Raw genomic sequence first — 57671 nt, forward strand, 5'->3', positions numbered from 1 at the left:
TTACCCTGCTCTTTTTCTCTTTCCTTTTCTTTTTCCTTGTTTTCCTCTTCCTGTTTCTTTTTTATATCGGCCTCGGATTCTTCCTCTTTCTCCTTTGCGGTCTTTTTAAATAATTCCCTGTACTTGTTGAACTCGCGTGTAAATATCAGGGCTATTCCGTTTACGATCAATTGGCCGTCTATTATATTCTGGTATTCGTTTTTACGGAAACCTTTCAGCCGGTACCTGCCGTCTTCCGTAAGCAAATATTCAATACTTACATTACCGATAAGCGGGTTTTCCTGTCCGGGTTCCTGGTTACTCCCCTGGATGTCCACTTCACTTCCCACACTGATAATCACCCGGTCGTCAAAGAGTTTTTTCCGTGCTGTAATGTCGAGTTGTGTCCTGTCCTGTGGGCTGCTGCCCTGGTAGTCTGTATAGCTGTCCAGGCCAAAATCCAGTTCCACACCGGATTCCCCCAGTAGTTTATCGGACAGTGCGTTTAATTGCCCGGAAAGTGCCTGGTTCAGATTATCCCGTGCAATGGCCGTAGCTCCGCCGCTTGTTCCGAAATTACCCGATTCCAGAAAGAAACGGTTGAATACCAATAAAGAAAATACCTGTTTATTGAGTTCGTCTTCCTGTTGATTGAGTTGCTGAACCCGGCTGTATACCTGGCCTCCTATGGCTCCCTGGTTATCTTCGGGCATATCGAGGTTAAAACTCAACTGCGGGGTCATAAGCTCGCCGGCTATGTTAAGATATACTATAAAGGGCAATTGCTGACGGAATTTATCCTTTTCCGGAGAAGGTGCAGTAGTATTTTGCATAGCCAGCAAGGCAGAAGCAGAAGCCTTTACCTCGTACATGGCCTTGACATCCAGGTCCGCATCCAGCGGATCCCCGGCCCATGTAACGCTACTGCCCTCGATAATATTGAATTTTCTTTTTACCAGGTTGTACAGGTTCAGTTCGTAATGTCCTTCTTTGAGCGTATATTTTCCGGAGAGTGTTGTTCTGCCATTGGGATAGAGGTTAAAAGTGAGTTCGGCTCCCCCGGCAACCCTCAGGTTATCGTTGGTCTGTTCATTTATGATCACATTAAATACAGCATTGTCGTCTACAGTGATCAGGGAATTTAGCTCAAACCCGGATACGGTAACGGATTCTTCCTTGGTTTTGGTAAGTATATCGTCCGGGTCTTCGCGGTTTACGAAAATTACCACCCCGTCGCGTTCCACGATATCCAGTTCGGATTCCGGGACAATATAGGTTACGTCCGTATCCGAATTAATACGCAGTTTCATATCTACCTTTGGTATGCGGAGGTTCCCTTTTATTGCCGCATCCACATCGAAAAAGGCTTTGCCGAAAAAGAGGTCGTTGTCTTCTCTTTTGGAATGTAACGCCCTGAAATTTTTTGCTTTCAGCTGCAGGTCAAATGCAGGATTGAGTATATTTTCGGTAAGCACATTACCATCTATAAAAAACTTATTGTCATTTTCATCTGCAATGGTAAAATTGTCCAGGAAAAGCCCTTTGTTGTCTATGTCGAGGGTTTCCCCCGGTAACCGGAATAACGTATTCAGCATGGTTACCCTGAACCGGACATCGTTAAATTTAAAACTTCCTTTATAAACCGGGTCTGCAACGGTGCCGCTTACTTCCATTTTCCCGGAGACGTAACCGCCGGACTCCGTAATCTGGTCTTTTACAAAAGCTTCGGCAAGGGTTGTTTTCAGGGAATTCAGGTCCATGTTAAGCTGAAGTTTTCCTGTTTCTGCCGTTTCATAACTTCCTGCCATGTCCATATCTATATCGCCCCCTTTCAATGCCAGGTTGAAGTCGTATTTTTCCCCGCCGGGGGATTCGGCATTCAGGGATAGCGTACCGAGAGGAGCGTTCATAACTTCCAGGTCTTCCATTTTCAGATCGGCCAGAAAGCCTGGTTTACCAAAGGGGTCTTCGGCAATGATATTGCCGTTAAGCACACCGTTAGCAAGGGTTTCCTCCGGATTCAGGTAGCTGAGGAAAGATGCGAGCCTGAAATTGCGAAATGCTACGGCTATGTTGTCCTTTTGGCCTTCACCTTCTGCCACTGCACTTTGTATTTCCAGCTGTTGCCCGTTACGTTCTATACGGAAATCACGGAACTGCACCACTTTCGGATAGACTGTGATTTCGTTAGATGCCGGAATGTTCCAGGGCTTTTTATTCAGTATAAGCTCAACGGGATTTATATGTACCCTGAGGGAATCCTTGTCCCGGGATACTTCCGTTTGTACGGCAACCAGCTTTTCTTCTTCGTGGAAAGCGTTGAAATCGAGGAACAGTTTTCGGTTGGAAATACGACCGTCCAGGGCGGTATTCTGAATCGCAACCGGACCGGCCTTCAGCTCTTTAAAGCCAAAATGTCCCGTGAGTTCTCCTCCTCCGGAATCCACACGCAGCAGGAGACTGTCTATTTCGTTGCCGTTGTAATTTATATGGGGCATTTGAATATCCGCTACAAAATAACGTTCCCGTTCCCTGAAATCCGCATCTATTTTTACCGTGTCCAGTTTCTTCAGCCCGGTAAGGAATATATCGCTGAGTATAGGGGCGCTGGTCATTCTTGCCTTTATTCTTAATTCTGCCGGAACCAACGGCAAGGTATTTTTCAGAGAATCGGAAGGTTTGAAAACCGTGTCGGCCCTGTTGGAAAGCAGGGAGCGGAAATGCCTTTGCAATGCTTTTCCGAGTCCCTCCGGACCAATATTGGAATACAATTCCATGTCCAGCATCTTATTTTTCACTTCCAGGGAAGTGGTATCCTTATCGGCAAGGGCTTTCAGGGAGAGATCGCCTAACGGGTAGGTATTCTGATCATAAACGGCAATACCGTCGGTAATATTAGAACTCAGTGTAAAACGGTCTGCATTTCCTTTAAAATCCGCATGAAGTTTCATAGCGCTTCTTACGGACCGGTCCATAAGCCCGAGGGCCTGCAGGTCCGCTCCTTTAAGGTCAAGGTCGACTATAAATCGCGGGGATACGGAATCCAGTTCTATTTCCGATTCCAGGGTTACATCTATATTCTGATCTTTATACACAGAGGTTACACTCCCTTTTCCGGCTTTGATATCTCCTTTGAGGGGAAGATTTTCTATGTGGTAGTCTTTCAGGGCCAGCCTGGACACATTGGCATCCAGCAGAACATCCATGGAATATACGTCCCGTAATTTCCCCGATGCTTTAAGCGTGAGATCCAGGGGGCCCAGCTTCGGGTTTTGCAATAACTTTTCCAGGTGGAGCCCTTTTACTTCCATATCCGCGTCAAAAGGTTTTTCTTGGACATTTGCAAAATTCCCCGCGAAGCTTATGGCCCCGTCTGTTGTCCGCAGATCGAGGACAGCATCAATAATTTGCGTGCTTCCTTTGGCATTTCCGGCAAGGACAAGGGTATCGGGGAAATGTATGCCCAAGTCTTCTTCGTTAACAAAGGAGAGCATGTCTTCGCGAATCGTGTGGAATTCTACTTCGGGAAGGTCAAAGCGGAGACTGTCCGGTTCTGTAACATTATGAAGTGTTCCCCGAAGGCGGATTCCTGTATTTTTCCCCCAGCCTACATCGCTAACGGGTATATGGAGTGTGGCCATGGAGCCGTTCATTTCCAGCGTACCGGTAACTGTATTTTTACCAAGTGCCTGCATGTATTCGTTTTCCTTCAGATCGGGCTGAAAATAAAAGGCGTCTTTGGTGTCCAGTATAAAATCCGGTAGGTTGAGGGTTACTCCAGTCTTTTCCGGATGTTTTATAAACTCGTTTAAGGTGGCGTATTTTAACGCAGTATTCCCACGTATGCGGTTGTTGTTCAGAAACAATTGCAGATCCGAAATTTCGATACCCCGGTCATCGGCCTGGACAGCCAGGGCAAATTCTTTCAGGTTGAGACCGGAAGCTTCCCGAAAACGAAAAGTTTCCAGTTTGAGTCCGGCGGACCTGTCTTTGAGAAAAATGTCTTCTCCCAGGAAATAAAACTCTTCCAGGGTAATGGCATCCGCATTGAACAGGCCTTGTTTTGGCAATGCACCGTTTACCGCATAACGAATATTGTTGTTGTCGAGCCTGACCTCCCCTATGCGGATCTTCCAATCCGGCCATTCGAAAGAAGTATCTTCTTTATTCGTAATATCTTGATTTAAAGAATTCTTATCCGTATCACTTTTAGTAACCATTTTAATGGATAAATCCGAATCTCCCAGGAATACGCGGTAAACATCTATGGAATTTCCGGCGATATCCGCTTCCGGTAACTTCAGGTTAAAACGCCCTATATCCGCTTTGGCTTCCAGCCCGTCCGGGACAGATCTGTAATCGGCAAGCAGGGATTCTATGTCAAAGTTATCGATGGCAATATATAGAGACGGACTTTCTTCTTCCTCTTCCGGGATGTCATTTTCAGGAAAGGGCAATGTTTGTAAATAACGTACTTCCGTTTCCCGGATGGTAGCATTCGCAACGTGAAAATGCATTTTCTCCACATCCGTCTCTTTCATTCTCAAAAAGAGTTCCCCGAGTTTTAAACGCGTGTCCATGCCGTTTACGTCATCTTTGTAGGCCAGGTCGAAATCGGTAAAACGGATATTGTCCAGATGTATTTCCGGTATTGTAGCTGTGGTGTCGGATGATTCCACCGCCGTGGTGTCTTCGGAAGCAAAAGCATCTATGAGGAATTGGAAATTAAATCCCTGAACGGAATCTTTTCGTGAAATGCCGGCCTTTAATCCATCCCATTCCAACCGGTTAACGACAATTTTGTTGCGAAAAAGAACAGGCCCCAGGGGTACTTCGGCTTTCAGGCTTCGGGAATAGATAAGTGTATCCCCGGCCTTGTCTTCCATGTAGAGCCCGTCCAAGGTTACACCACCGGAAAAAGTAATGTAAAGCTTTTCGATCTCTACCCTGGTGTTGGTTTTTCCGGAAACATAGGAAGTAACTTTTCCTATGATGATACCCTGTCCCCACGGACTTCGGATAAAAAGGACCAACAAAACCAGAAAAATAAAAAAACCGAGCAATATTCTTGCTGCGATTCTTAAAAACCTCGATTTTTTCCTCTTCTTCTTTTCCAAATTATTCGCAAACTGAATGTCAAATTTATTGCAAACAATTTGTTTGATAAAGTTTTACCTGCTATTTATTTGTACTTTAACTGTAGGTGCTTTATTACCGTTGTTTTTAAAGGGGGATTTCTGTACTTCACCCTCCTGTTGTTTTAGGCTTCAAGTATTCCTTTATCCACACTTTCCTGTATACGTGCTTCGGAGTATTTCCAGATCACGGAGGAACCGCATTCCATAACCTTTACTTTCTCTATGACTTTTTCGTGCCGGATACTGTATTCGGCCCAGGTACCGCCATTGTTGGATATGTTCTGCAATACGGGCTCAAACCGGTCCATTGTCCTGGCAAACCTGGCTTCGGCAGTAACGCCTTCTTCAAATTCTTTCCATATTTCCAGGAGTTCCAGGGCCTGGTCTTCCGGTAGCATCCCGAATATTCTTCGGGCGGCTTCCAGTTCTTCGTCCGTATTGACATGATTTTTGACGGTATCGAACAAAAAGGTATCTCCTGCATCAATCTCAACGATATCGTGTATCAATACCATTTTCAGTACTTTGAGAATGTTTACGGAAGTATTGGCATGCTCTGCGAGTATTATGGCCATCATGGCCAGGTGCCAGCTGTGCTCCGCATCATTTTCGTTACGGTCGCTGTTAAACAGCTTGGTCTTGCGGCGGATGTATTTCAGTTTATCGATCTCCCTTATAAACGCTACCTGTTTCAGTAATCTGTCGGATTGCATAATGTTCTTCGTTTTGTGTATTTTTTGTTGATTTGTGTGTTTAAACCCTTTATTTTGAAAAAATGATCCGGTCTGCCCTTTAGAAATTGTTTTAATTTTATCCTTTGGTTCTTTAATTCTGTAAATTTGATTTCCTTTCTCTGATTCCGTGGGCAAAGGAAAGACTACTTTTTATCACAAAAAAGGACATTTGTCCCGATACGACAAAATGATACGTACCAACAGGGAGTTACTCCGTTACATCACTAAAATCGACAACACCGAACCGGGCTGTATAGTTATGGAATCCTACCATCGTAAAGAGCAGATCATAGGGCAGGGAAAGAAGGTGTTTTCCGTTTATATCGTGAAAAAGGGAATGGTAAAATGCTATCTTACGGAAGACAACGGAAAAGATTTTATACAGGAATTCTTCGGCGAAGGGGAAATTTTCGGGGAAATAGAAGTACTGAACGATACGCTTAGTTTCTGTGCTGTGGAAGCTGTAACCGGGATGGAAGTTTATAAAATACCTAAGGAATATTTTATTAAACTGTTGAATGAAGATGCGGATTTCAATTCTTTTATTATGAAGTCTTTGGCTACCAAAGTACACTATAAAGCACTCCGCCATTCCCACAACCAGTTGCACGCTATTGAGGATAATCTGTTCCGTTTAAAAAAGCAGTTTCCTCAACTCCTGGACATTATCCCGAAGAGAGATATTGCCAATTACCTGGGTATAACCCTCAGAAGCCTGAACCGGGTAATTTCGGAGTTGGGGACAGAAGATCATTAAAACTGCTTCTTGTTTTGTTTTCTACATCTCGAGTTTTTCTTTAAAATCATTGATAATCCCTCCTTTAAGTAAAACCCTTATCTGCCTGTCACTCATGGAGTTCTTGGTAAGAATAGTCATTGTATTTCCGTTTTTCTTTTCGATTTCCACAAGTATATCTTTCCTGTCTTTCACATTAGCGGTAAGGTCCTTAAACCGGATAATATCTCCCTGGTCTATTTTTTCATAGTCGTCATTATCCACGAACTCCAGGGGAAGAATACCAAAATTCACCAGGTTCTGCCAGGCTATCCTGGCATAGCTTTTTGCTATTACGGCTACCTGTCCGAGATATTTGGGAGCGATGGCGGCATGTTCGCGACTGGAACCCTGTGCGTAATTGTCTGCTGCAACTACAATATGTCCGCCAAACTTGTCTTTGCTCTCCATGGCCCTGTCGTAAAAGGTTTCATCGATCACGATATAGGAAAACTTACTGATTTCCGGCAGATTACTCCGGAACGGAAGCACTTCTGCCCCGGCTTTCAGGATTTCATCGGTGGAAACATTATCTCCCATCTTCAGTAATACCGGAACTTTGTAATGGTCCAGCAGGGGGGGGATGTGCGGCAGGGATTTGATATTAGGTCCTTTTTTAAGTTCTACATTCCCGGGGTTATCCGGCGGGGCGACCAGCATATCGGTATTTATGATCTCTTTTTCGGGTGCTGTGAATTCCGGATAGGTCATATTGTATATTTTTTCCATATCCCGCGGGTCGGTAATTTTTCCGGTCAATGCCGATGCGGCTGCGGTTTCCGGACTACAAAGGTGCACCTGGTCGTCTTTGGTGCCGGAGCGATCGGGGAAATTCCTCGGCATGGTCCTTAAACTTATGGTGCCGGAAGCGGGTGCCTGTCCCATACCTATACATCCCATACAGCCGGACTGGTGAAAACGGGCACCGGCTTTGATGAGATTGGCAAAGGCGCGGTTATCAATCATGTTTTCTATAGTCTGCCTGGAAGTCGGGTTGATGTCGAAAGATACATCATCACTCACAAATTTATCTTTTACGATCTCCGCGGCAATCCAGAAATCCCGTAATCCGGGATTGGCGGATGACCCGATAACTACCTGGCTGATGGGCTTTCCTTCCACTTCTCGAACCGGAACAACGTTTCCCGGGCTTGTAGGCAACGCGATAAGCGGTACCAGTTCATCCAGGATAATCTCGTCATGCAGATCGTATTCCGCTCCTTTATCTGCTATCCATTCCGTCCAGTCTTCTTCCCTGCCCTGTGACTTCAGGAAATGTTTTGTTTCTTCATCGCTGGGAAAAACGGTGGTGGTAGCCCCCAGTTCCGCTCCCATATTGGCAATAACGTGCCTGTCCATAGCACTGAGGTGTTTAAGTCCCTCACCGTAATATTCTATGATCTTACCCACACCTCCTTTTACACTGTGGCGGCGAAGCATTTCGAGGATCACATCTTTGGCGCTTACCCACGGCGGTAATTTTCCGGTGAGCTTAACTCCCATAACGCTGGGCATTTTCACAAAATACGGTTGCCCTGCAATAGCCGCGGCAACATCAAGCCCGCCTGTACCTATGGCCAGCATTCCCAGCGATCCTCCGGCACAGGTATGACTGTCCGACCCCACCAGGGTTTTCCCTGGTTTTCCGAAGCGTTCCATATGTACGGGATGGCTGACCCCGTTACCGGGACGGCTGAACCACAATCCGAATCTCTGTGCGGCAGAGTGTAAAAAAAGATGGTCGTCCGCGTTCTTGAAGTCCGTCTGCAACAGGTTGTGATCCACATACTGTACGGCAACTTCTGTCTGTGCCCGTTTCAGTTTCATGGCTTCGAGTTCGAGTTGCACCAGGGTACCCGTTGCATCCTGCATAAGGGCCTGGTCTATTTTCAGCCCGATTTCCGTGCCGGGAACAAGTTCTCCCTGGACCAGATGTGAGCGAATAAGTTTTTGGGTTACATTCAGTGCTGACATAAATACGTGATTTGATTTTTATATATCCTTTTGGCGGAAGGGACGGGAAAGAAAGGCGGAAGAACTTCTGTTCTCCCCGCAAAAAAATGCCCCCTGCTCTTTCAAATTTAAGAAAAACAGGGGGCTTTTTAAAATATTAACGAGGTATTCTTAGCTGGAAACCTGGATTTTAACAAGATATTATGTTATCACACCCTGCACCGGAATCGGTTCGTAGTTATAATAGGTATAGTCTATGTCTTCAGATTTGCCGTGCGCGCCATACTTACCGGGGTTTTTCAGAACGGAGGGAACGGCTTTCAGCAGGTTTTCGGTCAACAGCACATAAGTTTTACTGTTGATAGAGTTTTTGAGCAGTTGGTGTGCCTGTACAACAGCTTTACCGTACAACTTCCGGAATTTTCCTATGCTGTATTCGGACACGGGCCCGTAATGTGCTATCAGTTTCAGGGAGAGGTTTATTTTACTTCCTATAAATACTTCCAGTTGCACCAGTTTACGATTAAAATTACGGAGCATGATCTCGTATTGTGCTATGACCGACTTCAGATCGTACGGGGTGCCGTACCCGTAAAACAAAACGGCATCTCCTTCTATTTCGGATACCCTGAGGTTGAGTATATTGCTGTCTATAATGGAAGATAGTAATGCCTGGGTTACATATTTTCCGGTAAAAGAATCGGTTTCGTTCACAAACCTGGTAAACCCGCTTATGTCCGGGATAATAATAGTTCCTTCTTTCACCACCGAAACGTTAGGTGGTGTGTATGGCCGTTGCCTTATTTTTTGTAAAACCGGGGTATTTTTCATCGCTTTTTATTTTTTGATTGTAGTTTTTGCCGCATATGTTCTGTTCGTAACAGTGTTTATTATAGCAGTCGGTACAACACACAAAATATTTTAAGAGCGATTGTTATTTTTATGTTAAAGGAGAATAGGACAACGAGTTCATGGTATAAAACTATTCCTGTCCGGGCAAACGCATTAAAAAAACTATAATTGGCGCGTTTGAAATTCCAGGTTACAGGTTGCAAGTTACAGGTTTGGGCAAAGAACAAAGTGAGGTGGCTAAGTGTCCCGGCTCCGCCGGGATGTATCGAAGCCACCGGCTTGCCCCGCTATTCCTATACAAGATTGTCTGCCACCCACGATTCTATCAGGAACCTCGCTATGGAATCACTCCTGGAGAGTTCCAGCTTCCCTGAAGCTACAAGTTCTTTTATTTCTTTTGCGGAATACCATGCGGCATCTTTTATCTCCACATTGTCTACCCGGAATTCCGGCGACGACACCGTTGCCTTGAACCCGATCATTACGGAGGAAGGAAATGGCCATGGTTGTGAAGAAACATAACTTATGTTTTCCACATCTACATCGATCTCTTCTTTCATTTCCCGGATCACCGCATTTTCAAGGCTCTCTCCTACTTCTACAAAACCGGCAAAGGTGGAGCATCTGTAACCGTTGTCGTTTTTCACCCTGTTCAGGAGGCATCTGGGGTCTCCCTGTTCCGGGCGGTGTTCTATCAATACAATTACTGCCGGGTCTATACGGGGATAAATGATCTTTGCACAAGTGTCGTTAGTGCATATGCGGTTATGTCCGCGTTCCCGGCTTTCCGTTCTGCTGCCGCAAACTCCGCAAAACACGTGGTTGGTGTTCCATTCTGCCAGGGCTTTGGCATAAGCCAGTATTGCTGCTTCTTTACGATCTATTTCATGTACCACACGACGAAGGTCCAGGAAATCTCCTTCGCCGAGTAACGCAAGTATTTCTTCCTGTTTCCTGCGGGAGAGGTCCAGGCATACAATTTCGCCGGCATCTTCCATCCCCAGGAAAAAAGGCTCTGATATGGCGGTTAACCGGACTGATATCCCGGTAATATACGGATTCCCTGATGTGCTGAAGAAAAATTTTCCCTGCCACAGGCATATGATGCGATACAGTACGGTATCATTCCTGCCTTCGCGCATGTGGGGAGCGCGATTAAAACCGGTATCACTGTAATACTGCAAACTATCCATTTCAGTTTTCCTCCAGATTTCCGGCCCAGTTTTTAGCCCATAACCCCAGTGGGGAAAGAAGCTCAAAAACTTCCTTTCCCATAGGAGTGAGCGCATACCCATCTGCGGTTTTTTCTATAAGCCGTGCCTGTATCAGTTCTTTGAGCCTTTTATTCAGGGTGGTAGGTGAAATAGTCTCACAATAGTCCTGAATTTTACGGAAAGTACCGGGCCCGCCGGATAAGTGCCATATAATACCCATAGCCCAGCTTCGTCCCAGAAGGTCGAAAAGGGCCATAATAGGTTGTCCGGATCTGGAGCCGCGTACGGGAGATCCGGGTGTGGGAAATGCCATAATCGTATCTTTACTACATTAAACGTAGCAAAGCTACACAATATGTAGCATCGACCAAAATGTTTTTTGAAATAAGTCTTTGATAAGTTAGTGATTTTCGTCCGGTCCTGCTGTTTTGTATCCTTTATAAAAAGGGCTGCGGGATATTACCTGTTAACGTCCTGTATGGCAGACCGAACAATGGCTGAACAACAGCACCGGAGAGTGCATCACATACGGGATCATTTAACCCTTTTCACACGTACGGCATTCATACCTTTAAGCCCTCTTTCGAGTTCGAAGGTAACTTTATCATTTTCCTCCACTTCATCTATGAGACCATTGACGTGTACGAAGTATTTTTCACCGGAACTCTGCTCGCGTATAAAACCATAACCTTTGGAATGATTGAAAAAAGCGACTTTACCTTCACGCTCTGCAGGGAGTTCATCTTCTTCTGCTTTTTTAGGAACCCCGATTTCAATACTTTCGGCATCTATTTCCACCTTATTTGCAGGGTCCGGAGGTGTATCGGTAAGACGTCCGTATTCATCAACATACACAAGCATATCCTCCAGGTTACTGTTTTTTGGCCCGGATTTTCGTTCGTCCTTCTTCTGTTGTTTCTCCTTTTTCTTCTTTAAACGTTTTTTTTCCCGTTCCTTTTTGCCGAAGCTTTCTTGTGATCTTGCCATTCAACGATTGATTTTTGTTTATAATTATTAGTTTTTGTTTTCTTTTTTTTGAATAAATTATCCGGGCAGGCAGTATGAAAATAGCCGAAGAACAACATGAAGAATAAAACCAGTTTATACTGAATGAATGTCCGAAGAAATATTTTTAAATGGCTTTTGCACGCTTACCGTGGAGTAAAGGTACAATTTTTGTCAGGAATCTAATAAAAACCTCTTTATTTATCTGTTTTCTTACTGCGGAAACGAATCTTTCCCCAAGGCTAAAACGCCGTAATCCGGCTGTATTGGCTTGTATTTCTATTTATTTTTGCTCTTGTTTATTTTCTCACAACGATATTCGCATATTTACGATATGTTTTTCAAAACCGGCTTTTTCATAAGCTTTTATTGCTGCTTCGTTGGTGCTGTAGACATTTAACCGCATTTCGGTAATCCCCTGTTGAAGGCTCCATGCTTTCAGGGCATCAACAATTTGTTTATTCACTCCTTTTCCGCGGTATTCGGGGTGCACATACATAAAACCGAGATATGCGTATTGTTCGTGTTTCAGATAAGGCAAGGCTTCTGTGATTCGGGCATACCCGGAACCTATGAGCCGGCCGTCACATTCGGCTACTACTACTATTGTTTTAGGATCGTTTATATAGGCTTCTATATCGTAGTAGCTTATCTTTTCTTCTTTAAGGGTGCTGTCAAAAGGGCGTTCGGCAAGGATGATCCCCTGTTCAAATTCCAGCAATATATCGAGGTCATCCGGAGTGGCTTGTCTTACCTGTATTTCATTCATAAGTACTCTGGTATTTTTCGTCATTCGCTCCGCAATTTACAATTAAATGACTCTGCACGGAAAGGTGCGGAGGTTTTGAAAGACAATCCTGCCCGTCCGCCGGCGGGGAAATTGCTCTTTGGTTATTCCGTTAGTCGGGTGGCACACATAAACCTGATAAGCCATTAACCGGATTATAAAGGGAACAGGCGGTTTTATTTCAGGGTATCTTTGTGTAGTATCAGCAATGGTGTTGTGCTGTGATAGCTCATGTTTTTTACGGGGGATTTCCCCAGGAGACTATCCATAAAATTCCGTTTTTCTGCCGCCATGCACAAGAGATCTATTTCCCTGCTTTCTACAAAAAGCCTTGTAGCCATACTCAAAGGAGCATCCGTAAGCAGAAAAAACGAGGTATCGAACCCTTCACATGCCTTTTTTATACCATCTTTCACTTTTTCTTTTTCTTCATTCCATTCGTCTCTCCCCTCTTCTACGTGGTAGAACCGTATGCCCGAAGAAAATTTCGTAGCGATACGGAACAAAGGCTCCAGTCCTTTTTTACCATATGTAAAGGCATAATCTGTGGCAAAACCTATTTCTTTTATTTCCTTGAATTCCAAATCCCTGGGAATTGCCAGGATGGGACATGGAATATTACCGATGAGATTGGAGGTGCTGCTCCCTATGAAGAATTCGCGTATACCTCCTGCCCCGCGCGATCCCATAACTACCATATCAATCCCTTCGTCTTCTACGATATCTTCTATCACATCTGAAAAGAGGTCAAATTTAACCAGTACTTTTGCTTTGTGTTTTTCTCTGTCTGTCCCGATTAAGGTTTTCTTCACCAGTTCTTCCAGTTTTTCTTTTGCCAGTTCTTTTGCGCCCGAAAGCATTTCGTTGGTTACATTGCTGGGAACCATACGGCGTTCTCCCAGGGTGGGAGGTAAAACATGAAGAAAGTAGAATACACATTCGCTGTCTTTAAAAAGTTTTAAAGCATATTCGATGGCATTTTGGGCATTTTCCGAGAAATCGGTGGGTACGAGAATTTTTTCCATTATACTAGTTTTTATGCCGGTCGTTAAGTCCGGAACAGGAGTTTACATTGATATTTGTATGTCAAATTTATGGATTTTCAGAACACATTACCCGGCATCGTTCTGTAAAATAAGAAGAGGGATGTCTATATGGTAACACATGTCCCGGGTATTGCTAAGACCGAAGAGATGGTGCAGAAAACTGTGTTTTTTAGCTACCATGCATAGCATTTGGATATTTCTGCTCTGAATAAAAACACGTGTTGCGGTACTCAGAGAGGTTTCGGTTAGCAGGTAAAATTCGGATTGGTGCCCGGCAAAGCGTTTTTCCATTTCCATTTTTGCTTTTTCGTTTGCATCGGAGAGCTTGTCCTTCTTCTGTAACACGTGATAAACGTGAATATTTGCGGAAAACTTATCGGCTATATGAAAAAACACATTCAGATTTTTTTCCCTGTATTCCGTATTGTAGTCGGTGGCAAAAGCGATTTCTTTAAGAGGATCAAACTTCACTTCGCCCGGGATAGCCAGAAGCGGAATCCTGATTTTTCCGATAAGACTTGCCGTATTACTTCCTATTAAGGCTTCCTTGAGCCCGCTGGCCCCCATGGTGCCCATAATAACCATATCTATTTTTTCTTCCTCACACACGTCAACCACGGCATTGGTAAAATAATCAAACCTGGAAACCGTACGAAAAGTGTGCTTTTTATCCGGCCCTGCAGCGAGAATATCCTGAAGGGATCTTTCCAATCCTTCCAGGGAGGATGCTTTAACGGCATCGAAAAGTGTTTTGGTAGCCGCAGAAGAAGTCATTACTTCTCCCGGACTAATAGTGTTGGGAGAATAGGAATTGAGCAGGTAGAAAACGGATTCTTCACCTTTATAAAGTGCTGTAGCATAGTTTATGGCATTCCATGCATTGTCAGAGAAATCTGTTGGTATCAGTATACGATACATATGGTATGAGGTTTTACGGTTACACTATAAAAAGGTACGAAAAAATATGTAAACGGGATAGTACGGATAGTTAAAACAAGCATAAATTATCTGGATTATCGGGATCGGGTGCTGGGTTTTAACTTTCGACTTGAAAATAAAACCTGGTCAGTCCCTAAGTCAAATAGGAATCAAAAAAAAACAGGACTGATGATAATTTTCAGTCCCGTTTTGTTTATGTATTTTTTATACGGTTAAAAGAATCCTCCCGGATTTTTATTGTGCATTTTTCCTGGCTTCTTCTTTCATTTTCTCATCTGCAACGATAGCTATTTCCACTCTTCGGTTTTTAGCCCTGCCATCTACCGTGCTATTGTCGTATTTAGGCTGGTTTTCTCCGTACCACTTGGTGGTAAACCTTCCGGAAGATATTCCCTGGCTTGTCAGGTAATTGGTTACGGATTCGGCCCTTCGTTGCGAAAGCCCCATGTTGTACTCGGCGCTACCGGTACTGTCGGTATGTCCTTCTACGAGTACCAGAGTGTTCGGGTATTCTTTGAATATGCCCGCAAGTTTGTTCAGCGTGGCGGAAGATTCCGAGTTAATATTGAACTTGTTGGTAGCGAAATAAACTCCGCTGCTTTCGTCAAAAGTAACATTTATACCTTCTCCTACCCTGGTTACTTCCGCACCGGGTATTTCTTCTTCGATGCGCTCTGCCTGCCGGTCCATCCGGTCACCGATATATGTACCGGCCGCACCACCCACAACACCACCGATAATGGCTCCGAGGGCAGAATTCTTTTTATTACCTATATTATTACCGAGGATACCACCGATTACCGCTCCGCCAGTAGCACCTATTACGGCACCTTTTTCCTTGTTACCGGCATTTCTTACGGTATCACATCCTGTAGTAAGAACAAGGGCCACGACAATCAATCCGGCCCCTAGTTTATTTAATGAATTTCTAAGCATAACAGATTATTATATATATTAATAAGATCTTGAAAAGTTATATACAACGGTGATGGGTTCTCCTTCTACCGTAGTATTGGTCTGCAGGGTCATTTGCTGCTGGTTGAGGGTTACGATATCCAGCCGGTAACCGTACCCGCCGCTTACATCGTTTCTCTTCTCATCGATAAACTTGAACTGAAGCTGGCTTGCACCCTCTCCTTTTTCCAATACGGACCACCGGATATTCCTGGCCCCTTCCATACATTCGGCGCCGGGATTAATGGTATAGGAACCTGTACTGTTGCTGTTCCTGAAAAACCACTGGCTTCCTTTGAAGCAGTCATCGGAAACATCGTTAAAGAGCACAGATTTAAAATTTCCGCTGCTACCCGTGTAGGTCACGTCATTTAAAATCCAGTTGCCGACAATGGCTCCGCGATACTCCTTATTCACTTTGGAAAGGGAGCATGAAGATGCCACAAGGACAATCAATAAGATAAGGGTTACACGATTCTTTGTCATAATTTATGTATTTTTTATGTTTAAAAATACGCAAAAAAAATATATTTATTGCAATAAGTGCGCCATTAAATCCATAAAAGCTAATTATTCGATATCAATATGCTAATAATCGATGTACTGCCGCTTTGAACCTTTGTTTCGGCAAAAAACCGTCTTCCAGGGCTTTGGCAAACGGCACGGGTGTTTCCAGGCTGCCCACTCTTTGCACGGGGGCGTCCAGGTATTCGAAACAATTTTCCATGATCATTGCCGAGATATCACTGGCTATACCGCCGAAAAGGGTATCTTCCTGGAGTATTATTACTTTGCCCGTGTTCTTTACGGACTCCAATATGGTTTCCGTATCCAGGGGTTGCAGGGTGCGCAGGTCTATCACATCTGCGGAAATGCTTTCCCCGGCATCCAGCACTTCCAGGGCCCAGTGCACTCCCATACCATATGATATGACTGTAATATCCTTTCCATATCTTAACAGGGCTGCTTTTCCGAACGGCAGGGTGTAATAATCTTCCGGTACTTCCTGGTATATGCTCCTGTATAATCCTTTGTGTTCAAAGAACAGAACGGGATTCGGATCTTCTATGGCAGTGGCCAGCAATCCTTTGGCATCATAAGGATAGGCGGGATACACTACTTTCAGTCCGGGAGTTTTGGTAAACCAGGCTTCATTGGTCTGGGAATGGAACGGCCCGGCCCCTACTCCTGCCCCGCAGGGCATGCGGATCACAACATCGGCATGCTGCCCCCATCGGTAATGTGCCTTGGCCAGGTAATTGACCACAGGATTAAAGCCGCTGGAAATAAAATCGGCAAACTGCATTTCCACTACCGCTTTCATCCCGCTAATGGAGAGTCCCATGGAGGCAGAAAGGATACCCGACTCACAAATAGGGGTATTGCGAACCCTCTCCTTGCCGAATTTCGAAACAAAACCATCCGTTATTTTAAAAACACCGCCATATCCGGCAATATCCTGTCCCATGATTACCAGGTCGCCGAAACGCTCCATAGACTGTTCGAGTCCGCGGGAAACGGCATCTACGAAACGGATGTTTTGTTTGGAATTACCCGGCAAGATCTCCCGGTACGGGAAATCCCTGTAAACATCCGCGAGTTCTGTCGCTTCTTTAAAAGGAACGGGAGGCTCTTCAAAGGCTCTTTGCAGGTTTTCGAGTATACTTTCCGAAATTCGCCGGCGTATACCTTCATCCTTTTCTTCCGAAAGCACCCCTTCCGCAATTAAAAAATCGCGGTAATTTGTTATAGGGTCGCGTAAAGCCCAGGATGCCATCAATTCATCCGGAACGTACTTGGTGCCGCTCGCTTCTTCATGCCCGCGCATCCGGAAGGTGACGAATTCCAGTAATACCGGCCTGGGATTTTCCCGCATGCTTTCGGCAAGTTCGGATATCCTGGTGTATACTTCCAGTATATTATTGCCGTCTATCCGGTGTGCTTCCATGCCGTAACCGGCTCCCCGGTCTGCAAGATGTTTACACCTGTACTGTTCTTCCGTGGGTGTAGACAGCCCGTAGCCGTTATTTTCAATACAAAACAGTACCGGGAGGTCCCATACGGAAGCTACATTCAAAGCTTCGTGAAAATCTCCTTCACTGGTACCTCCTTCTCCTGTAAAAACAGCAGTCACTTTATTTTCCATCCGGATCTTATGCGCAAGGGCTATACCGTCTGCCACCCCCATTTGCGGACCGAGATGGGATATCATTCCTATGATGTGGAATTCCTGTGTGCCGAAGTGAAAACTGCGATCGCGTCCCTTTGTAAAACCCGCGGCTTTTCCCTGCCATTGCGAGAACAAGCGGTGCAACGGTATGTTCCTGGAAGTAAAAACCCCGAGATTGCGGTGCATGGGAAGTATGTACTCATCCGCTTCCAGCGCCAGGGTAACTCCTGCTGAAATGGCTTCCTGTCCGATACCGCTGAACCACTTGGAAATTTTCCCCTGGCGCAGTAAGACCAGCATTTTTTCCTCGATCATCCGTGGAAGAAGCATTTTTTCATAAAGAAACAGAAGTTGTTCGTTATTTAAACCGCTTCGGTTGTATGTCATGGATGTATTTCCGGACGTAGTTAAATTCATATATAGGATACTTTATTCGTACTATCAAAAGTAGTTAAAAATAACATTAAGGCGATCATATGTTATATTTTTTCATATTGTTAATAACTATCTTTTTCATTTAGTCTGCTAATTACCTAACTTTGTATGAGAAAGCGAAATATACTCTGCCAGAAAGGTAGGGTTTAACGATGAAACAGATGAACAAGATACCAAGTGTGGATCTTCGTGAATTTCTCTCGGAAGATCCGGATCAAAAAAATAAATTTATAAAAGAAATCGGGAATGCTTATGAGCAGATCGGTTTTGTTGCCCTGAAAGGACATTTTTTGTCGGATCAACTGGTTGAGAACCTGTATACGGAGATCAAAAAGTTTTTTGCACTTCCGGAAGACATTAAGAAAAAATATGAGATCGAAGGTATAGGCGGTCAGCGTGGTTACACTTCTTTTGGTAAAGAGCACGCTAAAGGACGTAAGGAAGGAGACCTGAAAGAATTCTGGCATTTCGGGCAATATGTAGAGGATGACCCGAAACTGGAAGCCGAATACCCGCCTAATGTTATTGTGGACGAACTACCGCAATTTAACGAGGTGGGCAGGGAAACATATAAAATGCTGGAAAAAACCGCCAGGTATGTGTTAAGGGCACTGGCCCTGCACCTGGACCTCGAAGAACAATACTTCGATAAATGGATAAAAAACGGGAATTCCATATTACGTCCCATCCACTACCCTCCTATTACCCGCGAACCCGAGAATGCCATAAGGGCCGCCGCACATGGCGATATAAACCTGATTACCCTTCTTATGGGAGCACATGGCAAAGGGTTACAGGTACAAAACCATAACGGGGAATGGATAGATGCTATAGCAGAACCGGATGAACTTATGATCAATGTGGGCGACATGCTATCCCGGCATACCAATAACCGTCTCAAATCAACTATTCACCAGGTGGTCAATCCGCCGAAGGAACTTTGGGGTACTTCCAGGTATTCTATTCCTTTCTTTATGCACCCCATTAGTGAAATGCCCCTTAACTGTCTCGAAGATTGTGTGGATGATGAGCACCCTCGGTTATATGAAGATATTACTGCCGGAGAATTTCTCCGTGAACGTCTCGTAGAATTAGGGCTTATCAAAACGTAAAACACATAAGCTGCTTTAAGTGGCGCAGATAGCAGGAGACTGGTAATCAACCTCGTTGAACGGTTGATTATTTAAGTCTTTTTTCACATGTTAACTAATTAATGTTAAAGAATATACGTTAACCGTATTTCTTGCGTTTACTTTAAAATGCAGTTGTCAAAAAAGGGAGAAAAAAATGGGCAACAACAAATTAAATAGCCTGGAAGATCTGGGGAATTTCGTTTTTTCCACCGGGGAGAAGCCGGTTTTCGAAGAAGAAAATACGGAAAGTCTCCCTCCTGCCCAACAATACCTGGAAGCTCATTTCAGTAACAAAGGGAGGGGTGGAAAAACCGTAACTGTTATCAAAGGATTCGAAGGCACAGAAGAAGATCTCAAAGAACTGGGAAAATTCCTGAAAACCAAATGTGGCGTAGGTGGTTCTATTAAGGACGGGGAAATAATCATCCAGGGAAACTATCGCGATAAGGTAATGAAATTGTTACAGGACGAGGGTTATCATGTAAAACGTGTAGGCGGGTAACAAACTCCGTCGCTGTTTTTCATGTCGTTATATATAAAACTAAAGGTTAAAAAAATAACAGGTTATTCATGTTATTTTACAATATTACAAAAGTGGTTTTAGGCTCATAATTAAAACATAATTTTGGCTAATCTAAATAAACCTTGAAATGACTACAACCTTACACATTACCAATGGGGATAGCTTTACTTCCCACCTTAAGGAATTAAAGCTGGAAGGGGAAATTATTACCTGGCGGGAAATGCTTTGCGAAGGAAGGACCATGACCGAAGTGGGAAGTGAATCCTTCTGGAAAACCCGTTTTGAATTTTTGAACAAAAACTATAAGGTCACCAAAACGAACTTTATAGAAGCCACATTAAAAGAGTACAGGCGCCTCTGTAATCAGAAAACACAGGAAGAAATAGTCCTCTGGTTTGATGAAGACCTCTTTTGCCAGATAAATATGATCGCCGTGGTCAGCTGGCTGAAAAAACACCGCAGTGGCGCACAGGTATCCCTGGTCTCTAAAAAGCAGAGGAAAGACAAGCCCTTTATCCTGACCAACCATACCGACGAGCAGTTGCTAAAGTTATTTAATTCCAGAATACAACTCACACAAGACGATATTGAATACGCCGATTATATCTGGCAACTTTACTGCAGCGACACTCCTCTCCGACTCGAGACCTTCTCCAAATTCAACTCTTCCCAATTTCCCTACCTCACCGATGCTATTGCCCTTCACCTCCATAGGTTTCCTACGGTTAAAAACGGCTTGAATCACCTGGAAAACAGCATCCTGACCATAGCAAATGAGAAAAAGATAGCTTCCAAGGAGAAATTTGTAGAAACACTTATCAAAAACGAAAGTGATTACGGCTTCGGAGATTTACAGTATTATAGGTTGATAGACAGTATCAAACCTCTTTTTCAATCCTTTAATCCCGTAAAACTCAGCCCCATGGGCAAAGATGTACTAAATAAAATACAAAATTATTATCCCTTTATAAAACGAGACGATATATATCTCGGGGGAACAAAAAAATACAGTTTTCTGTATCACGAAGACTCAGCAAGACTGTTAAAGTTGTAATACCCCCCGAAATAAAACAACAGAACCGGAAAGAAGGGCCTTGGAGTCCTTCTTTTTGTTTTTTAACTTTACACTATCATGAACAGAATAGCCGAATCCGAACTCATACTCAACCAGGACGGTAGCGTATACCACCTGAATCTCAGACCCGAGCACATTTCCGATACCATCATTTTTGTGGGAGACCAGGATAGAGTGGAAAAAATTACCAAGCATTTTGACACGGTGGAATTTACAACCCAAAAACGGGAATTTAAAACGCAGACGGGTACGTATAAAGGAAAAAGACTAACGGTCATTTCTACGGGAATAGGTCCGGATAATATAGATATAGTACTTAACGAACTGGATGCACTGGTCAATATTGACCTCGAAAAACGTATCGTAAAGGAACAACTACGTTCCTTAAAAATTATTCGTATAGGCACATCCGGGTCTTTACAAAGTGAAATTCCCGTAGGTTCTTTTCTGGCAAGTTCCTTTGCGCTGGACCTCAATGGTATGCTCCACTCCTATCACACGGAAACCATTACACACCCGGAAATAGAAGAAGCTTTTATAGCCCATACCGGATGGAGCATTTACAAATCCCGCCCGTTAGTAATATCTGCCGGCAAACGGTTGCTGGAATATTTCAGTGACCGGGAAATATATCACGGATTTACCGCAACAGCCGGCGGTTTCTATGGTCCGCAGGGAAGGGTTTTACGATTGCCTTTGCAGGACCCGGAACTAAATGATAAAATGGATAGTTTCAGTCATCTTGGATTTAAAATAGCCAACCTGGAAATGGAAACTTCTGCTATCTATGGTCTGGCCGCATTGCTTGGCCACGAAGCCATATCTCTCAATGCTATTATTGCTAACCGCTCGAACGGTACGTTTGCACCGAACCCGAAGAAATTAGTAGAAAATCTTATAGAATTCACGCTGGAAAAGATCAGGGATATATAAATAATACCTATAAAAAGCTGCATCCATCCCCCTTCTTATTCTTTGCGGAAGGATGATTTTTTCTGTTTGTTATTCCGGGCAGTGCTTTATATGTTGTTAAGGGTGCTTGTTTACAGTATTTCTTCGAGATTTCCCTTTCCCTGCCGGATCACTTCCGGTTCTCCGTTGGTTAGGTCCACAACGGTAGAGGCCATATTATCGCCATATCCGCCGTCTATAACCACATCTACCAGGTTATCCCATTTTTCATGGATGAGCTCCGGGTCTGTGGTGTATTCCAGCAGTTCATCCTCGTCATATATGGAAGTGGATACAATAGGATTGCCCAGTTCGCGTACGAGTGCCTGTGCTATATTATTACCCGGTACACGGATACCCACCGTCTTTTTCTTCTTAAAATCTTTAGGCAGGTTATTATTCCCGGACAGGATAAAAGTAAACGGTCCCGGCAATGCCCTCTTTAGCAATTTAAAAGTGGAATTATCAATCTGTTTTACATAGTCCGATAAATTACTGAGATCCGCACATATAAAAGAAAAGTTGGCTTTTTCCAGCCTTACTCCCTTAATCCTGGCTATGCGTTCCAGGGCTTTGGAATTGGTAATGTCACAGCCAAGTCCGTAAACGGTATCTGTAGGGTAAATAACCAATCCTCCCTGTCTTAGTATATTAACAACTTTACGTACTTCCCGGGCATTCGGGTTTTCTTCGTAAATTCGAATGAGTTCGGCCATAATCGTCGGTTTAATTTGAGACACTCTCTAGTCAGATACAAACTTACGGAAAAATTAGACGAAAGACGAAAAGACGGAATTTCGGGAATTGTGATTTTAAACCGGTTTCCTTACTACATGAAGCATCTTCACATAAGCGATATGAAACTAAGAGACTATCTAACTAAACCTCTCTGCACGGAAAGATGCAGAGGTTTTTTTTACTGGGGACTAAAAGTCTCCCTTTTTAGAAAGTAATAAAATAACCAAGTTATTAGGTGGATTGAGTTATTGAGTTATTCAGTCAACACCCAATAACTCAATAACTTCATAACTCAATAACCTGGATTATAATTTTTTCGCACTACTAAAGTACTGCAATAAAATTACAGGGTTTGACACCCCTAACTGAGACCAAGCAAAGGGAGGGTAAAGGTATCTCACGGGGCGGGTGGCTTACTTTCACCCGACTATATATTTAAAACCATTAGACACTATTATTTTGATATTACGAAATACCAATTGGTATATTTTATTATATTTGCATATAATCACCCGTTATTATGTTAACGAAATCAGAGAGAACTTCCAGGTTTATTATTGCAACCACGGCTCCTATTTTTAACAGGAACGGTTATGCCGCTACCAGTATGAGTACCATTACGGAAGCTACCGGGCTTACCAAGGGAGCGATTTACGGAAATTTTAAGAATAAGGAAGAACTGGCCATACAAGCATTCCGCTTCAATGTAAAACACGTGCTTCAAGAGGTAAAGGAATACCAGGAACAGGGCTCCACTCCCCTGCAAAAACTCTTGCTCATTGTAGATTTTTACAGCAGATACACTGATTTTTCCAGAGAAATGGGTGGATGTCCAATACTCAACATAGGAGTAGATGCCAATCACCAGAACGAAAAACTGCTGCATGGTGTCCGCAACATTATACGCAAGATCGAAAAAAGCCTGGCAGATATCATCGAAGAAGGTAAAAACAGCGGAGAACTGAAAGCCGGCCTGGATTCTTCCGAAAGCGCCCGGCAAATGTTCAGCATGATCGAAGGGGCTATTTTCATGAGCCTTACTATGGACGATACATCCTATATCCGCAGTACTACAAAAATACTGAAACACATTATTCAGGGAGAATGGTGCAATGCTTAACACCATTAATAAAATACCTTCCTCAATTTTTAAAATAATAATATACCATTTGGTACAAAATAAACAGGCAAATATGAAAAAAAGACCAAGTATTTTAGAAAGCAGGACAAAAATAAGGTTTCAGGACTGTGATCCTTTTAACCATCTGAATAACGCCAGGTACCTGGATTATTTTATCAACGCCCGGGAAGACCAGTTGCTGGAACAGTATAATGTAGATATATTCCGTATCGTCCGCGAACAGGGACTCGGATGGGTGGTAAGCAGCAGCCAGGTAGCCTATCTGAAACCCGTTTTTACGATGGAGGAAATCGTCATAGAAACCCAGCTGATCCAATACTCCGACAAACACCTCCTGGTAGAAGCCCGCATGTGGAACAAAGACAAGACGGTTCTCAAGTCCCTGGCCTGGATGAATTTCGTTCACTTTAACCTCCGGACGAACAAAGTGGAAAAGCATGACGAAGAATTCCTGGAACTTTTCAGTGAGGTAATGCTACCGGTAAAAAATACTACCTTTGAGGAACGTCACCTGAGTTTTCGCTCCCCAAAAATGGCATGATACGTATATGGGAATGTGTGCCGGGAAGGATAAAACTTAAACAGTTTCTAAATGTTTGACGTATTAATTATATAAGGTACTACGTATGCGGATAAACCAGTATATAGATCACACGCTCTTAAAACCAACAGCTACTATAAGGGATATAGAAAAATTGTGCAAGGAGGCTGCCGATTATCGTTTTTATGCCGTTTGTGTACACAGTTGCCATGTTCTCCGAGCCCGGGAGTTACTGCTGGATTCTGCCGATGTGCGTGTGTGTTCTGTTGCGGGCTTTCCCCTTGGTGCTATGAGCAGTAAGGCTAAATTGTATGAAGCCGAACAGGCTGTTGCAGACGGTGCCGATGAGATAGATATGGTACTTAACCTCGGGTGGCTTAAATCCGGCGACACCGGAAAAGTACTTCAGGATATCCATGCCATAAAAAAGACCATCGGGTCCCGTATTCTCAAGGTCATTATAGAAACCTGCTATCTGGACGACAAGGAAAAAACACTGGCCAGCACACTGGTAGCGGATGCCGGAGCAGATTTTGTTAAAACATCTACGGGTTTTGGCAGTGGCGGGGCCACTTTTCACGATATAGAACTGATGCGAAGGGCAGTAAAAGGGCGTGTACAACTGAAAGCATCCGGAGGCATAAAAAGTTTTGAAGTTGCCAAAAAATACATAGATTTGGGGGTTACCCGGATCGGGACTTCCAGTGGTATTGCCATTGTGGAAGGGTACACCTCTAACGAATCTTATTGACATGAGTTTACACATACGAGCAGAAAAAGGAGATATAGCAGAAACCGTATTGCTGCCCGGCGATCCGCTCCGGGCGCGGTGGATAGCAAATAATTTTCTCGAAAACGCCATACAGTACAACGATGTACGCGGCATGTACGGCTATACCGGTACTTATCGGGGGGAAAAAGTGTCCGTACAGGGCACCGGCATGGGAATACCTTCCATAAGTATTTATACACACGAACTGATAAATGATTTCGGAGCAAAACAACTCATCCGTATAGGAAGCGCCGGATCGTACCAGCCATATATAAAGGTCCGGGATATTGTCCTGGCCATGGCCGCATCCACAAACAGCAATACAAACCGTATCCATTTCAACCAGGACAGCTTTGCCCCTACCGCGGATTATGAACTTTTCCTTCGGGCGGTAAAAACAGCGGAATCTCTCCAAACCCCGGTAAAGGCCGGAAATATACTGACCAGCGATATATTCTATGACAAAGACCCGGAATACTACAAAAAATGGGCGGAATACGGGGTGCTTTGCGTGGAAATGGAAGCTGCCGCCCTCTATTCCGTTGCCGCGAGATTTGGAGTAAAAGCCCTGGCCATACTCACGGTTACCGATCATGTGGTTACCGGGGAAAGTATGGATGTGGCAGCTAGGGAAACTTCCCTGAAGGAAATGGTTACCCTGGCCCTGGAACTGGCATAATCAGAAATGAACCCGGGAACCGGAAGATCACAAACGGTAATTCGTAACTCTAAAACCATATTTCCGGATAATAGTTATTACTTTTGCAATCCTTATGCAAAAAAAGATCAACATACAAAATAAGCGTGCCCGCTTTGAATTTGAGTTGCTGGACAAATATGTAGCCGGAATTGTGCTTACCGGAACGGAGATTAAATCCATACGCCTCAGCAAAGCGTCCATTGCGGAGAGTTTTTGTGAATTCAACGAAAAAGGAGAGCTTTTCGTTGTAAATATGTATATCGAAGAATACACGCATGGTACACACTACAATCACCTACCCCGCAGCGAACGTAAACTCCTGCTCAACAAAAACGAACTTCGGAAACTGAATAAGGAAGTGAAAAACGTGGGACTTACTATTGTTCCCCTACGCCTGTTTATCAACGACCGCGGACTGGCCAAGATAGAAATAGCCCTCGCAAAAGGAAAGAAGACGTATGATAAAAGGGAAACGATCAAGGACAGGGACAACAAACGGAACCTGGACCGAATTAAAAAAGCGTATAACTAAACCTCTCCGGACTACAAGTCCAGAGGTCAGAAAGTGGTAATCCTGTCCGGCCGGGCAGGTTCATCAGAAGCGGGGAGCCCCTATTGAGTTATAATGGGGCAAATACAAAAGAAAAAAACAAAAAGGCTCCTCCCTTTAGATAAAGGGAGGTACCCGAGCGCAGCTACGGGGGAGGGTTTGAAAGCCCGGGTCATAGGGTAAACGCAAACACTTATCTATATACGCCAAAGGTCGGGCTGGTCAAAACTCCCCGTCCCGCAAAGCGGTCCACCCCTCCCAGTCCGGCCGGCCGGGGAAATTGCCGTAGTTATTAGGTTACTCGGTTATTTAGTCAACACCCAATTTCCCAATAACTTAATACCCCATTAACTTAATAACGAAAGAAGGGTTTCAACCTTCAACTTTATATTTATAATAAACGGTTATTGCTTTCTAAACCTCTATAAGCTTGTTTTTTATAGCATACAGTACCAATCCTATCCTGCTCTTCACCTCCAGCTTTTCAAAGAGCACCTCACGATAACCATCGATGGTTTTAGGGGAAAGGAACATGTCTTCCGCTATCTCTTTATACGTGCGTTCCGTACAGGCCAGTTTCAGGAACTGTACTTCCCTTTCCTTAAGGTGTAACCCGGAAGAATTCTCTTTTCTATCTATGGAATCCAGGATGGTATTCGTTATCCTGTCCGAAAAATAAAAACCTTTGGCAAGTACGTCTTCTATAGCTTTCTCAAAAATATCGGGATGAATGTCTTTTAACAGATACCCCCTTGCACCCATGCGAAGCATTTTGATGATCGTCTCTTCCCGGTCGTCCATAGATAAGGCAAGTACCTTGAGAGCAGGATTATTTTCCTTGATCCAGGCCATGGTTTCCAATCCGTCCATCACCGGCATATTGATATCCAGCAACACAAGGTCCGGGATTTTGGATAGGGTGTTTAATTTGTGAATAAAATCCTCTCCGTTCAGGGAATGAAAGAGCACTTCATATTTGTCCAGCGTAGTTACGAGAGAAGTTAAAGACTGCGCAAAAAGTAAATGATCATCAACTATGGCAATACCATTTTTATTCATCTTTGGTTTCGGTTGGTTTATAGGGATAGACCAAAGTTACTGAAACTCCTTCATTTTTTTTAGCTTTTATGGATAATTTTGCCCCTATGAGCTCCGCTCTCCTTCGCATATTGAGGATGCCGACCCCGCCCCCGGCTTCGCGTATGTCAAACCCAATGCCGTTATCCGTTGCCGAGACCAGGATATCTTCAGGAGAGTGTTTTATGAAAATGGACAACAAGCTTGCCCTCGAATATTTGATGCAATTGGAAAAGCATTCCTGAAAAATACGAAAGACGATAACCTCGTCTTTTTTATCCATTGGCACGGACTCCCCTTCCACCTTAAAGTCGATCTTGAGAAAATTGAGCCGTTTAAAGCGGGTGGCCTCCGCTCTCAGGGCTTCTTCCAGGCCTACATTCAGTATATAATCGGCATTCAGGGAGTGGGATAACTGCCGTATTTCACTGACTCCTTTGCCAAGGACCTCCGTGGCTTCCGCAAATTGTTTCTTTTGTGCATCCGGGACTGCCCGTTCCAGCATATTGAGCTGCATTTTTGCGACGGACAGCAACTGGCCTATATTGTCATGTAGTTCCCAGCTCACGTTTTTCAGGGTCTGTTCCTGTATTTCCGTCTGGGTCTTGGCCAGCTCTTCCTCGAAGTGTTTTTTGTCTTCGGCTTTCTGGATAAGGAGCCTGGTCTTCCTCCGGTGGAACAGGGAAAAAATGATGACAAGGGCCGCCAGTAACATCAAAAGGATGATGGACGAGGCCAGGATCAGTAATTGTATTTCTTTTTGCTCCATAATACGCCTATGACAAAACAACTGTGCATCACCACGTTGAGTATAAAGATAACTAAAGAAAATAAACTCCCTTCATAGTTGAAAAATTCGGAGGCAATCATAAAAGGAAGAAACGGGATAAAAAATAAAAGGATTCCGAGACTGAACCAAAAATACACCGAACGTTGAAAATGAAGAATAAAATCATCATTAAAAACCTGAACAAAATATAGGCAGATAGAGATAATTATAAAAATTGTACCTATAATATAGGTATAGGTCTGGGTTGTATAAATAAAATCCTGCCAAAAAATAATGTTCCATATGGCGAACATCAAGAACATGAACGCAAAAATCAAAAGTAGCCTTTTCCATTTTAAAGAATTAAGCAGGTATCTATACCAGAAAAAATAAAAAAGGAATTGTAAAATAGAGTAAACATTAGCTATGAAATATATAGGATATTGTTCTTTTAATATCTTATAATAAACAAACTTATATGAAAACTCAGTAATAGCAATTAGCCATATGGAATATATAAAATACTTTGCTTTTCCTCTTGCATATTTCGGATAAGCTAATGTTACTGTTATGGCAGATAATAATGCTATATATTTAATATAAGAGGCTAGTGTTTCCAAGTCTAACTTGTATTAGCATTAAAGATGTCATTTCGAGCGGAGTATTGAAATAACCGGATTAAAGTAATCCCCTCAACTCCGCTCGAGGTGACTGCTAAAACAAATTATAAACAATTTGTCTAGTATGATGCCTTAGGAGGATTTCCATTCCCCCCATAATTATAAGGATCAATTTCCTCAATATTCTCAGCCGCGTTATAATACATAAACGGCACATTCACCACAGCCCCTTCCTGCCGTTTCGCTTTTCTTCCGGCCGGGGAGATGAACATGGTCATAAAATTCCGTTTTTCTCCCAGTTCCTCATCATCGGGGTAAATACCGAAATAGAACCGGTATCCTTCCAGCTCATATCCTTTTTCTTTGGCTTCCTGCTTTACCCAGGCAAAATAGTGTTCCAGTTCCTCTACCGTATAATAGGTATGGCTGGTCAGTTCGAAATCCGCTTTTGCCACGGGGATAAAACCGGCCTTTTGCATCCTGTTGAGCCTGGCTGTATCTTTTGCTCCCTCCATAAGTTCCGTAAGTTCTTCTACAAACCTGCTGCTAAGTTTCGCCGCCCGGTCCCTGTCAATGGTCTTTTCAGGTTTTTCTACTTTCGGAGGCTGGCACGATCCCAGGACGATTAAAAGAGATAAGGCCAGCAATCGTACAGCCTGTTTACATAAGGTAGTTTTCATAATATATGTTTTTTTAAATGGTTTAGTTAAAAGTATGGAGAAAAGCATGAAGAATAAAGCCTCTTTTGCGAAAAGGGGAAAAATCCCCCTTTGATTCCGGGAAAAATACCCTTGTACTCCTTATGGTATCGGGATACTTTTGAATATCAATTAAAACTATCCCGCAAAATGCTTTTTGAAATCGCGCAAATAATTACCGAACAAGTCAACCAATACCTGGAAGATTCCGGCCTGGATAAGTCCGTAATACTCGAAAATATCGCCATACTGGATTCCCAGAGCGAAAATGCCGATAACCTGGCAGACAAGGTGGCCCTTACTCTTATTAATTTTCATGAAGAGGCCACTTTAAAAAACTTTCCCAACAATACATATACGGCAGACAAGATGATCTGTAAAAACCCGGTCATTTACCTTAACCTGTTCCTTCTTTTCAGCGCCAACAGGAATACGTATAACAAATCCTTAAAAGACGTATCCAAAATAATAGAATTCTTCCAGGGAAAAAAAGCCTTTACCCAGGCCAATACCATATACGACCGTGACAGTATTTCCATGGCAGACATTCAAAATTTCAAATTTACCATAGAACTCTATACCCCCACTTTCGAAGAACTCAATTTTATATGGGGTACCCTCGGCGGAAGGCAACTTCCCTCAGCCCTGTACAAACTCAGTATTATACAGATAGAAAGGGACAGCGTAGTAAGCGAAAAAGGCCTTATCACTGAAATAAACGGAACCTTAAACAAAAACTGAGATGTCTTTTCAAATTCAATATAAACCCCTGTTCCGCGTGTTTGTCTATCACAATTATTACCTCAATGACGGGATGGACGAATTTAACGGGATGACCGATAAGGACAAAACCATCCGGCTAAAGGACTATGACTACCGCTCTTACCTGGAGATTGTCCCCGGTTATGAGACCAGCCGGTTTTTATCCGGCCATAATATGGTCTTTCACAAGCAAAAAGACCATCTTGCTATCGGTATTAAAATATCTCCCGATAACCCCCAGCATTCCTTTATCCCCATAGCAACTGCAAGCGCTTTGACTTTTCTCATAAAAATAAAGGACCCTTATTTTGGCAATTACACCGATTATACCGTAGAAAATGACAAGCTGCTCTATCTGAGCAATGTCAAACCCGGTACGGAAGGAATGAACTTCGCTTACCTACCCCGGTTTGAGGATAATACATCGATTAATGACGATCATACATTAACCGGAGAAGGTACCCTGAACATTCTCAAAGAATTGAAAGACTACGAAAAGATCGGGTTAACCGGCTGTATAAAACTTCATATGCAGGGTGATTCTGCCGATGATAACATACTGGAAAACATGGGCGATTTACCTGCAATGGTTCCCCGATTCAAAATACATTTTGACAACCGGAAGACATTCTGGAAATACCTGAAGCCTTCCACAGGCTTCGAGGCAGAGACCCAGGCGGAAAAACCGCTGACTAAAAACGGATTTATAGAAATAGACCCGGATACCGACTTTGCCGCTCCCCCTCCCGGGGCAGGCACATACAGGTATCCCAATCCTTCCGTGTATTCCATTAAGACCGTAGCAAACAAAACCTATTCGGAAATATTCATTTAAAAACCAACATTATGGCAACAACGTACAAAACACCAGGCGTGTATATAGAGGAGATCTCCAAATTTCCGCCGTCTATTGCACAAGTAGAAACCGCCATTCCGGCCTTTATAGGCTATACGGAATTTGCAAAGTCAAAACCTTCGGTTGAGACGGACGACCTGATCCTTAAACCCAAAAGGATAGCTTCCCTGCTGGAGTATACCACATACTTCGGTTCGGCTCAAAACGAGAGAGGGATTACCGTGAAATTAAAAGATACCCTGGTGGACGGCTCGGAAAACCGGTCCGTCAATGTGCCGGAACCCGGGGTTAAATCCCCATATCTTATGTATTATTCGTTACAGATGTACTTTGCCAACGGCGGAGGACCCTGTTATATCGTCTCCACAGGCACTTATGAAGACTGGACGGATTCCGAAACCCCTCCCGAGATTGACTTTAACGAATTGAACGACGGACTGGGTGTGGTGCGCAAAGAAGATGAACCTACACTGATCGTTTTTCCCGATGCCACAAACCTGGGCGATGACACCGAGTTCTACTCCCTCTACAACAACGCCCTGATGCAGTGCAAGGACCTCCAGGACAGGTTTACTATCATCGACACCTATTCGGACACCACATATAATGATGGTTCCGAAGACCTGGACCCTATTGATGCCCTGAGGAACGGTATCAACCTGAACAAGGATTACCTGAAATACGGAGCTACTTATTTTCCGTTTATCCGTACCATCCTGAATTACCAGTACAGCGGAGATGATATCGTGATAGAACACCTCTCTTACAATCCCAATGCCATTGCAACCGTACAGGAAAACCTGGATGCCATCAGCGCTCCGACGGCGCTACCGGTACAGATTGAGGCTCTACGGGACCTTAGCGGGGCAAATGTTACGGGAAAAATACGGGAAGTCCTGTTCTTTATGCACGACGATATCGACGGATTTGATATTGACGGTACTTTTGCCACCAATTCCGTAAAGGTCAATGATTTTTCTGCCCTTGTAGCATCTATGCTTACCACTTTAAATAATGTCATAGACATCAAAGAACAAGTGAATAAGGAGGCCAATGCGGCAATAGCATCCTCGGAAGAAAACAGTGCCGTACAAACAGCGATCTCGGATGCGCTGGAGGTTTTTAATACGGATTTTGAAGGTCCCGACAACATAATAGCTGTCACCAAAAGTCTCGAAGACCTGCAGGTCAAACTCAACCAGGCAGATACCAGTACCAAGGTGGAAAACATACTTCACATCAACACCCTGAATTTCCTGGAAGAACTGCAAAAATTACTGGCGTATGATCTCAGTACCGAAACATCAGTATCTGTGACAACGGATCTTTTTTCAGATATCGGGACTAATCTGGGGAATATAATCGCCGCGGTAAATACCGCCGAACCGATAGATGTAAATAACGGAAAACTGAACGGCCGTCTGCTGAGCGATATCGAACCCCTGGATAATGCCACTTACAACACCATTCTGTCCGAAATAAACAATCACAGGGTGGCATTGCCTCCCAGTGCAACCATGGCCGGTATTTATGCCCGCGTGGACAGTGACCGTGGCGTATGGAAAGCCCCGGCAAACACCGGACTGAACTATGTTATCCGTCCCACTGTGACCATTTCTCACGAGGAACAGGCTTCCCTGAATGTACACACTACCGGAAAGTCTGTCAACGCCATCCGTGCATTTATCGGAAAAGGAACCCTCGTCTGGGGTGCGCGTACCATGGCAGGAAACGACAACGAATGGCGCTATGTTCCGGTAAGGCGCTTCTTTAATATGGTGGAAGAGTCTACCAAGAAAGCCACGGAACAATTTGTCTTTGAACCCAACGATGCCAATACCTGGGTAAAGGTAAGGGCTATGATAGAGAACTTCCTCACCCTGCAATGGCGTGCCGGGGCACTGGCCGGGGCCAAACCGGAACAGGCATTCTACGTACGCGTAGGCCTGGGCCAGACCATGACCGCACAAGATATCCTGGAAGGGCGTATGAATATTGAAATAGGCATGGCCGTAGTGCGCCCTGCGGAATTCATTATCCTGAAATTCTCCCACAAGATGCAGGAATCTTAGTCTGTCCCTTAGTTCAACTAAACAAAAACTTTAAAACAACAATATTATGAGCTATCCATTACCGAAGTTCCATTTCTCAGTAGACTGGGGAGGAACGCAAATAGGATTTACCGAAGTCTCCGGGCTCGACGTGGAGACGGAAGTCATCGAATACCGCCACGGTGCCAGTCCGGAATACAGCAAGATCAAAATGCCCGGAATGCAGAAATTCTCCAATATCACCCTCAAAAGAGGTTCATTCAAAAGTGATAATGAGTATTACGAATGGTGGAACACCGTAAAACTAAACACCATAGAACGCCGGGACATTACCATTAAGCTGCTGAATGAAGAGCACGAACCCGTGGTGACCTGGAAAGTAAAAAATGCCTGGCCCACCAAAGTACAGTCTACAGACCTGAAAGGCGACGGTAATGAGGTTGCCATAGAATCTATGGAAGTGGTCCACGAAGGTTTAACCATCCAAAACGAATAGATCATGGATACGTACTATCCGCCGGTAGGCTTTCATTTCCTGGTGGAGTTTACGGGTATCGATTCCAAGGAAGAAGACCACAGGTTCCAATCCGTTTCCGGCCTTTCGGTAGATATCGAAACCGAAGAGATCGCCGAAGGCGGGGAAAACCGTTTCAAACACAAATTCCCGGTAAAGACCAAGTACCCCAACCTGGTCTTAAAACGGGGAATGCTGGTCAGTTCCAAAGTGATCGACTGGTGCAGGGATGCCATAGAGAACTTCGAGTTTAAGCCCGTGGACCTCACCGTAAAACTCCTCAATGAAGAACAACAACCGCTGCTTACGTGGAATGTGGTACATGCCTATCCCGTAAAATGGGCCGTAGAGGACTTCAATGCGGAAGAGAGCAAACTGGTGGTAGAGTCCGTAGAACTGTGTTATAATTACTTTAAAACCATCAGCAATGGCGATTGAGATCAAAGAACTCCACATTAAGATCCATGTGGATGAGAGCAAGAAGAACTCCTCTCCTGCCGGTACGTCCAAAGAGAATAAAAAGGATATGACGGCAGAGTGCGTGGAGTATGTCATGGAAACCTTGCAAAGGCAAAAAGAACGGTAAAACAAGGCAAGATGAGCACAGGTGAACTCGAAAAACTGAAAGTGGTGGCGTATAGCGACCCGGAATTCAACAATAAAGTTGGCGATGGTGAATTTACCACCCTGCTGAACCCGGAGAAATATACCTATCACTACAAGACCGAACAGAACGAAGACCAGGCTTCGGGCACCAGTGCGGCCGCGCCGAAATTCAACAAGAAACTGCCGGAAGAACTGGAACTCGAATTTGTGTTTGACCGAACAGGAATTATCGCAGGTCATGAAAATACCGATGATGGTATTATCGACGACCTGGAAGCCTTTAAAAAAGTGGTCCTCGATTATGATGGTGAAGAGCACAAGCCCAATTACCTGATGATCGCCTGGGGAAGCCTGCTCTTTAAAGGGGCCATGACCGAAATGGACATCGAGTTCAAACTCTTTAAACCCGACGGTACGCCGATCAGGGCCGTGGCCAGAGGAAAGTTCAAGGGATTTGTAGAAGATAACCTGAGGACTGCTAAAGAAAACAACCAGTCGCCGGACCTGACCCATTATCGCGTGGTCAGGGATGGAGACACTCTGCCGTTGATGACTTACCGGATCTATGGTGACTCCAGGTACTACCTGGAGGTAGCCAGGGTAAACAAACTGGATAATTTCAGAAAGTTGAAAACCGGGCAGGAATTGTTTTTCCCGCCTTTGCAAAAATCAGGGATATGAACAACAGTGACGTCATACAAACCGGCCGCAGTGCCGATCTCGTAACCCACAAGGTACTCATTGAGGGCGAAGAACTCTCCGGGGAATACCAGGTGAAGAGCATTGCCATTGCAAAGGAAGTCAACCGTATTCCCACCGCCCAACTGGTTTTGATCGACGGAGAACCATCCGAAAGAGATTTTAAACTCAGTAATGAGGAATTGCTGGTTCCCGGTAAAAAAATAGAGATCACGGCCGGGTATCATTCGGACGAAGCCACAATATTCAAAGGGATGATCATTAAGCACAATATCAAAATACGAAGCAATACCTCCCTTTTGGTCATTGAATGCCGGGACGAAGCCGTTAAATTAACCGTGGGCCGGAAGAGCAGATATTTCTACGATGCGAAAGACAGTGATATTTTCGAAGAAATCATAGGCTCCTATGCCCTCGAAAATGAAGTGGAAACGACCAAGTACACACACAGGGAACTGGTACAGTACAATGCTTCGGATTGGGATTTTGTCGTTTCCCGGGCGCAGGCCAACGGAAAACTGTGCTTTGCCGATGACGGGAAACTCGTGGTGAAAAAACCCGACCTGGATACGGAGGAAGTGGAAACCGTTACTTTCGGGACCACCATGCTCGATTTCGATGCCGAGATTGACGCCCGGAACCAGTTTCATAAGATTTCCTCCTATGGCTGGAACCCTGCCGACCAGGAATTACTGGAAATCGAGGCCGACAACCCGAACGTAAACCTCAATGGGAACCTCTCCCCGGACGACCTGTCACAGGTTATCGATCTGGAAAACATGGAATTGCGCCACGGCGGGAGTGTTTCGGATGTGGAACTGCAGGACTGGGCCAATGCCAGGTCACTTTTTCAGCAACTTGCCCGGGTCCGCGGCAGGGTGAAATTCCAGGGGATTCCCTCGGTAAAACCAGGCTCCATCCTGAAACTGGAAGGTGTGGGCGATCGGTTTAACGGCAAAGCCTATGTTACCGGGGTACACCACCATATCAGCGAAGGGAACTGGACCGTAGATGCCCAGTTCGGGCTAAATCCGCAGTGGTTTTCGGAAACCTACGATATCCACTCCCCCTCCGCTTCCGGTCTTTTGCCAGCCATCCGCGGATTGCAGGTAGGTATAGTTTCCCAATTACAGGACGATCCCGACGGTGAGGACCGGATACTGGTAAAATTCCCTATTGTAAATAATAAAGAACAAGGCATCTGGTGCCGGATGGCCTCCCTCGATGCCGGGGAAAACCGGGGCGCTTTCTTTCGGCCGGAGATCGGGGATGAAGTCATCACGGGTTTTATCAACGAAGACCCTAATGATGCCGTTGTGCTCGGTATGCTGCACAGCAGCGCCAAACCCGCTCCTATTACCGCAAGCGACGACAATCACGAAAAGGGCTTTGTTACCCGGAGCGAGATGAAAGTGCTGTTTGACGACGATAAAAAATCTGTCCGTATAGAAACCCCCGGCGGTAAATCCATTACCCTCGACGAGGACGCCGGGGTTATTCGAATGGAAGATGAGAACAGCAATGTCATTACCATGGACAGCAGCGGAATAAGTATGGAAAGCCCCGGTGATATCCTGTTGAAAGCCACAGGAGATGTTAACATCGAAGGCACTAATGTCAATGTAAAGGCCAATGCACAGTACAAGGCCGAAGGCAGTGCCGGGGTGGAAATGTCATCCAGCGCCCTGGCCGTACTGAAAGGCGGGATCGTACAGATCAATTAAAATCCCCGTAAAGACGCACGGCCGTGCGTCTCGGACGGGAAAAGACCATGTGTCTCAAACCGGATAAAACTAATAACTATAAAAACTTAAAAAAATGGGACAACCCGCAGCAAGAATAACTGATATGCACGTCTGCCCGATGGTAAATCCCGGCGGCGTGCCCCACGTAGGAGGACCCATCCTCCCCCCGGGAGAACCTACCGTTCTTATCGGCGGGTTACCGGCGGCAAGGGTTGGCGATATGGCCACATGTACCGGTCCGCCGGACAGCATTGTAGCTGGTTCCGCTACCGTATTTATCGGTGGGATGCCTGCAGCTAGACTGGGTGATACCACAGCGCACGGGGGCACCATAATCCTGGGAGAACCCACCGTATTAATCGGATAAGGTACTTCCCTATTGTTCTCGGAACGAAACATAAATCTCACTCCGTGAGTTGAAAAGAGATCTTCTCCCCTTGAGGAGAGACACAGAGGGGTGACAATCCATGAGCGTATTCCTCTCCACAACCAATAAAATTATAAAAAAATGAACCATAAAGATTCATTTCTCGGTACCGGGTGGAGTTTTCCTCCGCAGTTTAACAAGGCAGGTAAATCCGTTACTATGACCTCAAATGAGGAAGATATCCGGAAAAGCCTGGAGATATTACTCTCCACCAAACTCGGAGAACGCATTATGCAGCCCAAATACGGTTGTAACCTGGAAGATTTGTTGTTCAATCCCCTGAACAGGACTTTGAAAACCTATGTAACCGAACTCATAAACAATGCTATCCTCTATTACGAACCCAGGATAGACGTAGAAAAAACAGACATTACACAGGGCGATGACCAAAAAGGGGAACTACTCATACTGCTGGACTACAAGGTCCGGGCTACGAATTCCCGGAAGAACCTTGTTTTTCCCTTCTATAAAGGCGAAGGAACAGACAGGTAAAACATATGGTAAACAGATAATAACCATCTCAAAACTTAGAAAATGGCAGACTGCAACGATATACTGGACATACTGAAGCGCGACGGCACCGGGCAGGAACAGCGATATACCGATGCGCTCCGGCCGGATTACTTCAGGTTGCAGGACCTGGATATAGCCGACTGGATGCTGTTTGCTTCTAAATTCGCCGAACACGTCAACTACTTCGGTTCTGATAATAAGGTTTCGGGAAACTGGCAGCATTTCTTTGCCTATTTTGGTACGGACCAGGAAGAAGTGGACACTGCCATGCCTGCAAAATTCAGCAAGGCAAAAGAAGAGATTATCAAGGGACTTCACGCGTTTGAAAACGAACATACCCTTACACCGCACCTGACACTTTTTGTATGTTTTCTTAAACTGCTGGAACTTAGCAAAAAACGTTTTAACAAACTAACCAAAAGACACCTCGATTTTTACTACGGGGAAGTATTGAAAATCGACAAACTCCCTCCCACTCCCGACAAAGTCTATGTGCTCTTTGAACTTGCCAAAAACATCTCCGAAGAAAAGATCCCCGAAGCCACGGAACTCGACGGCGGAAAGGACAATACCGGGAAAAAGCGCATTTATACCACGACAGAAGAACTCATTGCCAACAGGGCAGCGATAGCCCGGCTCAAAAATGTGTACCGGGATAACAATACGATTAAATGCAGTGAAAAAGCTGATTCTTACGACGGGCAAGGCGCTGATTTCCCCGAAGGAAAAGCGCAATGGTATCCTTTTGGCCACAGTTACAAAGGTGAAGAAGCCGTTTCTGCCGGACTCCCCGAACTACAGGATGCCACCCTGGGATTTGCCCTTGCTTCTCCTGCCCTGGAACTTGCCGAAGGAGAAAGGACGGTGCGTATGGAAATCACCTTCCCGGAATCCCTTCCCCCGGTTTCGGGAGATGAGTTGAATACGGGAATAGACTTGTACTTCAGCGGGGAAAAAGAATGGTTAGGACCGTTCCGGCCCGGTGACAGTACTTCGGGAACTTCGGGGAAAAACCTGGTCATTGCGGTTACTTTGGATAAGGATATCCCGGCAATTACGGCCTATGATCAAAAAATACTGCTCGAAAATTTCCGGACAACGCTCCCTATTGTGAAAGCCTTGTGCAGGACAGGGACGACAAACGGTTATGGCATATATCAGAAACTGGCCGGAAAAAACATCACCGGAATATCTATTGGTGTTGAAGTCAACGGTATCCGGAAACTCAGGATCGAAAATGACCACGGGGCGCTGAATCCTGAAAAACCCTTCTATCCTTTCACTACACGCCCGGTTAAAGGATCGGCATTCACTCTAAACTATCCGGAGGCTTTTAGGAAGAACTGGACGGGGATTGACGTGAATATCCCCTGGAAAAACACTCCCGATGATTTCCGTGAGCTCTATTACGCCTACAGACCGGAAAACAAATACCAATCCAGCCAGTTCAACTATCTCGAAGGACTTTACCACGCCCTGGAGATCACAGCGGATAGCAACCATAAGACCAATAAAGCCTTTGCTTATAATTCGATCAAAGAAGACAACCTTATTGTAAAGGACAATGATCATTTCAAGGCGTCGGTTACCATATCCGACAAGGAAGAATGGCAGGAAGCCAATATTGCCGATGGCCACAAGATCACTCTTTTCCAGGGAGAAGCAGGAGAGTTCGAAACCGGTTTTACTGTCACGAACCCCTCTCCTCCATACACTCCCGGTAAAAACGGTCCTCTGCGTTTATCGATGGAGAATTCCTTTCTCCACGAAATGTTCCCCCGTATATATGCCATTGCACTGGCCAGCGAAGACGATAATGTACTCGTACCGAACGAGCCCTATACCCCTTTTGCCGACAGCATATCCATGAATTACACCGCCAGTGCGGGGAACGGGGATATCACCCTTTTTCACATTCATCCTTTCGGGCAATGCGAAGCCCGGGAAAAAGAAACCCTGATGCCCACCTATTGCAACCGGGCTGGTGAGCTTTACATAGGTATGGAGAATCTCGAGCCCGGGCAGCAGCTTTCCCTCCTGTTCCAGGTTCTGGAAGGAAGTGAAAACCCCGAAAAGGAATCATTCCTCGGCAAACAGAAAATAGAATGGTCTGTCCTTGGAAATGACCAGTGGTTATCCATGGATGAAACCCATATCATCAAAAATGAAACCGACAATTTGCTCAGGTCGGGCATTGTCCGGTTTTCCATTCCGAAAGAAGCTACCGACAGCAATACCAGGCTGCCCGAAGGATTTTTCTGGCTCCGGGCACGCTCTTACAAAGAGTTTGATGTCGTTTGCAAGGTTATTGGTATTCATTCGCAGGCTGTCAAAGCGGTTTTTGAGAACCGCGGCAATGAACTCTCTCACCTGAACAACGGCCTTGAGGCCGGTAGCATATCCAAACTTACGGAACGCATCAGCAGTATCAAATCCGCCGCCCAGCCATATACTTCATTCAAGGGAATTCCACCGGAAAACGACCGGGATTATTACCGAAGGACAAGCGAAAGGCTACGGCATAAAAATCGCGCACAGGCCTCGTGGGATTACGAGCATATGCTGTTACAGCAATTCCCGGGAATATACAAGATAAAATGTCTCAACCACACCCGGTATTGCAGTAAAAAAGACCAGATGTATTACCAGTCTCCTGGTCACGTCACCCTGGTAACCATCCCGGACGTCGTCAACAAAAACGTCTTTGATATTTACCAGCCCAGGGTGAGCACTACCTTTTTGAATGAAATGGAGAATTATATAAACCTGTACAATTCCATGCATATCCGGGCCAGGGTCATAAATCCCTTATACGAACAGGTAAAAGTGGACCTGAAAGTAAAATTTCACCCCGGGCGGGACGAAAACTTTTATAAAAAACAACTGAATAAAGATATCACCCGCTTGCTGTCGCCCTGGGCATTCGACCGCAGTGAAGGCATTGAATTCGGACTCTCCCTGCGCCAAAGCGTGTTGGTCCACTATATGGAAAAACTGGACTATGTGGACTATTTACAGGACGTAAGGCTATTCAAGGACGGGGAAATACAAAAAAACATTGTCTCTCCATCCGGCCCCGCCGCTATCCTGGTCTCTGCCAGGACACACACAATAAATACCGACGACATTAAAACATGCGCTAACACCATTATCGAAAAACAGGAAACATGTCAACCCTAGATACACATATCAGCATTCCGAAAAATATAGCTACGGCAGACGATCTCGATTTTGATTTTCTCCGTAAAAAGGGCCTGGAACACATCGAACAACTCGGCAGCCGGCTGTGGACCGATTACAATCTGCACGATCCCGGTATTACCATCCTGGAAATGCTCTGCTACGCCATAACGGACCTCGGGCAGCGTATAAATATGCCTATAGCCGACATCCTGACCGGAAAAGACCAGGAAGGATTGGAAAAACAATTCTTCAAGGCCACAGAGATCCTTCCGTGTAAACCTGTGACCGCTCCGGATTACAGAAAGCTTTTTATCGATATCCCCGGTGTGAAAAACTGTTGGATGCAAACCTATTCCAAAAAAGTATATGTCGATTGCAAGCAGCAATTGCTCTCTTATAGCAAAAATGATTTTGCCGCAACACCTCCGGAATTTAAAAAGGACTTTCTCCTGAAAGGGTTGTATACCCTCCTGGTAGATTTCGAAGACTTCGGCGATATGGACAAGGCAAAACAGAAAGCAAAAAAACAGACGATAAAGGAAATTATTTTCCGAAAATACCACGAAAACAGAAATTTATGTGAAGATCTTGTAAAAATCGAGCAGGTGAAATCCCATCCGATATCGGTCTGCGCCATAATCGATGTAGATCCGGATGCCGACGAAGAATTTGTACATGCACAGGTACTGCGGGCTATAGAAAAGTATTTCTCCCCCCCGCTCACCTTCTATTCCCTCCGGGAAATGCTGGACAAGGGATATGTTTCCCACGAAATATTCGAAGGCCCCCTGTTGGAAAACGGCTTCATAGACCCCGAAGAACTCCGGAAAACAGAACTCCGCCGGGAAGTACGCCTGTCGGACATCATAAATATTATTATGGACATTACAGGAGTTCGTGAAGTCAAAGAAATTTCCCTGAACAACTGCGACGCCCCGGACGATGGTGAAAACTGGATCATCTGTGTGGATAAGGACCACAAGCCCCGACTTTGTTCCAAAAGCACTTTCAGCTACACCAAGGGCATACTTCCCGTAAATATCAATCTAAAAAAGGTAGAAGCGTATAAAAAACAGCTGGAAGCACAGGAATCCGAAGACCGGGAAAAGGCCAGGCTGAACAGGGAACTTAAATTACCAAAGGGAACATATACCGAAACAGGAGCCTATACCACCATTCAGAATGATTTTCCGGATACTTATGGTATAGGAATAAACGGTTTGCCGTCTACGGCAGGAGCATCCAGAAAAGCATGGGCAAAACAGCTGAAAGGCTATCTCCTGTTCTTTGACCAGGTGCTCGCCGGCTATTTCAAACACCTGGAAAATGTGAAGGAATTACTGTCCAAAGACGGAGAGCTCACCCGGACTTATTTTTCACAGGCCGTAAAAGATATCCGGGATATCGACCTCATTGCCGGTAATGGCTACGATATGAATGATAATGATAAACTCACGGACACCCTTTTTGCGACATTAGACGATTCCGTAGAGCGGAGAAACAAGTTACTGGACCACCTTATTGCCCGTTTTGCAGAGCGTTTCGGCAATTATGCCTTCCTGATGAAAGCCCTGTATGGCAGTGCATCCGATGAAATCGTTCTGGCCAATAAACAGGCTTTCCTAAAAGAATATGCTACGGTAAGCAGGGAAAGAGGAAGTGCTTTTAACTACTATCGGCAACCCGATGCCCTGCTATGGAATACGGATAACGTTTCGGGTGCGCAAAAAAGAATTGCGAGACTGGCGGGGATCAAAAACTATTTCCGCCGGAACCTGTCGCGTTCCTTCGTACAGGTCTACAGCCTTGTCAATAGTGGCGGAGATACGGTCTACAGGTGGAGGATACGGAATGAAAGCAATCACATTGTCCTGTCTTCCACCGAAACATACCATACTGTGAAACTGGCCGTGGAAGAACTCTATTTTGCCGTCCGGCAGATCATAGAAACCCGGAAAAAATACGTGGAAACGGCCTTTGAAAAACCGGTTACCGAAATCGTCATAGATAATGTGGAAGTACACAAGTCGGCCAGTGGCAAGTTTTCTTTTCACATTATCAACCCAGAATTCGAAAGCCCTTCCCACCCGGACAGGATCATTGCCAAGCAATTCAAATATTACAATACGCAGGAAGAAATCCGGGCTGCCATCACAGACCTTATAGACTTCATGAAATTCACTTTTACCGAAGAAGGGATGTTCCTCGTGGAGCATGTACTGCTTCTTCCGGATGTGACCAAAAACACTGCCGATGCGGGTTTCCTGCCGATTTGTACCGATGACTGTGAAGAATGCCATACCATAGACCCGTATTCCTACCGGGTGAGCATCGTGCTCCCGGGTTATACCCTTCGGTTTTCGGAACCCAATTTCAGGGAATATCTCGAAAATCTCATTCGCCAGGAACTCCCCGCGCATATCCTCGCCAAAATATGCTGGGTGGGCCACCGCAAGGGAGAAGTTCCCGATGAAGAAAACGACCTGCTGCAATTTGAAAAGACATACAAGGCATTTTTGGAGGCCAGAACATTCCTGGGAACCGCCCAGGATAAAGACACACAGGAAGCGTTTATTAACGCCTTGTCACAACTCAATACCATCTACCCCACAGGAAGACTGTACGATTGTGATGACGAAGAAGAACACCTGGAAGGAAAACTCATACTCGGAAGAACCAACATAGGAACACTATAAAACATACCGCCATGGAAACTAAACTGAATACTATAACTACCCGGTACCACTCCTATAAAAAGGACCAGGTGCTCACCCATACCCAGCTCAACGAATCCATCGATTACTTTGAAGACCAGGTAAGACTGTCCAGGATATCCCTCAGCGGTGTGGGGATTGTCTGTGGCTTTAAAGTGCATTTTAACCCTGCGGACAAGAGTATAATCATTACGCAGGGAACAGGGATCACCACAGACGGTGATCTCCTGAAGTTGCGGAAAGATATCCCGGAGTCCCCCGCGAAAGATATCCGCATTCCGGAGATCAGGTATACCGCGTTCAAAACATTTATCGACGACAAGGTCTTTTACCCCCATTTCCTGGACGGTGATGATAAACAGATCGAATTGACGGAACTCGTTGCGGAAGATAAAGTAACGGACGAAACCCTGTTGGGAGATTTTCCGGACCTGGAAAACAAAGTGGTTCTACTCTACCTGGAAAGTTACCCGAAGGATCCGGACCTCTGCTCAGGTATCGATTGTGATAACCAGGGGACCGAACAGGTGGCCCGGCTCCGTGTACTGCTCGTGTCACAGGACGATGCGGACCATATCATTAACCGGGACGCACTATACCAAAAATTCTACCTTAAAGAGGTATACGAGAACCTCAGGGACGTAGCACAGAGAAGGGTGATCCTGACCAATATGAACACCGGCACGTACAAAACCCTGAAAACAAGTTACCACAATGCCATATTTGACAACAGTGTGATAAATCATCTCAAAAAAGGGTTTGAAGCTATTCTACTGCACTTTGAGCTCGACAAGGACAATGCCATTATCCAGAACCGGATAAACAGCCGGTTCGGATTCAATGTATTGAGCACCCCCGTATGGTTCCAGTATCACTACGATCTGCTCAACGACCTCATCGACACCTATACCGAATTGAAAGAACTGTTCATCCGCCTGACCACCGAATGCTGCCCGAATATCGGGGCCTTTCCCAAACATCTTATGCTGGGAAAAGTAACGGACGGGGAAGCTTATAAAGCCTATCGTCACCGGTTTTACAAATCGCCCATCCTCAATGACAAGGATTACGGAAAAAAATTCGTACTTCTGATAGAAAGGGTTAAAAACATACTCAATGCTTTCGTCATTCCGAATGGCGAGGTGAAAATTACCCCTTCTCTCGCCATTGCCCCCCTTGGTGCCAGGGCCATTCCCTTTTACTACCAGGTCGAAGAAGAATTACTGAAAAGCTGGAACGCCTTCAAAACTTCCGTATACAAGCAGAAAAACAACCTCAGCTATCACACCACAAACCTGGAAAACATCCCCCAGGTACAGCAACCGCTCCTGTATGGCCCGGATACTTATGATTTTTACAGGATAGAAGGTCACCAGGGTAAGAACTACGCCGATGCGCTCGAACAGATAGAAGCCATAAAAACAGCGAACAGTCTTGCTTTTGATGTGAAGGCCGTCTCCATCGGGCTGAACGAACAGGATATAAACATGGACGACTACGAATGTGAGTTCGAAGACCTCCGGATACTCCTGAACGCCTGGACCGCCGAACAGGAATGCGTTCTGGCCGAAGTAGCCGCTTTCTTTTCCGGGTTCAGTATAGCGGAACCCGGGAGCAATGTAAAAACCCCGGCACAGAAACTGGCCGCTTCCTCTGATTATACGCTTGCCTCGCGAGCTTACGCTACCAGGGTCGCAGAAACAAAAGAATACACTGCCATAACGGAAAGAAAAGTTGTGGAAGACAATCTTACCCTGCAAGATAACGCCCTGGGAAACATTGTAAAAGCCGCCTTTGACAAAAATAAAACAGGGTCTGTAAACGACATTATATTTGATGCGCAACGCATAGCCGGCGAGACCCTGGACCCGGAGATCTGGGCCGGAAAGGAAGACGTTAAAAAACTGGTTATTGACGATTCCATAAAGATACTCGCCTACACGCATGTGCTGTCCCGAAAAATGCCGGAAAGGCTTAAAGGAATCAATAGCGATGTTATATCCTCTTATAACATTACGCAGGAACAATTATGCGCTTACGTAAAACAAATGCAAAGCGTGTATCAGACTGCGGACCTCTCCCAGAACCTCAGAGCATTTTACGGCCTGCTTATCAACCAGCTTGCCTCCATCTGTTGTTCCGGTAAAAAACTACAGCTCCTGCTGGAAGAGATCGAAGACCGGAAGGAGAGAATATTGCTTCGCCTGCAATTATCCGGTTTCGCCGAGAAACACCCCGGCCTGGAACACCACGCAGGAGTCCGGAAAGGCGGAACATTCGTACTCGTATATCTCGCCAGGACGGAAAGAACTGTCTCCCGTAATGATTTTGGCATAAAGGACATTTTCACGGCAGATACAAGGGGAATTATTTCCGAAAGATCCTTTTCCGATGCGGAAAGAACTCTTGCCGCCACAAAAAATATAGCTGCCATTCCGGGAGGTACGGTCATTGCTGATTTTTCCCTGCCATACCTCTGTTGTTCGGATTGCTCTCCGGTGAACTTTATCGTGCCCAAGCCAGTGGTTTTCCTCCGTTTGGAAAAAAACACCTATTGTATTGGTACGGACGATGAGCCGCTGCTTTTTGAAGTATCTCCGGAAGACGGTATCATAAAACCCGATACGGAAATCGAAGGCCTGACCGTAGAAGGTAATCAGCTTATTATTGATCATGACAGTTTCCCGGAAGAAATGCTCGGTACCGAAATACGTTTTACCGTAAATGACCAGGTCACCGATGTAACCCTTACCGTCCATAAAACCCCCGAGTTTGATTTTAACGTACCCGAAAGCCCGGTATCCGACCCTGTGATCACCTTTTTGCCTGAAGGAAACGGGCTGGATAAAGCGACGTTCCTGTGGGATTTCGGAGATGGAAACCCTTCAGAAGAAAGAAACCCGACACACACCTATAAACTCCCGGTAAACGAGGATAACAAAGTTACCGTATCCCTTACCGTCACTCCCGATAATGGCGCTTGTCCTGGTACCGTAGAGCACACTATTACATTCGAAACGGTTTCCAATGAGGGCTGTATCGAAGAAACGGAAGCCCTTATCCGCAAGGAATCCGAACGTATCTCAGAAGTGATGGATGTGGATGAAGATATCCGTAAAAATATCATTGATCCAACAATAAATGTATACAAAACCGTATTGGAAGATCTCGATTCCCTTAACGGAAATCTCAATGGTGACCTGGAAAAAATGTTCACCGAATTGATGCGGACTACGGCGCAATACCTTTTGAAGTGGCAGGATGATTCCTTTGTCTTCCGGCAGTTATCCATAGTGTTCATTGCCCAGGTAAAACTACTATATCTCATATTGCATTGCCAGCCTTTACCGGCACTTGAAAAATATAAGGAAACGCTTACCGGGCTTCTGGACTTTGTGACGGAGATACTCCGGACCCTTCTGGAAAGACAGGTTTTCTTTGATTCGGAAAATGAACTGAAAAAATTCCTGGAAGAATACCTCTTTGAAACCCGGGCAGATTTTATCAAAGATTATATCCATAAACAACTGGAAGCTATTCTCTGATGCACAACAAACAGAAACATATCATCCAAAAGGTTTTTCTCGAGGTAGAGACCGGTTCGTTGAAAACAGCACACTACCTCAGGGAAAACATGGGCTTATTCCTTAAAAAGGAAATCTTTCCGCTGCTGGAAACGTATTTTGACACGGTACAAACGAGCGGAAAAACAGTTTCACTGCAAATGGAAAATCTGCACTTAGACCTGGATGTAAAAGAAGAGGACCTCACCGGGAATTTTAGCGCATTGAAAGGCATATTGCAAAAACAACTGGAAAAGGAAACAGAAAAACTATCCGTTCCCGCCGGGGCGGAGTGTGATCCTTCAAATGTAAAACCGGTTTCTCCAGAAAGACGACAGTACAACACATTTTTTCATTTTGTAAAGACCGGAGAAACCCCCTGGTGGACCTCCGCCGACCAGGTAAGTTCGCTTTCAGGGCTATCCGTCCTGGAAACTGTTTGCAGGCAAAAAGGGTTTAAAAGAGATTTCAGAGATATCCTGCAAGACAAGGTAGCTGTGAAAAGACTTCTCCGCCAATTTCCCGCAGCAGCTCTGACCCTGCTTTTCAAAAACTATTGCGAGGAGAATTATTCCTCCAAACCCACGATAACTACCGGCAAAACAATTTCCCCTGCCCGGGAAAAAAGTCATCATCCGGAACACAAAGTATTCTTGTCTTTACTGGATTTCCTCAAAAAAAAGAGGAACCAGTACACCGGCCTTCTCAAAGAAAAATTATGGGATTCCGTAGTAGACTTTGCCCTGACAAAAGATGAAAAAAATCTGGAAAACGGCCTTATACATCTGTCTGCCCACTTTACCGAAGAAGAGGTAAGAAAGCTACTTCCCCGTTTAAAATCCGGGATCTCCCGAAACGAAGTAAAAGAGCTTCCTGTTCAAAATCCCCTGTCCACCTCTTCGGTACTGCAAAAGAAAGAGATCGGTCCGGAGAAAAAAGACCGGACAGAAATACATGCAATCCCTTCCCGAAACACAGAAATACATGCATTGTCTCCCCTAAACAAGGAGGGTCATTTGGGAGATTCGGAAGAGACTTTTTTGCTCCAAAAAAGAAAGGAGGCATTTGTAGAGAATGCGGGACTCATACTCCTGCACCCGTTTTTAAAACCTTTTTTCCTGGACTGTGGGGTCATTACCCCCGATAATGTATTCATCAATAAAGAACTTGCAGCACATTTGCTGCACTACGTCGCTACCGAAAGGGAGATGGACACGGAAAATTTTATGGTATTCGAAAAATTTCTGTGTGGCATTCCGCTGCACCATCCCATGACAAGGGAAATTCCCCTTACCGGCAAACACAAAGAAAAGGCCAGTGAACTATTGTCTTCCGCAACCGAACAATGGGATGCTATTAAAAACACCTCGATCCGAACCATCAGGAGCGAATTTATACAACGTCCCGGTAAACTGGTTCTGGAAAAAGACAATCCCGCGATAATCGTAGAGCGCAAAACACAGGATATACTGTTGGAAAAACTGCCCTGGAATATCAGTATCGTAAAAATTCCGTGGCTAAAGAAATTAATTTTTGTGGAATGGTAATCTAAATATCATGAGAGAGCTTCAAAAGAAAAAAAATGCAAATACAGCATTCCGGAATGAAAATAAAAACGGATTCTTTGGTGTGCAGGCCAAGTTGAATATAGGGCAGCCCGGGGATAAATACGAACAGGAGGCCGATAATGTTGCAGACAAGGTTGTAAGTAAAACAACCGGGCAGCCTGGTATTCAAAAAATGGAAGGCAAAGAAGAAGAAAAACTACAACAAAAGCCCCTTGCAGAGAGTATTTCTACCGTGCAAAAACAGGAATTAAAAGAAGAGGAACCGGTACAAAAGCAGGAAAACCAGGAGGAAGAAAAAGAAGTGCAGGCAAAATGCGCTGATTGCGAAAAGGAAAAATCGGTGCAGAAAAAGGCGGAAACGGAGAACAATCCTCTTCAAAAGCAGGAGGAGGAAATCCAGGCTAAATCAAAGACTATGCAATTGGGTGTTCCGGATAACAATGAACTGGAGAGTAAACTTTCCGACAAAAAAGGAATGGGTAACAAGATGAATACCGGGGAAAAGCAGCAAATGGAAGCCGGTTTCGGTGCCGATTTCAGTGATGTGAATATCCATACAGACAGCAATGCTGAACAAATGAGTGAGCAACTTGGTGCACAAGCTTTTACCCATGGTAATGATATTTACTTTAACAAGGGAAAATACAATCCCGGTTCCACTGAAGGTAAACATCTACTGGCCCATGAGTTAACACATACCATTCAACAGGGAACAAATAGATCCCATCCAAACGTACAGGCGAGTTTTAGCAGTACTATAAGCATAAAACACCGCTTTTTACAAAGCAGGGTGTTTGATGTCAATGGCGGTTTTGTCCGCGCAATGATAGATTCCAATTGGAATCCTCCCGGTTGCGCGAGCATATCCCACTTAAGCGTCACACTTGTAAAACAGGTGGATAATTGGTTCGATTCTGAACAGGGTACAAAAAGATTTTCCATTGGCGGACCTGATACCAAAACATGGTCCGATCTGGAAAATGGCAGGTATTACCTTCAGTTTTGGTTTGCCGGCAATACCAATCCTCATTGCGAATTATCAGGTCCCATAACCGTAACCACATAATTCTTATGCGAGCTTTTGCCAAAAAATCAGGGACTACTACCAATCTGGCCTCCAGCAATAAGGGTCACGAGGATTTTTTTGGTGTACAGGCTAAACTCAATATTGGTAAAGCTGACGACAAATACGAACGTGAAGCGGACTATACTGCCGACAAGGTGGTTCAACAATCGGAAAGCCTTTCACTTATAGAGAATAACGCTCCTCTTTTCTCTCCTTCTATTCAACGGCAAGAAACAAATGAACAAGAAGTTCAACAAAAACCAATTGTAGATTCTATAAGTCAGGTTACTCAGTTAAAACCGGAAGAAGATGTTCAGGAAAAGGAAGACAAAGACATTCAAGAAAAAGAGGAGGAGAAAAGCCAATCCTTACAAATGTCGGGGGGAGATGATAATCCTTCATTAAAAAGTGACTTAAACCACTCAAAAGGAGGAGGAAGTCCGCTTTCAAACAGCATCAAAAATGAGATGGAATCAGGTTTTGGTGCCGACTTTAGTGAGGTTAGCATTCATAACGACAGTAAGGCCGTTCAAATGAATAAAGAGTTGGGTTCCCAAGCATTTACCAATGGGAATGACATTTATTTTAACGAAGGTAAATACAATCCGGACACCCATACAGGAAAACATTTATTAGCACATGAGTTGACGCATACGGTGCAGCAAGGAGCCGCTCATACTTCGAATACCGTTCAAAAATCTGAAGAACCAAACAATCCTACAGTAGGAGCACCAACACAGGCAGTTGATATTACTAATAGATTGCAGTTAACCGATGATTGGTTGGCTTACATAGAAGAATCCAGAAGACAGCATTTTGATATAAAAGTTAAGATTGGAACCCAATTTGAAGGAACTATCAAGATTCGAAAAAGAAGAAGGCCAGCCGAAGGAGAGCCTCAAAAATTTGAGCTCTCAAATAGTCGAAGAAACAACACACTGAATGTTATCGGGATGGACTTTTTAAACCCGCTAAAAAATGCAGGGGTGTATCCTGTACTTGTGCTGAATAGCTTTGGAGAAGAACAAACCACTACCGGATTTTTAAGCATTAGAACAGGAGAAAGAGTAGTCCCTAATGTATTAGGTATTATCCAGGGAATAAACGATCATCTTGAGGAAATGAGCTTTTTAGGCCTAAGTCCAATAGAAGTTGCCGAAGGTTTGGAAAACAGGTTTGAAAATGGAGGTTTACAATTCAGGGCTAACAACTTATCTACAAATATTGATGGATACATAGAAGCAACGGGCAGTTTGGGCATCACGGATTCCAATCTAAGTTTTGAATTAAACTCGACGGTTGATATAGCAGGTTTGGCATCGGGAGAGTTTAATGTAGCAAGAGGGGCCGATGGGAAGCTAAGCGGGCAAGCCAATATAAGTGCCGATATCGCGAATATAAATGCATCTTTAACTGTTGAATATGATGATGGGGCGGTAACAATTCAAGGTACCGGAAGGATGAATTCTGACAAATTTTCAGGAGCCATTACACTACTGGTTACCGATAGTGCACGTTCCCGTCAAATAATGCACGCTGCCCTTGGGGTAGAAACCATGGAGCAAGAAGCAGAAGTACCGGCTCAAGAGCGAGCAGCCGTTTCAAAAACGAAAGACAATCAGGTATTAGCAGGTTGGGGTGAAGTACAAGCAACCATAACCCCCTGGTTGGAGGGAACAGCTAAAATAGGAATCGACAACGAAGGACACGTCACCATTGTAGGAGAAATAGTTGTTCCGGATGAGATAGAGTTGATGGAGCAGCGAGGCAAGAAAGTTGACCTATTTGATGTAGAAATACGAGCTGGTTATGGTATTCCGCTGGTAGGACAAGTGTTTTTGTTTGCAAGTGTAGGAATGTTTGTCAATACAGGTTTTGGGCCTTTAGTCTTAAAAAATGTTGGATTTACCGGCACCTACTCTACCGATCCTTCGGTATTACAAGAATTTAGTATTACCGGGACCTTAGGAATCAATGCTTTTGCAGTACTAGGACTAGAAGCTGAAGCAGGAGTGGGAGTTACTTTAATAGGACATGATGTAAAAGCAGGAGTTAATGTTACTGCGGCTGCAGGTTTACGAGCGTACGCAGAAGCCACCCCTACTTTTGAGTATAAAGAAGAAGCCACTCCCGAAGGAGGAAAAGTAGGAGAATCGAGACTAAAAGGACATTTTGAAGCAGCAGCTCAGTTATTTTTACAATTATCAGGCGCTTTATTTTACGAACTAGATAGTCCATGGTGGTCCCCCGCTCCTGACGGCAGGGAAGAATTCCCCCTGGGAGAGGTACAATACCCTATCGGTGATAGTTTAGGTATTGGGGCAGATGTAGATTGGCTTGTGGGAGGTGAAGAACCGCCGGAATTAACCCTATCCCCGGTTGAATTTGACCCCGATAAATTTACGGCAGATGTAATGGCCGACCCACCCCCCAGAACTATGGGAGATAGTGAATCGAGCCCCGAAGGAGAATGGGAAGATGAAAATGCAAACAACAATCAAAGTGAGAATCCGGAAGTTACAGGTGAAGGTGAGGGATTGCCACCCAATGGTAACAGAGAAGAAGACCTCAGCAACCTTTCGGATCAACAAAAGTATATGAGGGCATTAGACGAACTCTCCCAATTGGAAAATACCAACCCAAAACCAATAATTGGGGCAGTAGAAGATAAAATCAGGACGGTAAAACGAAGGTATGGTATCGGTAGGATTCAAATTAGAAATGAAGAAACTGAAAGCGTTGCTATTTATGTAGAACACGGAGAAGAAAATAACAGCAGACATTTATTAGAAATACCTTTAATGAGTGAGGCTGAAAAAAGAAGACTGATCGATGAAGGGCTAAGGGCCTTACATCAAAAAGAAAGGGAAAAGGCAGAAAATGGGGTGATTACACGCGCCAATGCAGAAGCGGTTGCAAGAGAAGTAGAGTCAGAATTTCAAGTGTTTATATCGGTAAGAATTACGGATGGAGAAGATAGTTGGGATTATATTATTAATTACGGAAATGAAAGTAGAACTGAGGTAGGCAGAACAAAATCAAATAATTCAGAAGAACAAGATACTGAACAGAGTGGAATAAATACAAGCTCAGAAGTAGAGAGCATCCTGGGAATGTCTAAATCTATTAATACAGATGGCGGACATACCTTGAAAATTGAAGGAACATTAGAAAGGGTAGAAATAAATGTTTATAGTGAAAAACAAACTCTGAATAGTTTATTAAACGATAAAAGACAAGAAATCCACAATAACCGTGAATCTGACTCAGAATATGAGGCAAAGTCACGAGCGATCGAACGCTTATTTAGTGAAAAAAGAGTATTAGGGACAAAAATTGGTGCTTATAAAAGAGCAGTAGATAACGCATATTCACCAGGGGGCGGCAATGAGCCAATAAGAAATGTCTATAATTTAATAGTGACAAGCTTAACAAATATAGCTGCAGATTTAGTCATAGTCGGTGTTCTAAAACATACAATAGAACTCCCAGTTTCCAGAGTTTCTTTTGAAACAGATAGTAAAGGAAGAGCATATATGTTGAGAGCCGCTCCGTTATCTAAAATACCTGGCAACACTAGAGGTTCTACACCGACGCAAAATCCACAGGGATGGATTAATATTCCAGTCTCTTTAAGAAGAAGTGGAGCGTGGGTAAGAGCTCATATGTTAAATCATAGGCTACATGGGCCAGGTACAAGAGAGAATCTTTTTCCGGGCACGCGAGATATTAACTTAAGAGATATGGAAAATCAAGTAGAACAATATGCTAAAGAAGCTGTTTGGGATAACAGTCAGGTTATCTATTATAATGTTGATGTTTCATATGGAAATACAGGTATGTTTGAAGACATACCAACTGTAATCACTATGAGATATGGACCTTTTAACACAGAAACAAATACACTAGAAAGTCCGGCAATTAACAAAAGGTTTACACAAAACCCTCCAACTATAATTGAAAAGGTTACAGTAAATGGATCAAGCTCAGGAACCTTAAATTCAAAAGCCAAAGCTGAAGGGGGTAACAATGGGACAGGTTTGTCCGGCTTCTTTGATAGGCTGGTAAGAGGAAGGCCAGAAGGAGGATATCAAAACATAGTACAAGTGAGGTCTATTGTTTCTGATTTATATAATAATCAAGATGCATTTATGTCTGCTTTTGTTAAGTTCAATAATTTGATTATTACAAATGTTTTAGAGTATGATTAACGTAAATGATTTTTTTTTAGTTAAGATGTTAGAGGAAGTAGGATATGCTTTCGAACATGGAGTAATTATAAAAACACCGGTAACATATGCGCTGCCGTCTCAAGGAATTGAGAAAAACGAATTGATTTTACCTGAAAATTTAATTGATTTTTATGAACAAACATCAAAATTAGAAGTTTTATGGGAGTTACAAGATACTGTAGAGAACACAAGGCAGTTTAAAAATGACAAATGGTTAAAAGAAAAATATTTAGATAATAATTATAGCTGGGGTGTAGTACACGAGTATTTAAGTGGATATATAAATATTACAAAATCAGAAGATATATCTAATTCGGGTTTCTGTAAAGAACAAGGGTATTATTACACGTTATCTAATATAGAAGAGAATCAAGATGATTTTTTCCCTTTTGATATATGTTGGAGTTTAACAGCCTGTTTAAAAAAAGAAGGGAACAAAATAATAGATAATATATGGTTAGTTCATACAGATGCAAATACTATATATAATATGAAAATCAACATAAAAGAATATTTAACCCTTGCATACCAAGCCAAATCATTTCATTATTGGCAGTTAATCTATTTATTTAAAGAAAAGTCAGAATACTATGAATTAATGAAACGGTTTTTACCCAAAATACTACCTCACATAAAATTAGATTTAAAAGCTTTCGGAATAGAGTAAAATTATATTGTAAAAGACATTCTTATGAAAACCATTAAATACCGCTCCACCGGCCCCGATGTACGTTTCCTGGAAGAGATCCTGGAAAAGAAGGGCTATACCGTAGTAGTTTCCGATTATTTCAGTAAGGATACCGATGCCGCCGTACGGGATTTTCAGCAAAAGAACAGCCTGGTCGTAGACGGTATTGTAGGCTTGAAAACCTGGTCTAAGCTTCTGGAATCGGAAAAAGATATACTGCGGCATAACGACAAGCTGTTGGCTGAGCAGGACCTTGTGGATTTCGCCCAGTATTACGGTCTGGAACTCGCCGCCGTAAAAGCGGTAAATGAAGTGGAAAGCAGTGGCAGGGGGTTCCTGGTGGACGGACGCCCTAAAATACTTTTCGAGGGCCATGTGTTCTGGAAAGAGCTGACAAAAAGAGGTATTGATCCGCAGCAGTTCCTCTCATCCCGTACGGCCAATGTCCTGTATAAAAACTGGACCAAAAAATATTATGTCGGTGGTGCGGGAGAATATCACCGCCTGGAAAAAGCTGCCGGGATGTCCGACCTTCAGGAAGTCCACGATGCTGCTTACAGCGCCGCTTCTTGGGGAACATTCCAGGTTATGGGTTACCATGCTCAAAGCCTGGGGTATATGTCTGTAGACCACTTTGTAGCCACGCATTACGAACACGAAAGAGAACACCTGAAAGCCTTTGGCAAATACCTGGAAGTAAATCATCTCATCAACGCTATTAAGAATAAGGACTGGGCTGCTTTTGCAAAAGGTTATAACGGGCCGGGATATAAAGAGAACCGCTATGATGAGAAGCTGTTAAAGGCATATAGCCGGTATAAATAAACTACGCTGCACTGAAACCTGCAGAGGTTTTGACGCGCCATGAAATTGGTTGTTGGTTATTGAGTTATTTAGGTTACTCAGTTAATTAAGCAACAAGCATAAACCAAATAACTTAACGCCCCATCGACCTGATAAATAATGAGACTATAATTTTTTCGCACAATTAATGCGCGGCAATAATCCCGCCCCAATAGTTATCGGGAGCAGGGATTTAACGCTCAACTGAAAACCAATAAAAACCTGAAAGCAATGAAACCATTTTTTGACCTCTTAAAAAATGCCCTGGAGTACCGGATGCACATTGCTTTCGGAACGGGAGAAAATGCTGCCAAACCCTGTTTTTGTCCCCCCCGGGATGAATTTGATCTCTCCTCTCCCCTGGCGCGTTTTGTATCCGAACACCGCCTGGACGACCGGGATCTGCTCCTGCTCCTGCTCGCCCTCATACCTCACCTGTCTCCGAATTATCTCAGCGATATCGTATCCGGGTTTTTGCCTAACGGTGGGGAATTTCCTCTCTTCGGAGGTGTAAAGGCCAAAAACCACCGGGGCATTCTTCCCACCGGAGAAACCGCTCTTTTTCTATTGGCCGGTGGCGATATGGAAGAACGTGTACAAGCCATAGAATTTATACACAGCGAATCCCTTTTATTCCGAAAAAATATTCTCTCCGTGGAGGAAGTTCCCATCGGCGAACCTAAAATGAGCGGTAAACTGATCCTGGATGAAGAATATACGGAACTACTTACCACAGGCAATATACTTAAACCGAAACTCAGTACCAACTTTCCCGCACAGCTACTGGAGACCGAAATGGAATGGGAAGACCTGGTCCTGAACCAAAAGACCCTCAAACAAATAAAAGAAATAGAATCCTGGCTTCACTATAATGATATATTGCTGAACGAATGGAACATGAAAGGAAAGATAAAACCGGGATACCGGGTCATGTTATACGGCCCTCCCGGAACCGGAAAAACACTCACGGCGAGTTTACTGGGCAAATATACAGACCGGGATGTATACCGCATAGATTTATCTCTCGTAGTATCCAAATACATCGGGGAAACAGAGAAGAACCTTTCTTCCCTGTTTGACAAGGCTATCAATAAGGACTGGATATTGTTTTTTGACGAAGCGGATGCTATTTTCGGAAAACGGACCAATGTCCGTGACGCCCATGACAAATACGCTAACCAGGAAGTTTCCTATCTCCTTCAGCGCATAGAGTCTCATCCGGGGCTGGTGATACTGGCCTCCAATCTGAAAAGTAATATCGATACCGCATTCAGCAGGCGTTTTCAATCTATCATAGATTTTGAAATGCCCTCCTATGCGGAACGTTTGCTACTGTGGCAGAACAACCTGCCCGAAAAGATCCCCCTGGCAAAAGATGTCTGCCTGAAGGAGCTTTCCCGGAAATACGACGTTACCGGGGCTAATATTGTCAACATTATACAGTATACCTGTTTGAAAACCCTGGAACAACAACAGGATACGATCCACCTGGAAGACATTGTGAGCGGTATCAAGAAAGAGTATGTAAAAGAAGGTAAAATGCTTTAAAAGGGCCATAATCATTCTTCGAAACAAAATTATAAACAGCAAAAAGGCGGGTAAATTGTCTGCTAGATCAGGTGCTTTCCAGTTCGGCCAGCAAATCCCGTAAATGCAACGGCCTGGTATACATATAAAGGGAACCATCCGCTTTTAACGGCCACTCTTCCCTCGGGCGGTCCCAATACAATTCCACCCCGTTACCATCCGGATCGTCCAGATACAGGGCTTCGGATACCCCGTGATCTGCCGCGCCGGTAAGAGGATATTCTGCCCTTTGTAACCTGCTATAGATCAATGCAAGGTCTTTACGGGTAGGATATAGGATTGCCGTGTGAAAAAGCCCTGTAGCGTTCGCTGCCGGTTGTATCCCGTTTTTACTGTGCCAGGTATTCAGACCTATGTGGTGGTGATACCCCCCGGCGGAAATAAATGCAGCATCTTCACCATAGGTAGTCATCAGTTCGAACCCCAGTAAATCACAGTAAAATGCCAGAGCTTTTTTAATATCCGAAACTTTCAGGTGCACATGCCCTATTCTCGTTCCTCCGGGAACTTTATACGTATCAGTCATAATATGTTTTATACTGTCCGGAAACATCATTGTTTTGGCCGGAGTTTTGTATATCAAAGATAGTATTTCTGAAGAGACATATCTCCTCACTCCTGTCCGGACAGCAAGGCAAAAGCTTTGGGTATAATTTGGATAACCGGTTCGGAAATAAAATATCCGGAATAACTGGTTTCTCCGATTTTTTAAAAAAATTTAACAGCCCGTATGAAATAATTAGTTTTACTTTCGTGTTTCTAAAGGATATTTCCTTTTAAACCGT

General features: G+C 44.3%; 47 protein-coding genes (1 of these 47 only partly in view). 29 read left to right on the forward strand and 18 right to left on the reverse strand.

Features of this window, described 5'->3' with window-relative positions:
- Nucleotides 1-5096: the 5' portion of a translocation/assembly module TamB domain-containing protein gene (locus tag ACVBDU_RS19520; RefSeq protein WP_447181392.1), read on the reverse strand. 16 nt of this gene lie to the left of the window's left edge; 5096 of the gene's 5112 nt are visible here — the first part of the coding sequence; its start codon is at nt 5094-5096; its stop codon lies off the left edge, out of view.
- A gap of 143 nt (nt 5097-5239) precedes the next feature.
- Nucleotides 5240-5830, reverse strand: a complete 591-nt coding sequence (locus ACVBDU_RS19525) for an HD domain-containing protein (protein ID WP_447181393.1) — start codon at nt 5828-5830, stop codon at nt 5240-5242.
- A 190-nt stretch (nt 5831-6020) separates the two neighbouring features.
- Here ACVBDU_RS19525 and ACVBDU_RS19530 point away from each other — a divergent pair, with 190 nt between their 5' ends.
- A complete protein-coding gene (locus ACVBDU_RS19530) occupies nt 6021-6608 on the forward strand; it encodes a Crp/Fnr family transcriptional regulator (protein WP_447181394.1) in 588 nt (195 codons plus the stop codon).
- A 21-nt stretch (nt 6609-6629) separates the two neighbouring features.
- On the opposite strand, the gene ACVBDU_RS19535 is transcribed toward ACVBDU_RS19530, so the two are convergent.
- The 11 genes from ACVBDU_RS19535 to ACVBDU_RS19585 all read right to left on the reverse strand — a co-directional run bounded on the left by ACVBDU_RS19535 (nt 6630) and on the right by ACVBDU_RS19585 (nt 17963).
- Nucleotides 6630-8600 carry an aconitate hydratase gene (locus ACVBDU_RS19535; protein WP_447181395.1) on the reverse strand — a complete coding sequence of 657 codons (1971 nt, stop codon included), beginning with the start codon at nt 8598-8600 and terminating at the stop codon, nt 6630-6632.
- A 180-nt stretch (nt 8601-8780) separates the two neighbouring features.
- Nucleotides 8781-9410, reverse strand: a complete 630-nt coding sequence (locus ACVBDU_RS19540) for a DUF2652 domain-containing protein (protein ID WP_447181396.1) — start codon at nt 9408-9410, stop codon at nt 8781-8783.
- Between the two features lie 314 nt (nt 9411-9724).
- The gene (gene nudC, locus ACVBDU_RS19545; RefSeq protein ID WP_447181397.1) at nt 9725-10624 is read right to left on the reverse strand and encodes an NAD(+) diphosphatase; all 900 of its coding nucleotides are present in this window, start codon (nt 10622-10624) and stop codon (nt 9725-9727) included.
- Nucleotide 10625: 1 nt separating this feature from the next.
- Complete coding sequence (locus tag ACVBDU_RS19550) at nt 10626-10958, reverse strand: winged helix-turn-helix transcriptional regulator (protein ID WP_447181398.1); 333 nt, start codon at nt 10956-10958, stop codon at nt 10626-10628.
- 221 nt (nt 10959-11179) lie between these two features.
- Nucleotides 11180-11632 carry a cold-shock protein gene (locus ACVBDU_RS19555; protein WP_447181399.1) on the reverse strand — a complete coding sequence of 151 codons (453 nt, stop codon included), beginning with the start codon at nt 11630-11632 and terminating at the stop codon, nt 11180-11182.
- A 325-nt stretch (nt 11633-11957) separates the two neighbouring features.
- Nucleotides 11958-12443 (reverse strand): GNAT family N-acetyltransferase, encoded by a 486-nt coding sequence (locus ACVBDU_RS19560; protein WP_447181400.1) that lies wholly within the window; start codon nt 12441-12443, stop codon nt 11958-11960.
- Between the two features lie 170 nt (nt 12444-12613).
- A complete protein-coding gene (locus ACVBDU_RS19565) occupies nt 12614-13462 on the reverse strand; it encodes a universal stress protein (RefSeq protein WP_447181401.1) in 849 nt (282 codons plus the stop codon).
- A gap of 87 nt (nt 13463-13549) precedes the next feature.
- On the reverse strand, nt 13550-14401 hold the full coding sequence (locus ACVBDU_RS19570; RefSeq protein WP_447181402.1) for a universal stress protein: 852 nt from the start codon (nt 14399-14401) through the stop codon (nt 13550-13552).
- Nucleotides 14402-14656: 255 nt separating this feature from the next.
- A complete protein-coding gene (locus tag ACVBDU_RS19575; protein ID WP_447181403.1) occupies nt 14657-15358 on the reverse strand; it encodes a YiaD family glycine zipper/OmpA-like lipoprotein in 702 nt (233 codons plus the stop codon).
- Between the two features lie 18 nt (nt 15359-15376).
- The gene (locus ACVBDU_RS19580) at nt 15377-15862 is read right to left on the reverse strand and encodes a lipocalin-like domain-containing protein (RefSeq protein WP_447181404.1); all 486 of its coding nucleotides are present in this window, start codon (nt 15860-15862) and stop codon (nt 15377-15379) included.
- Between the two features lie 94 nt (nt 15863-15956).
- The gene (locus ACVBDU_RS19585; protein WP_447181405.1) at nt 15957-17963 is read right to left on the reverse strand and encodes an alpha-ketoacid dehydrogenase subunit alpha/beta; all 2007 of its coding nucleotides are present in this window, start codon (nt 17961-17963) and stop codon (nt 15957-15959) included.
- Between the two features lie 179 nt (nt 17964-18142).
- Between ACVBDU_RS19585 and ACVBDU_RS19590 the strand changes: the two genes are divergently transcribed.
- From ACVBDU_RS19590 to ACVBDU_RS19605, 4 genes are all read left to right on the forward strand, one after another.
- Entirely contained in the window at nt 18143-19093 is a 951-nt protein-coding gene (locus ACVBDU_RS19590; protein ID WP_447181406.1) for an isopenicillin N synthase family dioxygenase, read from the forward strand.
- Nucleotides 19094-19268: 175 nt separating this feature from the next.
- A complete protein-coding gene (locus ACVBDU_RS19595; RefSeq protein ID WP_447181407.1) occupies nt 19269-19616 on the forward strand; it encodes a translation initiation factor in 348 nt (115 codons plus the stop codon).
- A gap of 148 nt (nt 19617-19764) precedes the next feature.
- Nucleotides 19765-20691: a DUF1835 domain-containing protein gene (locus ACVBDU_RS19600; RefSeq protein WP_447181408.1), complete on the forward strand. Its 927-nt coding sequence runs from the start codon at nt 19765-19767 to the stop codon at nt 20689-20691.
- Between the two features lie 78 nt (nt 20692-20769).
- Entirely contained in the window at nt 20770-21645 is an 876-nt protein-coding gene (locus tag ACVBDU_RS19605) for a nucleoside phosphorylase (RefSeq protein ID WP_447181409.1), read from the forward strand.
- 110 nt (nt 21646-21755) lie between these two features.
- Here ACVBDU_RS19605 and ACVBDU_RS19610 read toward each other — a convergent pair whose 3' ends face one another.
- A complete protein-coding gene (locus ACVBDU_RS19610) occupies nt 21756-22379 on the reverse strand; it encodes an L-threonylcarbamoyladenylate synthase (protein WP_447181410.1) in 624 nt (207 codons plus the stop codon).
- Nucleotides 22380-22921: 542 nt separating this feature from the next.
- On the opposite strand from ACVBDU_RS19610, the gene ACVBDU_RS19615 reads away from it, so the two are divergent.
- The 5 genes from ACVBDU_RS19615 (at nt 22922) to smpB (ending at nt 26087) form a co-directional block, all read left to right on the forward strand.
- Nucleotides 22922-23521, forward strand: a complete 600-nt coding sequence (locus ACVBDU_RS19615; RefSeq protein WP_447181411.1) for a TetR/AcrR family transcriptional regulator — start codon at nt 22922-22924, stop codon at nt 23519-23521.
- Between the two features lie 73 nt (nt 23522-23594).
- On the forward strand, nt 23595-24083 hold the full coding sequence (locus ACVBDU_RS19620; protein ID WP_447181412.1) for an acyl-CoA thioesterase: 489 nt from the start codon (nt 23595-23597) through the stop codon (nt 24081-24083).
- A gap of 85 nt (nt 24084-24168) precedes the next feature.
- Nucleotides 24169-24834, forward strand: a complete 666-nt coding sequence (gene deoC / locus ACVBDU_RS19625) for a deoxyribose-phosphate aldolase (protein WP_447181413.1) — start codon at nt 24169-24171, stop codon at nt 24832-24834.
- Nucleotide 24835: 1 nt separating this feature from the next.
- Nucleotides 24836-25534: a purine-nucleoside phosphorylase gene (gene deoD / locus ACVBDU_RS19630; protein WP_447181414.1), complete on the forward strand. Its 699-nt coding sequence runs from the start codon at nt 24836-24838 to the stop codon at nt 25532-25534.
- Between the two features lie 94 nt (nt 25535-25628).
- Nucleotides 25629-26087 (forward strand): SsrA-binding protein SmpB, encoded by a 459-nt coding sequence (smpB, locus tag ACVBDU_RS19635; RefSeq protein WP_447181415.1) that lies wholly within the window; start codon nt 25629-25631, stop codon nt 26085-26087.
- A gap of 432 nt (nt 26088-26519) precedes the next feature.
- Here smpB and ACVBDU_RS19640 read toward each other — a convergent pair whose 3' ends face one another.
- The 3 genes from ACVBDU_RS19640 to ACVBDU_RS19650 all read right to left on the reverse strand — a co-directional run bounded on the left by ACVBDU_RS19640 (nt 26520) and on the right by ACVBDU_RS19650 (nt 29251).
- Nucleotides 26520-27164 (reverse strand): response regulator, encoded by a 645-nt coding sequence (locus tag ACVBDU_RS19640; protein ID WP_447181416.1) that lies wholly within the window; start codon nt 27162-27164, stop codon nt 26520-26522.
- Complete coding sequence (locus ACVBDU_RS19645) at nt 27157-27951, reverse strand: sensor histidine kinase (RefSeq protein ID WP_447181417.1); 795 nt, start codon at nt 27949-27951, stop codon at nt 27157-27159. The genes ACVBDU_RS19640 and ACVBDU_RS19645 overlap by 8 nt, the downstream gene beginning before the upstream one ends.
- 739 nt (nt 27952-28690) lie before the next feature.
- Nucleotides 28691-29251, reverse strand: coding sequence for a hypothetical protein (locus tag ACVBDU_RS19650; protein ID WP_447181418.1), 561 nt, complete (start codon nt 29249-29251; stop codon nt 28691-28693).
- Between the two features lie 168 nt (nt 29252-29419).
- Between ACVBDU_RS19650 and ACVBDU_RS19655 the strand changes: the two genes are divergently transcribed.
- The 19 genes from ACVBDU_RS19655 to ACVBDU_RS19745 all read left to right on the forward strand — a co-directional run bounded on the left by ACVBDU_RS19655 (nt 29420) and on the right by ACVBDU_RS19745 (nt 56847).
- The gene (locus ACVBDU_RS19655; protein ID WP_447181419.1) at nt 29420-30010 is read left to right on the forward strand and encodes a contractile injection system cap protein; all 591 of its coding nucleotides are present in this window, start codon (nt 29420-29422) and stop codon (nt 30008-30010) included.
- Nucleotide 30011: 1 nt separating this feature from the next.
- Nucleotides 30012-30866 (forward strand): hypothetical protein, encoded by an 855-nt coding sequence (locus ACVBDU_RS19660; protein ID WP_447181420.1) that lies wholly within the window; start codon nt 30012-30014, stop codon nt 30864-30866.
- 11 nt (nt 30867-30877) lie between these two features.
- The gene (locus ACVBDU_RS19665) at nt 30878-32959 is read left to right on the forward strand and encodes a phage tail sheath family protein (RefSeq protein WP_447181421.1); all 2082 of its coding nucleotides are present in this window, start codon (nt 30878-30880) and stop codon (nt 32957-32959) included.
- Between the two features lie 46 nt (nt 32960-33005).
- Entirely contained in the window at nt 33006-33434 is a 429-nt protein-coding gene (locus ACVBDU_RS19670; RefSeq protein ID WP_447181422.1) for a phage tail protein, read from the forward strand.
- Nucleotides 33435-33437: 3 nt separating this feature from the next.
- Nucleotides 33438-33890, forward strand: coding sequence for a phage tail protein (locus tag ACVBDU_RS19675; RefSeq protein WP_447181423.1), 453 nt, complete (start codon nt 33438-33440; stop codon nt 33888-33890).
- Nucleotides 33880-34038: a DUF5908 family protein gene (locus ACVBDU_RS19680; RefSeq protein ID WP_447175165.1), complete on the forward strand. Its 159-nt coding sequence runs from the start codon at nt 33880-33882 to the stop codon at nt 34036-34038. Before ACVBDU_RS19675 ends, ACVBDU_RS19680 begins: the two co-directional genes overlap by 11 nt.
- Nucleotides 34039-34049: 11 nt before the next feature.
- Nucleotides 34050-34739 carry a CIS tube protein gene (locus ACVBDU_RS19685; protein WP_447181424.1) on the forward strand — a complete coding sequence of 230 codons (690 nt, stop codon included), beginning with the start codon at nt 34050-34052 and terminating at the stop codon, nt 34737-34739.
- Nucleotides 34736-36481 carry a type VI secretion system tip protein VgrG gene (gene vgrG, locus ACVBDU_RS19690; RefSeq protein ID WP_447181425.1) on the forward strand — a complete coding sequence of 582 codons (1746 nt, stop codon included), beginning with the start codon at nt 34736-34738 and terminating at the stop codon, nt 36479-36481. Before ACVBDU_RS19685 ends, vgrG begins: the two co-directional genes overlap by 4 nt.
- A gap of 94 nt (nt 36482-36575) precedes the next feature.
- Entirely contained in the window at nt 36576-36869 is a 294-nt protein-coding gene (locus ACVBDU_RS19695; protein ID WP_447181426.1) for a PAAR domain-containing contractile injection system baseplate protein, read from the forward strand.
- Between the two features lie 141 nt (nt 36870-37010).
- Nucleotides 37011-37421 carry a gp25 family contractile injection system sheath assembly initiator gene (locus tag ACVBDU_RS19700; protein WP_447181427.1) on the forward strand — a complete coding sequence of 137 codons (411 nt, stop codon included), beginning with the start codon at nt 37011-37013 and terminating at the stop codon, nt 37419-37421.
- Between the two features lie 42 nt (nt 37422-37463).
- Entirely contained in the window at nt 37464-40622 is a 3159-nt protein-coding gene (locus ACVBDU_RS19705; protein WP_447181428.1) for a baseplate J/gp47 family protein, read from the forward strand.
- Nucleotides 40610-43321 carry a contractile injection system baseplate wedge protein gene (locus tag ACVBDU_RS19710; RefSeq protein ID WP_447181429.1) on the forward strand — a complete coding sequence of 904 codons (2712 nt, stop codon included), beginning with the start codon at nt 40610-40612 and terminating at the stop codon, nt 43319-43321. The genes ACVBDU_RS19705 and ACVBDU_RS19710 overlap by 13 nt, the downstream gene beginning before the upstream one ends.
- An 11-nt stretch (nt 43322-43332) precedes the next feature.
- Nucleotides 43333-46884 carry a PKD domain-containing protein gene (locus ACVBDU_RS19715; protein ID WP_447181430.1) on the forward strand — a complete coding sequence of 1184 codons (3552 nt, stop codon included), beginning with the start codon at nt 43333-43335 and terminating at the stop codon, nt 46882-46884.
- Nucleotides 46884-48449, forward strand: a complete 1566-nt coding sequence (locus tag ACVBDU_RS19720; protein ID WP_447181431.1) for a contractile injection system tape measure protein — start codon at nt 46884-46886, stop codon at nt 48447-48449. Before ACVBDU_RS19715 ends, ACVBDU_RS19720 begins: the two co-directional genes overlap by 1 nt.
- Nucleotides 48450-48459: 10 nt before the next feature.
- A complete protein-coding gene (locus ACVBDU_RS19725; protein ID WP_447181432.1) occupies nt 48460-49536 on the forward strand; it encodes an eCIS core domain-containing protein in 1077 nt (358 codons plus the stop codon).
- Nucleotides 49537-49541: 5 nt separating this feature from the next.
- Nucleotides 49542-53747, forward strand: coding sequence for an eCIS core domain-containing protein (locus tag ACVBDU_RS19730; protein ID WP_447181433.1), 4206 nt, complete (start codon nt 49542-49544; stop codon nt 53745-53747).
- The gene (locus ACVBDU_RS19735; RefSeq protein ID WP_447181434.1) at nt 53740-54435 is read left to right on the forward strand and encodes a hypothetical protein; all 696 of its coding nucleotides are present in this window, start codon (nt 53740-53742) and stop codon (nt 54433-54435) included. The genes ACVBDU_RS19730 and ACVBDU_RS19735 overlap by 8 nt, the downstream gene beginning before the upstream one ends.
- 24 nt (nt 54436-54459) lie before the next feature.
- The gene (locus tag ACVBDU_RS19740; RefSeq protein WP_447181435.1) at nt 54460-55281 is read left to right on the forward strand and encodes an N-acetylmuramidase domain-containing protein; all 822 of its coding nucleotides are present in this window, start codon (nt 54460-54462) and stop codon (nt 55279-55281) included.
- 249 nt (nt 55282-55530) lie between these two features.
- Nucleotides 55531-56847, forward strand: coding sequence for an ATP-binding protein (locus tag ACVBDU_RS19745; protein ID WP_447181436.1), 1317 nt, complete (start codon nt 55531-55533; stop codon nt 56845-56847).
- Nucleotides 56848-56914: 67 nt separating this feature from the next.
- On the opposite strand, the gene ACVBDU_RS19750 is transcribed toward ACVBDU_RS19745, so the two are convergent.
- Entirely contained in the window at nt 56915-57412 is a 498-nt protein-coding gene (locus tag ACVBDU_RS19750; RefSeq protein WP_447181437.1) for a VOC family protein, read from the reverse strand.
- Nucleotides 57413-57671 lie beyond the last annotated feature (259 nt).

The organism is Sinomicrobium endophyticum (genome assembly GCF_052983315.1).

Bases quoted from the DNA above. Each gene is read 5' to 3' on its own strand.
- ACVBDU_RS19525 (WP_447181393.1), bottom strand. From the start codon at position 5,830: ATGCAATCCGACAGATTACTGAAACAGGTAGCGTTTATAAGGGAGATC.
- ACVBDU_RS19535 (WP_447181395.1), bottom strand. From the start codon at position 8,600: ATGTCAGCACTGAATGTAACCCAAAAACTTATTCGCTCACATCTGGTC.
- ACVBDU_RS19540 (WP_447181396.1), bottom strand. From the start codon at position 9,410: ATGAAAAATACCCCGGTTTTACAAAAAATAAGGCAACGGCCATACACA.
- nudC (WP_447181397.1), bottom strand. From the start codon at position 10,624: ATGGATAGTTTGCAGTATTACAGTGATACCGGTTTTAATCGCGCTCCC.
- ACVBDU_RS19550 (WP_447181398.1), bottom strand. From the start codon at position 10,958: ATGGCATTTCCCACACCCGGATCTCCCGTACGCGGCTCCAGATCCGGA.
- ACVBDU_RS19555 (WP_447181399.1), bottom strand. From the start codon at position 11,632: ATGGCAAGATCACAAGAAAGCTTCGGCAAAAAGGAACGGGAAAAAAAA.
- ACVBDU_RS19560 (WP_447181400.1), bottom strand. From the start codon at position 12,443: ATGACGAAAAATACCAGAGTACTTATGAATGAAATACAGGTAAGACAA.
- ACVBDU_RS19565 (WP_447181401.1), bottom strand. From the start codon at position 13,462: ATGGAAAAAATTCTCGTACCCACCGATTTCTCGGAAAATGCCCAAAAT.
- ACVBDU_RS19570 (WP_447181402.1), bottom strand. From the start codon at position 14,401: ATGTATCGTATACTGATACCAACAGATTTCTCTGACAATGCATGGAAT.
- ACVBDU_RS19575 (WP_447181403.1), bottom strand. From the start codon at position 15,358: ATGCTTAGAAATTCATTAAATAAACTAGGGGCCGGATTGATTGTCGTG.
- ACVBDU_RS19580 (WP_447181404.1), bottom strand. From the start codon at position 15,862: ATGACAAAGAATCGTGTAACCCTTATCTTATTGATTGTCCTTGTGGCA.
- ACVBDU_RS19585 (WP_447181405.1), bottom strand. From the start codon at position 17,963: ATGAATTTAACTACGTCCGGAAATACATCCATGACATACAACCGAAGC.
- ACVBDU_RS19590 (WP_447181406.1), top strand. From the start codon at position 18,143: ATGAACAAGATACCAAGTGTGGATCTTCGTGAATTTCTCTCGGAAGAT.
- ACVBDU_RS19595 (WP_447181407.1), top strand. From the start codon at position 19,269: ATGGGCAACAACAAATTAAATAGCCTGGAAGATCTGGGGAATTTCGTT.
- ACVBDU_RS19600 (WP_447181408.1), top strand. From the start codon at position 19,765: ATGACTACAACCTTACACATTACCAATGGGGATAGCTTTACTTCCCAC.
- ACVBDU_RS19605 (WP_447181409.1), top strand. From the start codon at position 20,770: ATGAACAGAATAGCCGAATCCGAACTCATACTCAACCAGGACGGTAGC.
- ACVBDU_RS19610 (WP_447181410.1), bottom strand. From the start codon at position 22,379: ATGGCCGAACTCATTCGAATTTACGAAGAAAACCCGAATGCCCGGGAA.
- ACVBDU_RS19615 (WP_447181411.1), top strand. From the start codon at position 22,922: ATGTTAACGAAATCAGAGAGAACTTCCAGGTTTATTATTGCAACCACG.
- ACVBDU_RS19620 (WP_447181412.1), top strand. From the start codon at position 23,595: ATGAAAAAAAGACCAAGTATTTTAGAAAGCAGGACAAAAATAAGGTTT.
- deoC (WP_447181413.1), top strand. From the start codon at position 24,169: ATGCGGATAAACCAGTATATAGATCACACGCTCTTAAAACCAACAGCT.
- deoD (WP_447181414.1), top strand. From the start codon at position 24,836: ATGAGTTTACACATACGAGCAGAAAAAGGAGATATAGCAGAAACCGTA.
- smpB (WP_447181415.1), top strand. From the start codon at position 25,629: ATGCAAAAAAAGATCAACATACAAAATAAGCGTGCCCGCTTTGAATTT.
- ACVBDU_RS19640 (WP_447181416.1), bottom strand. From the start codon at position 27,164: ATGAATAAAAATGGTATTGCCATAGTTGATGATCATTTACTTTTTGCG.
- ACVBDU_RS19645 (WP_447181417.1), bottom strand. From the start codon at position 27,951: ATGGAGCAAAAAGAAATACAATTACTGATCCTGGCCTCGTCCATCATC.
- ACVBDU_RS19650 (WP_447181418.1), bottom strand. From the start codon at position 29,251: ATGAAAACTACCTTATGTAAACAGGCTGTACGATTGCTGGCCTTATCT.
- ACVBDU_RS19655 (WP_447181419.1), top strand. From the start codon at position 29,420: ATGCTTTTTGAAATCGCGCAAATAATTACCGAACAAGTCAACCAATAC.
- ACVBDU_RS19660 (WP_447181420.1), top strand. From the start codon at position 30,012: ATGTCTTTTCAAATTCAATATAAACCCCTGTTCCGCGTGTTTGTCTAT.
- ACVBDU_RS19665 (WP_447181421.1), top strand. From the start codon at position 30,878: ATGGCAACAACGTACAAAACACCAGGCGTGTATATAGAGGAGATCTCC.
- ACVBDU_RS19670 (WP_447181422.1), top strand. From the start codon at position 33,006: ATGAGCTATCCATTACCGAAGTTCCATTTCTCAGTAGACTGGGGAGGA.
- ACVBDU_RS19675 (WP_447181423.1), top strand. From the start codon at position 33,438: ATGGATACGTACTATCCGCCGGTAGGCTTTCATTTCCTGGTGGAGTTT.
- ACVBDU_RS19680 (WP_447175165.1), top strand. From the start codon at position 33,880: ATGGCGATTGAGATCAAAGAACTCCACATTAAGATCCATGTGGATGAG.
- ACVBDU_RS19685 (WP_447181424.1), top strand. From the start codon at position 34,050: ATGAGCACAGGTGAACTCGAAAAACTGAAAGTGGTGGCGTATAGCGAC.
- vgrG (WP_447181425.1), top strand. From the start codon at position 34,736: ATGAACAACAGTGACGTCATACAAACCGGCCGCAGTGCCGATCTCGTA.
- ACVBDU_RS19695 (WP_447181426.1), top strand. From the start codon at position 36,576: ATGGGACAACCCGCAGCAAGAATAACTGATATGCACGTCTGCCCGATG.
- ACVBDU_RS19700 (WP_447181427.1), top strand. From the start codon at position 37,011: ATGAACCATAAAGATTCATTTCTCGGTACCGGGTGGAGTTTTCCTCCG.
- ACVBDU_RS19705 (WP_447181428.1), top strand. From the start codon at position 37,464: ATGGCAGACTGCAACGATATACTGGACATACTGAAGCGCGACGGCACC.
- ACVBDU_RS19710 (WP_447181429.1), top strand. From the start codon at position 40,610: ATGTCAACCCTAGATACACATATCAGCATTCCGAAAAATATAGCTACG.
- ACVBDU_RS19715 (WP_447181430.1), top strand. From the start codon at position 43,333: ATGGAAACTAAACTGAATACTATAACTACCCGGTACCACTCCTATAAA.
- ACVBDU_RS19720 (WP_447181431.1), top strand. From the start codon at position 46,884: ATGCACAACAAACAGAAACATATCATCCAAAAGGTTTTTCTCGAGGTA.
- ACVBDU_RS19725 (WP_447181432.1), top strand. From the start codon at position 48,460: ATGAGAGAGCTTCAAAAGAAAAAAAATGCAAATACAGCATTCCGGAAT.
- ACVBDU_RS19730 (WP_447181433.1), top strand. From the start codon at position 49,542: ATGCGAGCTTTTGCCAAAAAATCAGGGACTACTACCAATCTGGCCTCC.
- ACVBDU_RS19735 (WP_447181434.1), top strand. From the start codon at position 53,740: ATGATTAACGTAAATGATTTTTTTTTAGTTAAGATGTTAGAGGAAGTA.
- ACVBDU_RS19740 (WP_447181435.1), top strand. From the start codon at position 54,460: ATGAAAACCATTAAATACCGCTCCACCGGCCCCGATGTACGTTTCCTG.
- ACVBDU_RS19745 (WP_447181436.1), top strand. From the start codon at position 55,531: ATGAAACCATTTTTTGACCTCTTAAAAAATGCCCTGGAGTACCGGATG.
- ACVBDU_RS19750 (WP_447181437.1), bottom strand. From the start codon at position 57,412: ATGACTGATACGTATAAAGTTCCCGGAGGAACGAGAATAGGGCATGTG.